General features: G+C 63.0%; 48 protein-coding genes (2 of these 48 cut by a window edge). 29 read left to right on the top strand and 19 right to left on the bottom strand.

The window, feature by feature from the left end; translation table 11 throughout:
• Positions 1–137: the end of an MgtC/SapB family protein gene (locus AC1IN8_RS09770; protein ID WP_139436338.1), read on the top strand. 592 nt of this gene lie to the left of the window's left edge; 137 of the gene's 729 nt are visible here — the last part of the coding sequence; the start codon falls outside the window, past its left edge; it ends in the stop codon at positions 135–137.
• A gap of 69 nt (positions 138–206) precedes the next feature.
• Here the strand turns inward: AC1IN8_RS09770 and AC1IN8_RS09765 are convergent, their stop codons facing one another.
• The 8 genes from AC1IN8_RS09765 to grpE all read right to left on the bottom strand — a co-directional run bounded on the left by AC1IN8_RS09765 (position 207) and on the right by grpE (position 11022).
• The gene (locus AC1IN8_RS09765; protein WP_479758743.1) at positions 207–1217 is read right to left on the bottom strand and encodes a substrate-binding domain-containing protein; all 1011 of its coding nucleotides are present in this window, start codon (positions 1215–1217) and stop codon (positions 207–209) included.
• A 27-nt stretch (positions 1218–1244) separates the two neighbouring features.
• Positions 1245–2660, bottom strand: a complete 1416-nt coding sequence (locus AC1IN8_RS09760) for a glycoside hydrolase family 32 protein (protein ID WP_479758742.1) — start codon at positions 2658–2660, stop codon at positions 1245–1247.
• Positions 2660–4024: a sucrose-specific PTS transporter subunit IIBC gene (locus AC1IN8_RS09755; protein WP_479758741.1), complete on the bottom strand. Its 1365-nt coding sequence runs from the start codon at positions 4022–4024 to the stop codon at positions 2660–2662. Before AC1IN8_RS09755 ends, AC1IN8_RS09760 begins: the two co-directional genes overlap by 1 nt.
• Before the next feature lie 82 nt (positions 4025–4106).
• A complete protein-coding gene (locus tag AC1IN8_RS09750) occupies positions 4107–5021 on the bottom strand; it encodes an aminoimidazole riboside kinase (RefSeq protein ID WP_479758764.1) in 915 nt (304 codons plus the stop codon).
• Between the two features lie 157 nt (positions 5022–5178).
• Positions 5179–6675 (bottom strand): carbohydrate porin, encoded by a 1497-nt coding sequence (locus tag AC1IN8_RS09745; RefSeq protein ID WP_479758740.1) that lies wholly within the window; start codon positions 6673–6675, stop codon positions 5179–5181.
• 262 nt (positions 6676–6937) lie between these two features.
• A complete protein-coding gene (gene dnaJ / locus AC1IN8_RS09740) occupies positions 6938–8074 on the bottom strand; it encodes a molecular chaperone DnaJ (protein ID WP_139436326.1) in 1137 nt (378 codons plus the stop codon).
• Between the two features lie 112 nt (positions 8075–8186).
• On the bottom strand, positions 8187–10112 hold the full coding sequence (dnaK, locus tag AC1IN8_RS09735; RefSeq protein ID WP_139436324.1) for a molecular chaperone DnaK: 1926 nt from the start codon (positions 10110–10112) through the stop codon (positions 8187–8189).
• Positions 10113–10446: 334 nt separating this feature from the next.
• A complete protein-coding gene (gene grpE / locus AC1IN8_RS09730) occupies positions 10447–11022 on the bottom strand; it encodes a nucleotide exchange factor GrpE (protein ID WP_025327678.1) in 576 nt (191 codons plus the stop codon).
• Between the two features lie 263 nt (positions 11023–11285).
• On the opposite strand from grpE, the gene nadK reads away from it, so the two are divergent.
• Positions 11286–12170: an NAD(+) kinase gene (gene nadK, locus AC1IN8_RS09725; protein ID WP_005332581.1), complete on the top strand. Its 885-nt coding sequence runs from the start codon at positions 11286–11288 to the stop codon at positions 12168–12170.
• A gap of 39 nt (positions 12171–12209) precedes the next feature.
• Here the strand turns inward: nadK and AC1IN8_RS09720 are convergent, their stop codons facing one another.
• Positions 12210–13370, bottom strand: coding sequence for a GGDEF domain-containing protein (locus tag AC1IN8_RS09720; protein ID WP_479758739.1), 1161 nt, complete (start codon positions 13368–13370; stop codon positions 12210–12212).
• A 334-nt stretch (positions 13371–13704) separates the two neighbouring features.
• Here AC1IN8_RS09720 and recN point away from each other — a divergent pair, with 334 nt between their 5' ends.
• The 8 genes from recN to AC1IN8_RS09680 all read left to right on the top strand — a co-directional run bounded on the left by recN (position 13705) and on the right by AC1IN8_RS09680 (position 24789).
• The gene (recN, locus tag AC1IN8_RS09715; protein WP_139436320.1) at positions 13705–15369 is read left to right on the top strand and encodes a DNA repair protein RecN; all 1665 of its coding nucleotides are present in this window, start codon (positions 13705–13707) and stop codon (positions 15367–15369) included.
• Positions 15370–15901: 532 nt separating this feature from the next.
• Positions 15902–16783: a DHH family phosphoesterase gene (locus AC1IN8_RS09710; RefSeq protein WP_479758738.1), complete on the top strand. Its 882-nt coding sequence runs from the start codon at positions 15902–15904 to the stop codon at positions 16781–16783.
• 396 nt (positions 16784–17179) lie between these two features.
• Entirely contained in the window at positions 17180–17620 is a 441-nt protein-coding gene (locus AC1IN8_RS09705; RefSeq protein ID WP_139436315.1) for a universal stress protein, read from the top strand.
• Positions 17621–17865: 245 nt separating this feature from the next.
• Entirely contained in the window at positions 17866–19029 is a 1164-nt protein-coding gene (locus tag AC1IN8_RS09700) for an efflux RND transporter periplasmic adaptor subunit (protein WP_319913302.1), read from the top strand.
• Positions 19026–21089: a MacB family efflux pump subunit gene (locus tag AC1IN8_RS09695; RefSeq protein WP_479758737.1), complete on the top strand. Its 2064-nt coding sequence runs from the start codon at positions 19026–19028 to the stop codon at positions 21087–21089. The genes AC1IN8_RS09700 and AC1IN8_RS09695 overlap by 4 nt, the downstream gene beginning before the upstream one ends.
• On the top strand, positions 21086–22483 hold the full coding sequence (locus AC1IN8_RS09690; RefSeq protein ID WP_479758736.1) for an efflux transporter outer membrane subunit: 1398 nt from the start codon (positions 21086–21088) through the stop codon (positions 22481–22483). Before AC1IN8_RS09695 ends, AC1IN8_RS09690 begins: the two co-directional genes overlap by 4 nt.
• Before the next feature lie 133 nt (positions 22484–22616).
• The gene (locus AC1IN8_RS09685) at positions 22617–23423 is read left to right on the top strand and encodes a siderophore-interacting protein (protein ID WP_479758735.1); all 807 of its coding nucleotides are present in this window, start codon (positions 22617–22619) and stop codon (positions 23421–23423) included.
• Positions 23424–23682: 259 nt separating this feature from the next.
• The gene (locus AC1IN8_RS09680) at positions 23683–24789 is read left to right on the top strand and encodes a 3-deoxy-7-phosphoheptulonate synthase (RefSeq protein WP_479758734.1); all 1107 of its coding nucleotides are present in this window, start codon (positions 23683–23685) and stop codon (positions 24787–24789) included.
• A gap of 489 nt (positions 24790–25278) precedes the next feature.
• Here the strand turns inward: AC1IN8_RS09680 and AC1IN8_RS09675 are convergent, their stop codons facing one another.
• Positions 25279–25686: an H-NS family histone-like protein gene (locus AC1IN8_RS09675; RefSeq protein ID WP_005332615.1), complete on the bottom strand. Its 408-nt coding sequence runs from the start codon at positions 25684–25686 to the stop codon at positions 25279–25281.
• A gap of 392 nt (positions 25687–26078) precedes the next feature.
• Complete coding sequence (dsdC, locus tag AC1IN8_RS09670; RefSeq protein WP_139436306.1) at positions 26079–27023, bottom strand: DNA-binding transcriptional regulator DsdC; 945 nt, start codon at positions 27021–27023, stop codon at positions 26079–26081.
• A gap of 230 nt (positions 27024–27253) precedes the next feature.
• Between dsdC and dsdX the strand changes: the two genes are divergently transcribed.
• From dsdX to AC1IN8_RS09655, 3 genes are all read left to right on the top strand, one after another.
• On the top strand, positions 27254–28591 hold the full coding sequence (dsdX, locus tag AC1IN8_RS09665; protein ID WP_479758733.1) for a D-serine transporter DsdX: 1338 nt from the start codon (positions 27254–27256) through the stop codon (positions 28589–28591).
• A gap of 17 nt (positions 28592–28608) precedes the next feature.
• A complete protein-coding gene (locus AC1IN8_RS09660) occupies positions 28609–29940 on the top strand; it encodes a D-serine ammonia-lyase (protein WP_319916524.1) in 1332 nt (443 codons plus the stop codon).
• Positions 29941–30263: 323 nt separating this feature from the next.
• Positions 30264–30440 carry a hypothetical protein gene (locus AC1IN8_RS09655; protein ID WP_080675191.1) on the top strand — a complete coding sequence of 59 codons (177 nt, stop codon included), beginning with the start codon at positions 30264–30266 and terminating at the stop codon, positions 30438–30440.
• Positions 30441–30532: 92 nt separating this feature from the next.
• Here AC1IN8_RS09655 and icd read toward each other — a convergent pair whose 3' ends face one another.
• Both icd and AC1IN8_RS09645 read right to left on the bottom strand, forming a co-directional pair.
• Positions 30533–31786 (bottom strand): NADP-dependent isocitrate dehydrogenase, encoded by a 1254-nt coding sequence (gene icd / locus AC1IN8_RS09650; protein ID WP_171273480.1) that lies wholly within the window; start codon positions 31784–31786, stop codon positions 30533–30535.
• A 197-nt stretch (positions 31787–31983) separates the two neighbouring features.
• On the bottom strand, positions 31984–32859 hold the full coding sequence (locus AC1IN8_RS09645) for a helix-turn-helix transcriptional regulator (protein WP_205642144.1): 876 nt from the start codon (positions 32857–32859) through the stop codon (positions 31984–31986).
• Between the two features lie 129 nt (positions 32860–32988).
• Here AC1IN8_RS09645 and manA point away from each other — a divergent pair, with 129 nt between their 5' ends.
• Positions 32989–34188 carry a mannose-6-phosphate isomerase, class I gene (manA, locus tag AC1IN8_RS09640; RefSeq protein ID WP_479758732.1) on the top strand — a complete coding sequence of 400 codons (1200 nt, stop codon included), beginning with the start codon at positions 32989–32991 and terminating at the stop codon, positions 34186–34188.
• A 161-nt stretch (positions 34189–34349) separates the two neighbouring features.
• The gene (locus tag AC1IN8_RS09635) at positions 34350–35438 is read left to right on the top strand and encodes an alpha/beta hydrolase (protein ID WP_139436294.1); all 1089 of its coding nucleotides are present in this window, start codon (positions 34350–34352) and stop codon (positions 35436–35438) included.
• 99 nt (positions 35439–35537) lie between these two features.
• Here the strand turns inward: AC1IN8_RS09635 and AC1IN8_RS09630 are convergent, their stop codons facing one another.
• Positions 35538–35687 (bottom strand): hypothetical protein, encoded by a 150-nt coding sequence (locus AC1IN8_RS09630; protein ID WP_005328920.1) that lies wholly within the window; start codon positions 35685–35687, stop codon positions 35538–35540.
• A gap of 671 nt (positions 35688–36358) precedes the next feature.
• On the opposite strand from AC1IN8_RS09630, the gene AC1IN8_RS09625 reads away from it, so the two are divergent.
• The 3 genes from AC1IN8_RS09625 to AC1IN8_RS09615 all read left to right on the top strand — a co-directional run bounded on the left by AC1IN8_RS09625 (position 36359) and on the right by AC1IN8_RS09615 (position 39602).
• Positions 36359–38260, top strand: coding sequence for a PTS fructose transporter subunit EIIC (locus AC1IN8_RS09625; protein WP_479758731.1), 1902 nt, complete (start codon positions 36359–36361; stop codon positions 38258–38260).
• A 260-nt stretch (positions 38261–38520) separates the two neighbouring features.
• Complete coding sequence (locus AC1IN8_RS09620) at positions 38521–38793, top strand: hypothetical protein (protein WP_454008890.1); 273 nt, start codon at positions 38521–38523, stop codon at positions 38791–38793.
• Complete coding sequence (locus AC1IN8_RS09615) at positions 38790–39602, top strand: hypothetical protein (protein WP_479758730.1); 813 nt, start codon at positions 38790–38792, stop codon at positions 39600–39602. Before AC1IN8_RS09620 ends, AC1IN8_RS09615 begins: the two co-directional genes overlap by 4 nt.
• A 92-nt stretch (positions 39603–39694) precedes the next feature.
• Here AC1IN8_RS09615 and AC1IN8_RS09610 read toward each other — a convergent pair whose 3' ends face one another.
• From AC1IN8_RS09610 to malX, 4 genes are all read right to left on the bottom strand, one after another.
• Positions 39695–42040, bottom strand: a complete 2346-nt coding sequence (locus AC1IN8_RS09610) for an Ig-like domain-containing protein (protein ID WP_479758729.1) — start codon at positions 42038–42040, stop codon at positions 39695–39697.
• 277 nt (positions 42041–42317) lie between these two features.
• Positions 42318–42506 carry a hypothetical protein gene (locus AC1IN8_RS09605; protein WP_479758728.1) on the bottom strand — a complete coding sequence of 63 codons (189 nt, stop codon included), beginning with the start codon at positions 42504–42506 and terminating at the stop codon, positions 42318–42320.
• Between the two features lie 324 nt (positions 42507–42830).
• A complete protein-coding gene (locus AC1IN8_RS09600; protein WP_479758727.1) occupies positions 42831–44027 on the bottom strand; it encodes a MalY/PatB family protein in 1197 nt (398 codons plus the stop codon).
• Positions 44028–44113: 86 nt separating this feature from the next.
• Positions 44114–45685, bottom strand: a complete 1572-nt coding sequence (malX, locus tag AC1IN8_RS09595; RefSeq protein WP_479758726.1) for a maltose/glucose-specific PTS transporter subunit IIBC — start codon at positions 45683–45685, stop codon at positions 44114–44116.
• Between the two features lie 281 nt (positions 45686–45966).
• Here malX and AC1IN8_RS09590 point away from each other — a divergent pair, with 281 nt between their 5' ends.
• Positions 45967–47004, top strand: a complete 1038-nt coding sequence (locus AC1IN8_RS09590; protein WP_479758725.1) for a Mal regulon transcriptional regulator MalI — start codon at positions 45967–45969, stop codon at positions 47002–47004.
• A 233-nt stretch (positions 47005–47237) separates the two neighbouring features.
• Here AC1IN8_RS09590 and AC1IN8_RS09585 read toward each other — a convergent pair whose 3' ends face one another.
• The gene (locus AC1IN8_RS09585) at positions 47238–48488 is read right to left on the bottom strand and encodes an NADH:flavin oxidoreductase/NADH oxidase family protein (protein ID WP_479758724.1); all 1251 of its coding nucleotides are present in this window, start codon (positions 48486–48488) and stop codon (positions 47238–47240) included.
• Between the two features lie 216 nt (positions 48489–48704).
• On the opposite strand from AC1IN8_RS09585, the gene AC1IN8_RS09580 reads away from it, so the two are divergent.
• From AC1IN8_RS09580 to AC1IN8_RS09535, 10 genes are all read left to right on the top strand, one after another.
• Positions 48705–49124 carry a MerR family transcriptional regulator gene (locus tag AC1IN8_RS09580; RefSeq protein WP_247625873.1) on the top strand — a complete coding sequence of 140 codons (420 nt, stop codon included), beginning with the start codon at positions 48705–48707 and terminating at the stop codon, positions 49122–49124.
• A gap of 133 nt (positions 49125–49257) precedes the next feature.
• The gene (locus tag AC1IN8_RS09575) at positions 49258–49539 is read left to right on the top strand and encodes a hypothetical protein (protein WP_479758723.1); all 282 of its coding nucleotides are present in this window, start codon (positions 49258–49260) and stop codon (positions 49537–49539) included.
• 55 nt (positions 49540–49594) lie between these two features.
• On the top strand, positions 49595–50044 hold the full coding sequence (locus AC1IN8_RS09570) for a GNAT family N-acetyltransferase (RefSeq protein WP_479758722.1): 450 nt from the start codon (positions 49595–49597) through the stop codon (positions 50042–50044).
• Between the two features lie 135 nt (positions 50045–50179).
• Entirely contained in the window at positions 50180–50638 is a 459-nt protein-coding gene (locus AC1IN8_RS09565; protein ID WP_479758721.1) for a GNAT family N-acetyltransferase, read from the top strand.
• A gap of 443 nt (positions 50639–51081) precedes the next feature.
• Positions 51082–52989, top strand: coding sequence for a PTS fructose transporter subunit IIABC (locus tag AC1IN8_RS09560; RefSeq protein ID WP_479758720.1), 1908 nt, complete (start codon positions 51082–51084; stop codon positions 52987–52989).
• Between the two features lie 461 nt (positions 52990–53450).
• A complete protein-coding gene (gene uhpT, locus AC1IN8_RS09555; RefSeq protein WP_429038709.1) occupies positions 53451–54857 on the top strand; it encodes a hexose-6-phosphate:phosphate antiporter in 1407 nt (468 codons plus the stop codon).
• A gap of 211 nt (positions 54858–55068) precedes the next feature.
• Positions 55069–55374, top strand: coding sequence for a PTS fructose transporter subunit IIB (locus AC1IN8_RS09550; protein WP_139439363.1), 306 nt, complete (start codon positions 55069–55071; stop codon positions 55372–55374).
• Positions 55375–56142 (top strand): PTS sugar transporter subunit IIA, encoded by a 768-nt coding sequence (locus AC1IN8_RS09545; RefSeq protein ID WP_479758719.1) that lies wholly within the window; start codon positions 55375–55377, stop codon positions 56140–56142.
• A 96-nt stretch (positions 56143–56238) separates the two neighbouring features.
• Positions 56239–57177: a 23S rRNA pseudouridine(2457) synthase RluE gene (rluE, locus tag AC1IN8_RS09540; protein WP_479758718.1), complete on the top strand. Its 939-nt coding sequence runs from the start codon at positions 56239–56241 to the stop codon at positions 57175–57177.
• Between the two features lie 64 nt (positions 57178–57241).
• Positions 57242–57671, top strand: the 5' portion of a protein-coding gene (locus AC1IN8_RS09535; RefSeq protein ID WP_265435422.1) for an NUDIX hydrolase. The gene runs 38 nt beyond the window's last position; the window shows 430 of its 468 coding nt (coding positions 1–430); it begins with the start codon at positions 57242–57244; its stop codon lies off the right edge, out of view.

Genomic DNA, 57671 nt, shown 5'->3' with positions numbered 1-57671 from the left:
GGGAGCAGGACATCGAGATCTCGGCTGTGCTGCTCGCCACCTCCATCGACGGCGACGAGCTGGATGCCCTGATGAAGACGCTCGGGGAGCATCCCCGCATCAAGCAGATCTTCTGGCGCGCCAGCACCACGGACTGAGCCCGCAGCCCACAGCAAAAAGCCCCGCCAGCAATGGCGGGGCTTTTTCATATGAGACCTGATGGATGACTAGCGGCGACTGCGCCAGCGCACCCTGGGGGGGATCACCTGGGCGGTCTGCTCAGGAGGGTTACCCGCAATCAGTTGCTGCATCAGTTCGAAGGCGGCCCGGGCCAGGGCCGGACAATCCTGGGCCACGGAGTCGATGCGCATGGGAATGCAGTCGAGCAGATCGTGATCGTCGAAGGTGCACAGGCGCATGCCCGTCTCCATCAGCCCCGCCTCGTTGAGGTAGCGCAGCACCCCTTCCAGCAGGGTGAAGGAGGCGGTGAAGAGCCCCCGGGGCGGCGCCCCGAGCTCGGCCACCAGCTCAGCCATCAGCTGATAACCCGAGCTCGGCTGATAGTCGCGATGGCGCACCCGGGCGGGATCCGCCTCCAGCCCGGCCCGGTGCAGACCCAGCTCATAGCCCGCCAGCCGGTGGCGGCTGGGGGAGAGATCCAGCAGGCCGCCGAAGTAGTAGATCTCGGCGTCGCAATCGATCGCCATGTCCCGCACCAGCTCGGCGGTGGCCTTGCAGGCGTCCGAGATCACCATGGGCAGGCGCGACTCGCCGATGTGGCGGTCGAGCTGCACCACCGGCAGGCGGTCGTGAATGCGGGCATAGATGTCGTCGCTGTGGCCGCTGGAGGCGACGATGAGGCCGTCCACCTGGCGGCTGATGAGGTTGTCCACCACCCGCTGCTCCAGGGTGGGATCATCCTCTGAGCAGGCGATCAGCAGCTGGATCCCCGCCTCCCGACAATGGGCCTCCAGGGCGCGCGCTATGCTGGCAAACCCGAAGTTGGTGAGATCGGGGATCACCAGCCCCCAGGTGTAGCTGCGGCTCTCGCGCAGGGAGCGGGCATGAAAGCTCGGCTGATAGTGGCACTCGTCCGCCACCGCCTGGATCCGCTTACGGGTATCGTCGGCAATCCTGTACTCCGCACTCTTGCCGTTGAGCACCAGGCTGGCGGTGGCCTTGGAGACCCCCGCGAGCTCGGCTATCTGGGCAATCGTGATCCGTTTCTTCTTCTCCACCTGACCTCCCGGCACACTGAGACCGGGCTATTGTACTAGGCAGGCCGCCAGCGGCCAGTGATCGAGGCAAATTTTGCTGCCATCACCACCGCAACGTGCGGAAAGTACTGGGTTTTCACCGGGGAAGTAGCGGGTAGACAGGGTCTGGCGGCCGCCGTCCACGAAACACTCCAGGCTGGAGCGATCGCACAGGACGGTGATCTTGCCTCCAAGCCAGGGGCAGCATCGATCCTCCCAGGCCCCGCTTTGCCAGTTCTGGCGACGCAAGGTGAGGCGCCCCGGCTGCCAGTGCAGCTCGACCAGGGTGCCGAACCAGAGGCTCCCCTCCCGGCCGAGGTGCAGATCGAGCCAGGCCGAGTCGATGGCCAACCCCGGAAACTCCCCAAGCGGCCCCTCGAAGCGGGTCTGCTCCCCCTTCAATGCCGCCAGCTCCGCCACCGGCCGCTGGCAGAGCCACTCATCCTGCCAGAACAGCTCCCGCGGGCAGCTCATCTGGTGCAGCCAGCCATAGGGGATGGTGGGCTGGCTCATCTCGTTCTCCTCCGGCAACCCCAGCCAGCCGAACAAGAGCCGCCGCCCCTGGCGGTCCTGGGTGGTTTGCGGTGCATAGAATTCGAAGCCCCGGTCCAGCTCGTGGAAAGCGCCGTGCTCGAAGCGCTCGCCGTCGAAGTTGCCCGCCAGCCAGCCGCACTGATAGAGATTGCGATAATCCTCCCCCACCGGGGCAATCCCCTGGGGGCAGCTGATCAGCACATGGCGATCCCCTAACGGGAAGAGATCCGGGCACTCCCACATATAGCCAAACTCGCCAAGACCACCGCGCCCGCTACCGGCGATAGGGCCCACCAGCGTCCAGGCATCCAGCGCGTCACCGCGATAGAGCAGCACCTCGCCCTTGTCATCCAGGGTGCGCGCTCCCAGCACCATCAGCCACTGCTGGCCTTCGTGCCACACCTTGGGGTCTCGCACATGGCCGCTGTAGCCTTGGGGCAGATCCAGCACGGGGCCCAACTTCTCGAAACCGCCCTCACCATCGGCGCGGGCCAGACACTGATAGGCGGTGCGGCTGCCATCCGGGTATTTGACGTTGCCGGTGTAGACAAGGGTCAGGCGCCCCTGCTCGTCGCTCACCGCCGAGCCCGAATAGCAGCCGTGGCTCTCATAGTCCTCGGTGGGCAGGAGTGCCACCGGCTCGTGCTGCCAGTGCAGCAGATCGGTGGAGGTGACGTGGCCCCAGCCCTTGTTGCGATGCTCGCAGCCGAGCGGATTCCACTGGTAGAAGAGGTGGTAGCGCCCGTCGTGCTCGATAAAGCCGTTCGGGTCGTTGAGCAGCCCCACCGGGGCTGCCAGGTGCCAGCGGGGCCGATGGGGATCGGCCGCCGCCTTGAGCTGTCCGGCCAGCAGCGACCGGACAACCTGGTTGAGGAGATAGGCGTCCTTCATCACTCCACCTTGTACTTGAGCAGGTAGGAGGCGGCGAAGGCGGCACCGAAGGCGATCACCAGCCCGATGACATAGTGGATGAGGCTCATGGGCTGGACGATTGCCATGCCGGGGATCCCGGTCAGCCCCACCGCCGTCATCCCCACCTTGGCCGCCACCACGTAGGCGCCGCCGCAGGCCCCGCCAAACAGACCGGCTAGGAAGGGTTTGATGTAGCGCAGGTTGACGCCAAAGATCGCCGCTTCCGTGATGCCGAGCAGGCAGGACATGGCAGCCGGCACGGTAATCGCCTTGATCTTCACGTCGCGGGTCTTGAAATAGACAGCCAGGCAGGCACCGCCCTGGGCCACGTTGGCCATGGCCCAGATGGGCAGCAGGAAGTTGACGCCAATCTGCGGGTTGGCCAGCAGACCCGCCTCGATGGCGTGGAAGCTGTGGTGGATGCCGGTGATGACGATAAGCGAGTAAGTGCCGCCAAATACCAGCCCCGCCAGCCAGCCCGCCTGCTCATAGAGAGCACTCAGGCCGAACGAGATGCCATCCCCCAGCACCCGACCCGCCGGGCCGATAAAGAGCAGCGCCACGAAGCCGGTGATGATGACAGTCAGGAAGGGGGTGAGGATGAGATCCAGTGCATCCGGGATGCGCCTTCTCAGCTGTTTCTCCAGGTGGGACATGAACCAGACCGCCAGCAGCACCGGGAAGACGGTGCCCTGATAGCCGATCATGGCCACGTCCAGCCCGAAGAAGTCCATGGTCTTGAAGCCACCGGCCACGCCCCAGGCGTTGGTCAGGGCCGGGTGGGTGAGAATGCCACCGAGGGTCGCCCCGAGGTAGGGGTTGCCGCCAAACTCCCGCGCCGCTGTGAAACCGATCAGGATCGGCAGTATGATGAAGGCCGCCGAGCTGAACATGTCGAGCATCACGAACAGCGCGCTGTCGGCATTGACCCAGCCGTAGGTGCGCACCATGCCGAGCAGCCCCATCAGCAGGCCGGACGCGACTATGGCCGGAATGATGGGGACGAAGATGTTGGAGAGAGTCCGCGCCAGGCGCTGGGCCACATTGAGCTTGGCCGTCGCCATGTCGGTCAGCTCCGCCTTGCTGGCGGTGCCGGTCCCGGTCAGGGTGACGAACTCGGCATAGACCTTGTTGACCAGGCCGGTGCCGAAGATCACCTGAATTTGGCCGGCGTTGCTGAAGCACCCCTTGACCCCGTCCAGCTTGTCGATGGCGGCCTTGTTCACCTTGCTGTCGTCCGCCAGCACCAGCCGCAGCCGGGTGGCGCAGTGGGCGGCGCTGACGATGTTCTCCCTGCCCCCGAGCAGGGGCACCAGATCCTTGGCTATCGCACTGATATTCATAATCTTCCTCTTATGACCCGCCAGCTGGCGGGCCCTTGTCACATGAGAGTAGGGGCTGTCGACCCGGGCTTCTAGCCGCAGATCAACGGCCGCTTGCGCCCGATCGCAAAAATTCATCCAGCCGGGTGCGGGTGGGCAGCGCCGTCATGGCCCCCTTGGCGGTAGTGGCGAGCGCCCCGCAGCCGTGGGCCTGGGCCAGGATGGCGGGCAGCTCGGCCAGCATCGGCAGCGAGGAACGCCCGGCCAGGGCCGCCAGGAGACCGGCGACGAAGGCATCCCCCGCCCCCGTGGTGTCGATGGGCGTCACTTTGGGCCCCACCCACTCCAGCCACTCGCCATCCAAACGGGCCACCACACCGGCCGCCCCCCGGGTCACCAGCACCAGGGCCGGGCCTGAAATGGTGGCGAGCCCTGTGGCCAGATCGTCCAGGCCGCTCAGCAGTTGCAGCTCCTCCACCGAGAGCTTGACCACGTCCGCCAGGGCCATGGCCTGACGTACCAGCGGCAGCATCTCGGCCGGGTTGCCCCACACCTCGGGCCTCAGGTTCGGGTCAAAGCAGACCCGCCCCCCGGCCGCCTTGATGGCCGCCATGGCCTGCAGGCAACTGCTGCGCACCGGCTCGTTGGCGAGCGCGATGGAGCAGGTGAGCAGCCACTGACCGGCCTCGAAGCGGGGCAAGTCAGCCGGCTCGAGGAACTGGTCGGCACTGGGGCGCACCATAAAGGTGAAGCTGCGCTCCCCCTCTTCATCCAGTTCCACCAGCACGGTCGAGGTGTTATGGGCCGGATCCTGGTTCAGGTGGCGAATGTCGACGCCCTCCCTTGTCAGGGTCTCGGCCATAAAGCGGCCAAAGGGATCGGCGCCGACCCGGCCGATAAAGGCCGATTCCCCGCCGAGCCGGGCAACGCCCACCGCCACGTTGGCGGGCGCACCGCCCGGACACTTGAGGTAGTGCTCCTTCCCTTCCGGGATAAGATCCACCACCGCATCCCCCATTACCCACACACGATTCGTCACCTTGTTGCTACTCCACTGCTGCACAGGATTTGCCAGAGCCGGGCCCTGATTTCTTGGTCCGCATTATCAGCTAAACCGTTTTAGCCAACCAACAGATCCCGGCGCCTGCTGCCATTTTTGTGATCGGGATAACGAACTAGAACCAGGTTTCCATCTGCACGCCAAAGTTCCACTCGCCACCGGCGGCGAAATCGCTCTGGCCCATGGCATCTGTGCTGGCGTAGTTGTCGAGCTCGGAGGACCAGTCCATCCAAGTGGCGAATACCCGCAACTCGGGTCGCTCGAAGAAGCCGGCGGTCTGCGCCTTGAAGGTGGGGGCGAAGGTGAGCTTGGTGAAGTTGCCGCTCACCGCCTGACGCCCCTTGTAGCCCTGGGGATCCAAGTCCATGTACTGCCAGGCGGCCTCGTAGACCAGCTCCACGTTCTGGCTCAGCACCTGGGCCACCCGGGTGTTGAGGGTCAGCCACTGATACTCGTCCCCCTTCACGTAGCGATCCTGGCTCTGCTCCGCCAGCAGGGCCGGAGCGACACGCCAGCGCGGGTTGAGGTCGGTGGCGCCAAACACGGCGACCCGCACCGCGTCGGCATCCGGCAGCAGCTCGCTGTCGGAGCCCAGTCCCTTGAGCTCGGCCCCCAGGCCATGGCCATAGAGCACGGCGGCCTTGGAGAAGCCGGGGCTGATGCCAAAGAAGCTGTCCGCGTGGTAGGCCACCAGGGTGTGCGCCCCCTTGTCCGCCGCCTCGCTGCCAACGCCGCCGTCGTTGATGCGCGCCTCGTTGTCCTTGGCCGAGAGGCCGTTCAGCATCCACTGCCAGTTGCCGAAGCGGTTGTTCATGGTGAGGATGTAGCTCTCTATGTCCGACAGGCCGCTGGCGCTGATGTCGCCGTAGTCGCGCCCGTAGAGGGAGAAGTTCGCCTTCCAGCTGTCGGCCAGCTGCACGTCGTAGACGCCGCCGCCGGTCCCGGCCAGGAAGACCACGTCGGAGTCGAGCCAGTGGATGTCGAAGTTGTCCCGATCGAAGCGCTTGCCCGCCCACAGCACCGAGTGCTGGAAGGGGCCGTCGAAGCTCGCCAGGTCGCCGATCTCGGCAAACACCTGGCGGGTGTTGAGGCTGGAATCGCTGGCGGTCCAGTCGTTGCTGGTCTCCACCCCGTCCGCCAGCATCAGCTTGTAGCGGGCCCAGCTGCCATCGTCGAAGGTCTGGGTCTTCAGCAGGTTGGCCTCCATGTAGGTGTCATCCTCGTTGCCAAGACGACCCACGGCCCCGCCCACAGAGCCGGCCGGGGTGATGTAGGGGCCGCCGCGCCCGCCGCTGCCGTTGCCGTTGACCAGAAGGCCCGAGCGGGCGTAGCCGTGGAACTCGAAGCCCTGGGCCCCGGCGGTCTGCTTGTCCACCTTCTCGCTCTGGGCCTTGGCCACCACGGCGGCCTCCCTGGCCTCGCTCGCCTTGCTCTGGGCCTCATCTGCCCTCGCTTCGGCGGCGGCGGCGCGGGACTCTGCCGCCTGCACCCGTGCCTCCAGCGCCGCCAGTCGGGCTTCGATACCGCCATCCGCCGCCCACAGCGGGCTGCTCATCCCCAATCCCAGCGCCACCGCCACCGCCAGCGCCAACTTGCTCTTGAACATCGTCATCTTCCTCACCTGTCATCTGCCGCCCGTCCGGGCGCTGTTGTTATGGACGAGTAGAGGATAGCTAAACCGCTTTAGCTGATTCAATATGCCAGCTAAACCGTTTCAGCCACTTGTGATCAGAGTAACGTTTGCACAGGGAAAAGCGCCGGGAGTTGTGAGGAGGATCCCTCATCGGGATCCACTCAATAGAGGGGATCCGGGGCAAATGGCAGGCAAAAAGAAAGCCGGCACTGAAGGCCGGCTTGGGTCACGCGGGTCGCGGTTACTTGGTCAGGTCGTCGAAGAAGCGTTTCACCCCTTCGAAGAAGCCTTCGGATTTCGGCTTGTGAGTCTTGGCGGCGGCACCGCTGAAGGACTCGTCCAGCTGGCGCAGCAGATCTTTCTGGGTCTCGGTCAGCTTGACCGGGGTCTCGATCACCACCTTGCACATCAGATCCCCGACCTGGCCGGAGCGCACGGACTTGACGCCCTTGCCCCGCAGGCGGAACAGCTTGCCGGTCTGGGTTTCCGCCGTGACCTTGAGCTTGACCCGGCCATCCAGGGTCGGTACTTCGATCTCGCCACCCAGGGCCGCTGCGGTGAAGCTGATGGGCACCTCGCAGTAGAGATCGTTGCCGTCACGGACGAAGATCTCGTGCTCCTTGACGTGCACCTGTACGTAGAGATCCCCGGCCGGCGCGCCGGCCTCTCCCGCTTCCCCTTCGCCGGAGAGGCGGATGCGATCCCCGGTGTCGACGCCCGCCGGGATCTTCACCGACAGTGTCTTGGTCTTCTGGTAGCGACCCTCGCCATGGCACTTGCGGCAGGGATCCTTGATGATCTTGCCGCGACCGTGACAGTGGGGGCAGGCCTGCTGCACCGCGAAGAAGCCCTGGCGCATCTGCACCTGACCGGAGCCGTGACAGGTCGGGCAGGTATGGGCCTGGCTGCCGGTGTGGGCACCGGACCCGTTGCAGACCTCGCAATGGACCTGGGTCGGGATCTTGATCTCCTTGGAGACCCCGCGCACCGCCTCTTCCAGGGTCAGCTCCATGTTGTAGCGCAGGTCGGAGCCACGGGCCGGGCCGCGACGACCACCCCCACGACCACCGAAGATGTCACCAAACACATCGCCGAAGATGTCACCGAAATCGGCACCACCGCCGAAGCCGCCATGGCCGCCGCCCTGGCTCTGATCCACGCCGGCATGACCGTACTGGTCATAGCGGGCACGCAGGTTCTCGTCGGTCAGGACCTCGTAGGCTTCCTTGACCTCTTTGAACTTCTCTTCCGATGCGGCATCACCCTGATTGCGATCCGGGTGATACTTCATCGCCAGACGCTTGTACGCCTTCTTGATCTCGCGCTCGTCGGCACCTTTCGATACCCCGAGCACTTCGTAGAAATCGCGCTTCGACATACTCATCCTGTTCTACTTGAGCCGTTATGCAGACGGGCGTTGGTTACCCAACGCCCGTGAAATCATTGACTGAGCCGATGGGCAGAGTCTGCTCTGCCCATCTGGGTTGGGCTTATTTCTTGTCGTCTTTCACTTCTTCGAACTCGGCGTCGACCACGTCGTCGTCAGCCTTGGCGGAAGAAGAGGAGTGACCGGCCTCGGCACCGGCGCCTTGCGCCTGAGCCTGCTGCTGGGCAATCTCCATCAGCTTCTGGGACGCTTCCATCAGGGCCTGTTGCTTGGCTTCGATGGCAGCCTTGTCGTCACCCTTGATGACGGCTTCCAGCTCGGACAGTGCAGTCTCGATCTTGGCCTTGTCATCGCTTGGCAGGGCTTCACCGGCTTCGGTCACCTGCTTGCGGACCGAGTGGACCAGACCGTCAGCCTGGTTGCGGGTCTGCACCAGCTCTTCGAACTTCTTGTCTTCCGCCGCGTTGGCTTCCGCCTCGCGTACCATGCGTTCGATCTCTTCATCAGACAGACCGGAGGAGGCCTGGATGGTGATCTTCTGCTCCTTGTTGGTCTCCTTGTCTTTCGCAGAGACGTGCAGGATGCCGTTGGCGTCGATGTCGAAGGTCACTTCGATCTGCGGCAGACCACGCGGTGCCGGACGGATGCCTTCCAGGTTGAACTGGCCCAGGGACTTGTTGTCGCTGGCGCGCTTGCGCTCACCCTGCAGCACGTGAATGGTCACGGCAGACTGATTGTCTTCGGCAGTGGAGAACACCTGGGACTTCTTGGTCGGAATGGTGGTGTTCTTCTCGATCAGCGCAGTCATCACGCTGCCCATGGTCTCGATACCGAGCGACAGCGGGGTCACGTCCAGCAGCAGTACGTCGGTCTTGTCACCGGACAGTACGGCACCCTGGATGGCGGCACCCATGGCCACGGCTTCGTCCGGGTTGACGTCTTTACGCGGCTCTTTGCCAAAGAAGTCGGCAACGGTCTTCTGAACCAGCGGCATACGGGTCTGACCGCCCACCAGGATGACGTCGTCGATTTCGCCGACCGCCAGACCGGAGTCTTTCAGGGCGACACGGACCGGCTCCAGGGAGTCTTTCACCATGTCTTCCACCAGGGATTCCAGCTTGGCGCGGGTCACCTTGATGTTCATGTGCTTCGGACCTGTGGCATCTGCAGTGATGTACGGCAGGTTCACGTCGGTCTGCTGGGCGGAAGAGAGCTCGATCTTGGCCTTCTCGGCGGCATCTTTCAGACGCTGCAGAGCCAGCTGGTCGTTGCGCAGGTCGATGCCCTGCTCGCGCTTGAACTCTTCAACCAGGTAGTTGATGACACGGTTGTCGAAGTCTTCACCACCCAGGTGGGTGTTACCGTTGGTCGCCAGCACTTCGAAGGTGGTCTCGCCTTCCACTTCGTCGATCTCGATGATGGAGATGTCGAAGGTACCGCCCCCTAAGTCATACACGGCAACCTTGCGTTCGCCCTTGACCTTGTTCACGCCATAGGCGAAGGCCGCGGCAGTCGGTTCGTTGATGATGCGTTTTACATCCAGACCGGCGATGCGACCGGCATCCTTGGTGGCCTGACGCTGGGCGTCGTTGAAGTAGGCCGGTACTGTGATGACGGCTTCGGTCACCGGCTCGCCCAGGTAATCCTCGGCGGTCTTCTTCATCTTCTTCAGCACTTCGGCAGAGATCTGCGGCGGTGCCATCTTCTTGCCTTTGACTTCTACCCAGGCGTCACCGTTATCAGCCTTGGCGATGGCGTACGGCATGATCTTCAGATCGCGCTGTACTTCTTCATCTTCGAAACGACGGCCAATCAGACGCTTGATGGCGAACAGCGTGTTCTTCGGGTTGGTGATGGCTTGGCGCTTGGCCGGCTGACCAACCAGGATTTCGCCGTCATCGGCATAGGCAATGATGGACGGAGTAGTACGGTCGCCTTCCGCGTTCTCGATCACGCGAGCATGGTCGCCATCCAGAATAGCAACGCAGGAGTTGGTAGTACCCAGGTCAATACCGATGATTTTACCCATTTGACGAATCTCCAAATACTTTGAATAAACTGGCGAGGGGCTCGCCTTAAATACGTTAACGGCTAGGTGGGGCCTGACACTGTGGCTTTCAAGCACCCGACATCAAATTCTTTCCGTGTCACTCAAGTTTCCATGCCACTGAAATCAGATGCCGCCGTGGCCTTGCCACCTATATGGGGTCTCAAGCCGACGCTTCAAGCCCTGACCTTAAAAAACCGCGCATTCTTGCCACTTGGGCGCAAGAGTGCTTGCCAAATGGCGCCATTGCATATTCTGATGGCGCCGCTACCAATAAAAAGCCCGCCGAGCGGCGGGCTCAGCACAGGGACGGGACTCAGGCCGGGGCCTTGGAGACCATCACCATGGCCGGACGGATCACCCGACCGTTGAGTTCATAGCCCTTCTGCATCACGGCGATGACGGTGTTGGGCGCCAGTTCGGCGTTCTCTATCATGCTCATGGCCTGATGGGCGTTGGGGTCGAACGGCTGGTTCTGCGGATCCAGGGCGACCAGGCCAAACTTGGCCACCGAGCTCTGCATGGATTTGAGGGTCAGCTCGACCCCTTCGATCATCGGCTTGAGCGCCTCGCTCTCCTTGTCGGCCAGCTCGATGGCGCGCTCCAGGTTGTCCAGCACCGGCAAGAGCTCTGCGGCGAACTTCTCCAGCGCGAACTTGTGGGCCTTCTCCACGTCCTGGGCGGCACGACGACGCAGGTTTTCCATCTCGGCAACGGCACGCACGGCGCGCTCGCGCTCTTCCAGGGAGGCCTGCTGGGCCGCTTCCAGTTGGGCCTCCAGCTCGGCAATGCGGGCCTGCTCGGCTGTCACTTCACTGTCTACATCGGTCGGCTCGACTGGCTGGACTTCCACTTGCTCCATCGCTTCAACCTTTTGTTCTTCGTGGCTCATGACATCTCCAATATTCAGGGTTGCTTATGAGGGGCTGCTGACGTTCAGACAAGCGACACGCGTCAGCGGACCCTGTGTTGGCGCTATTATGGGGACGCAGCCCCGGCTTTCAAGGGGAAAAGGGCATATCGGGCACAATGCCTGCCGCCAGCCGGCCAGCTTGCCACTTTTCGGGGCCGATTGCGCCAAGGGGCATGGAGACAGACAAATCCCCGGCAAAGCGCGGTATACTCCCCGCAAGACTTCCCCAGACCCGATAACCTATGGATTCTCCGTTCAAAACCGTTGCCCTCATCGGCAAGCCCCATCATGAAGGGGCCAACCAGACCCTCAGCGGCCTGTATCAATACCTGAGTACCCGCGGTTTTCGGGTGCTGCTGGAGAGCCGGGTCGCCCAGACCTTGGGGATCCTGGGTGACAACGTGATGGATCTGGTGCAGCTCGGCGAGCAGGCGGATCTCGCCATCGTCGTCGGCGGTGACGGCAACATGCTGGGAGCCGCCCGGGTGCTGTCCCGGTTCGATGTGGCGGTGATAGGGGTGAACCGGGGCAACCTCGGCTTTCTAACCGATCTCTCGCCCCAGGACTATCTGCTGCCCCTGGAGCAGGTGCTCTCCGGCCACTTCAAGAGCGAGCACCGCTTCCTGCTGGAGGCCGCCGTCTATCGCCACGGCGAGCGCAAGTCGAGCAACCTGGCGGTCAACGAGGCGGTGCTGCACCCGGGCAAGATAGCCCACATGATAGAGTTCGAGGTCTATATCGATGGCAGCTTCATGTACAGCCAGCGCTCGGACGGCATCATAGTGGCCACCCCCACCGGCTCCACCGCCTACTCGCTATCGGCGGGGGGCGCCATCCTCACCCCCAAGCTCAACGCCATCACGCTGGTGCCCATGTTCCCGCACACCCTGAGCAGCCGTCCCATAGTGCTGGACGCGGACAGCGAGGTGCGGCTGCTGGTCTCCCCCGACAATCAGGATGACGCCATGCAGGTGAGCTGCGACGGTCAGGTGACCCTGGCGGTCCACCCGGGGGACGAGATCCTCATCAAGAAGAGCCAGCACAAGCTGCACCTGGTGCATCCGCTGGATTACAGCTACTTCCACGTGCTGCGCAACAAGCTCGGCTGGGGCAGCAAGCTGTTCTAGCAAGCGGGCCCGGGCCGACGCGAGCCTGAAGGCGAGGGCCTAGCCCTCGCCCCCCTCGACCAGCCGAAGCGGTCCGGGTTCGAGCTGCAGATGCACGCCATTTCTCCCCGCTGCCTTGACCCTGTACATGGCCTCGTCGGCCTTCGTCAGCAAGTGCGCCAACCCTGTCTCTGCACAGGCGCAGACGCCCCCCACACTGACCGTCACCCCCTCGCACGGCGGGCAGGCCCCCTGACGGGAGCCCGTCTCTATCTGGCGGCGGATCCGGTCGCAGATGTCATGGGCCATCTGGCCGTTCACCCCTCCCATGATGAGGGCGAACTCCTCGCCACCTATGCGCCCCACCAGATCATCCTTGCGCGCCTCGGCCACCAGCACCCGGGCCACGTAGCGGATCACCTCGTCACCGCAGCCGTGGCCAAATCGGTCATTGACGCGCTTGAAGTGGTCTATGTCGAGCACCACCACGCAGCGCATCTGCCCCGGCAACGCCCGCTCCCCCAGCCTGAACAGGCCGCGCCGGTTGAGCACCCCGGTGAGGGGATCCCGCTCCGAGAGGGCCAGCAGCGCCTGCTCCGCCTCCACATAGGCCACCAGGGGCAGCAGCAGTACCGAGCCTATGGTCAGCACCATGTGCATGAAGAAGATGCCATCCAGCAGCCCGTCTCCGTTGCCCATGCGACTATCAGGCCCCAGCAAGAGCAGCAGCCCCTGGCTCAGCAGTATGGTGAAATGGAGCAGATAAATGGCAGCGACGGCATGGAGCACCCGCTTCTGGTGCCGGCTGAGGGAGACGATGAGACAAGCACACCAGAGGTAGACCACCGACTCCATCAGGGCCAGCACAATGCGCACCTCGAAGCGGCTCGACAGCCCCAGATAGGCAAGCAGCAACAGGGCAACCCCTCCCCACAGGGGACGGGGGCGCCAGGACCGGCCATAGAGGGCATAAAAGCCGGCCAGCAACAGCAATATGCTCATGAGGGAGACCAGGCCACCGACCCTGATCCCCAGGGCCGGATGACCACTCCCTATTCCCAGACTGAGCAGCAGGATGGAGAGTGAGAAGAGGAAGGCCGACAGGGACCAGAACAGGAAGTTGCGCCGACCCGGCTTCAAGAAGTGGATGAACAACATGAGCAGTGCCGACATCAGATTGATTGCCAGGGAGATCAACAGCAGGGTCGGGGTGTGGATCATCTGGACGCATCCTTGGTGTGAGGCACGGTGGCCTGCCCTTGAACCTGAGCCATGCCTGTCTCGAGTGTGTCTCAGCTACCCCGACTCCACAAGTTCACCGCCGCGACAAGACCCCATAAAGGTGAACGAATACAGGCTCATCGCGCGACTGCTCCCAGTCTCACATCCCCCATGGGATGCCATGGCGGCTCAGCGCCTCTCCCAGTGCAACCTCCTCGCACAGCCCCTCATCCCCTTGCCCGGCAAAAAATCCCGCCCCGTACACTTTACTGTATATAAGACCAGTATATACTGGATGCATACACAGTAATGTTGACCCATACAGGATGAGACCATGCTGACCCAGCTGACCGTCAACAACTTTGCCATCGTCAAGTTTCTCGAACTCGATCTGCAATCCGGCATGACCTGCATCACAGGGGAGACGGGGGCAGGCAAATCCATTGCCATCGACGCCCTCGGCCTCTGCCTCGGCGAGCGGGCCGAAGCCAGCATGGTGCGGCCGGGCAGCGACAAGACGGAAGTCAGTGCCCGTTTCCTGCTGGACGGCAACCCCGCCGCCCGCGCCTGGCTTGCCACCAACGAGCTGGAGAACGACGGTGAGTGCATCGTTCGGCGGGTGCTCTCCGCCGAGGGGCGCTCGCGCAGCTACATCAACGGCGTCCCCGTCCCCCTGGTGCAGCTCAAGAGCCTGGGTCAGTTGCTGGTCAACGTTCACGGCCAGCACGCGCATCAGCTACTGCTCAAACCCGACTATCAGCTTGCCCTGCTGGACGGCTATGCCGGTCACCACCTGCTGCTCGATGAGGTGCGCCAGCACTATCAGCAGTGGCGTCAGCTGCAGAACGAGCTCAACCGTCTCAAGGCCGAACAGCAGCAGCGGGAGGCCCGCCGCCAGCTCATCGAGTATCAGGTGCAGGAGCTGGACGAGTTCGCCCTGCAACCCGGGGAGTTTGAGGCCATCGAAGAGGAGCACCAGCGTCTCGCCAACGGCACCGAGCTGATGCAGGAGTGCGGCTATTGCCTCGACCTGCTCTATGACAACGAGGAGACCACCATAGCCGGCCTGCTGCAGGTGGCGGTGGACAGAGCCGAGACCCTGGTCGGCATGGACAGCCGCCTTGGCAACGTGCTCGGCATGCTGAATGAAGCCCTGATCGGTGTGCAGGAGAGCCACAGCGAGCTGCGCAGCTATCTGGATCTGCTGGAGCTGGATCCCGAGCGTTTTAACGAGCTGGAGGCCCGCCTCTCCAAGGCGATCAACCTGGCCCGCAAGCACCACGTCAAACCCGCCGAGCTGGCCCAGTTCCACCAGGATCTGGCCAGCGATCTCGCCCGCCTCCACTCCGATGAGGAGCGGTTGGAGGGGATGGAGGATGAACTGGCCGAGGCCCGTCAGGCCTTTGTCCAGGCGGCAGAGGTGCTCAGCCAGAGCCGTCAGCGCTATGCCCAGGAGCTGGCCACCCAAGTGACCGCCAGCATGCACGAGCTGGCGATGCCCGATGGCCGCTTCGCCATCGAGGTGCGCCCCGACGCCCAGAGCAGCCTCTCTCCCCTTGGTATCGATCGGGTGGAGTTCATGGTCACCACCAACCCCGGGCAACCCATACAGCCGCTGGGCAAGGTGGCCTCCGGCGGCGAGCTGTCGCGCATCAGCCTCGCCCTGGTGGTGATCAGTGCCCGCAAGATCTCCACCCCCACCCTGATTTTCGACGAGGTGGACGTGGGGATCAGCGGCCCGACGGCAGCCGTGGTGGGCCGCCTGCTGCGTCAGCTCGGCGAATCCACCCAGGTGATGGTGGTCACTCACCTGCCCCAGGTGGCCGGCAAGGGTCACCAGCACATGGTGGTCAGCAAGCACACGGACGGCAAGACCACGGAGACCCAGATGCAGGCGCTCAACCAGGGTGCCCGCCTCAACGAGCTGGCCCGTCTGCTGGGGGGAGATCAGATCACCGACAACACCCTGGCCAATGCCCGCGAGCTGCTTGCCTCCTGAGGGTGGTGCGACAAGCCATCGACGCCGCTCGCCGCCTCTGGGGCGGCGAGCCATCCAGCCTTCGTCGACATGAGCGGGAGTGAGTCATCAACCTTCCGACGCCAGCCCTAAGCGCCATGTCATCCACCTTCATGGTGACCTGACCGGAAGGAGAGCCACCAAGCCACCGGTACGGGGGTCAGTGATCAACCTCCCCGGTTGTCCGCCCAACGCGGCGGATCCCAGCCCCTTGTACGACCTGCCCGAGGCGCCGAGTCATCACCCCCGGCAATCTGCCAGGGGGGCGGGCACCGGCACTAGCACAGGGCCACCCTATGCCTCTGCTGCCAGGCGCCAAGTGTCACCAAGGGCTTGGGTCGATGGCGTGCTCCCGGCACCTCCCCCAGCCCTCGGCGCCCCAAGCGAAGATCGGCCGAATTTGCCCCCCTGGCCGCCAGACAGTAGAGTGGAACCGACTCGGGCCCCATGGCCCCCTCTGGCCCGGCGCCGCGACATGCGGCCGAGACCATCACCCGACATCAGGAACAACCTCATGCTTCATGTCTTTGGCCACAAGAATCCCGACAGCGACAGCATCTGCACCGCGCTGGTCACCGCCGACTGGCTCAACCGTCAGGGTCGACCCGCCCAGGCCTATGCGTTGGGTGAACCCATTGCCGAGACCCGCTTCATCCTGGAGACGGCGGGCGTGGCTGCCCCCCCGGTTCTGACGGGCAGCGTAGCCAACAAGCCGGTCTTTCTGGTGGATTTCAGCGAACTGGAGCAGGGGCCGGAGGGGCTGGCCGAGGCCGATGTGCAGGGCCTCATCGATCACCACCGCATCGGCACCCTCATCACCCGTGGCCCCCTCGACGCCTGGGTGAGGGCGGTCGGGTGCAGTGCCACTGTGCTGCTGGAGCTGATGGGCCATGACAATCTGTCCCGCGCCCAGGCCAGGTTGTTGCTGGGGGCCATCATCAGCGACACCTTCAACTTCACCTCCCCCACCACCACGGCAGAGGACAGGCTCGCGGTCGACCGGCTGCTGCCCATCGCCGATCTGGCCCTGGCCCCCTTTGCCCAGACCCTGCTGGAGCGGCGCACCCAGTTGGGCGATACCCCCCTGTGCGAGCTGCTCGTTGCCGACGAGAAGGCCTATCAGATAGCGGGCCATTCCCTCATGGTCAGCCAGATCTGCGTGATGGACCCGAGCCAGATCCACAGCCGGATGGAGGAGCTGCATCACGCCATGGCGCAGAGGCTGACCCTGGACTCGCTGGATGGCTATGTCTTGATGCTGACCGATCTGGCCAAGGGGAGCAGTGAGCTCCATTTTGCCAGCAGGGGCATACTGCCAGCCAAGCCGGTTCACCTGGCAGGGGCCCTCAGCCGCAAGAAAGAGGGGCTTCCCTGGTTGACCCGACAGCTGTCATAAGCCCCAGCCAGCCCCTGTCCCAGTGGCGGCCCGCCGATCGCCACTGGGATTCCCCCCTTCGACATAGGCTCCCTGCACCTTGGCTCGAAGCCGGGAGAGCAGCATGATCACCAGGCACAGCCAAGACAAACCCCACGGCTGTGCTACCCACGGACCTTTTACCCATCTCATTCCTCCATCAAGGGGGCCATGGACGGCATGTCTTCATTCTCCGTTCAACTGCGTCTGTTATGCTGATGTAAACAAAGGTGATCTTGCGCGCCATCACCGACAAAGGATGACGTCTGGCGCCCACAGACAGACAAGTGAGAACCATGCAATACAGGGCGGGATCACTGTGGTAGGGGACAGCTCCTTTGTCCCCGGTGACCCGCGCCATGCCAAGGAGAACTGCTGATGACCCACACCAACATAGTGCTGTTGCTGGAAGGCAAGGATTACGAGCAGGAGACGCTGGCCAAGGCGAGCCGCCTGGCGCAGGGGCTGGGGTGCGATCTGACCCTGCTGCACCTGACGCACAGCAGCAAGGTGCGTCGCAATAGCCTATCGCTGTCCGAGGAAGAACGCAGTGCCCAGGGCACATTGGATGCCAAGGCCATCATCAGCGAACTCATCACCCTGCTGCCTCATCCGGTGGATTACCACTGCCTGGTGGTCGATGATGTGGTCAGGGATCTGGGCCAGTGGCTGAGCACCCACCCGGCCTCGCTCCTGCTGGTCGGCAGCCGCCACCACTGGATGGAGGGATCCTTGGCCCGCCTGCTCATCTACAAGCTGCCCGTCGATATCCAGATCTGCCACGAGCCCTATGCCGAGCAGCTCAAGGCGGTCGGCTGAGTACCCGGGAGCCCGCTCAACGAGCGGGCTCCCTGCATTTATCCCCTAGGTAGACCTCCCGGACCCTTGCACTACCCCCAGCGGGTATCATGCAGGTCTCGCCTCCCCTTCTCCGGCGGTCACCCTGCCCCTTAATTGACAACTTCATCTACATGATTTCTTACACATTGCTCGCTTCTTTTTAAGTGCCATTTGCTGCAGGATATCGCTCTTGCACGCCTTCGCTCGTTTCGTTCAGGTGATAAATGAAGACTCTTCCAAAACCGGGCAAATATGCCCTGCTTGCCCTGGCACTGCTGGCCCTCGTGGTCTGGCTGGCCTGGCCCGGCAAGACCCCGGACCCCGTGCTGACCGCCACAGTGACCCGTCAGGATGTGGAGCAGACGGTGCTGGCCAGCGGCGTACTGCAGGCCATAGAGCAGGTGGATGTGGGGGCCCAGGTCTCGGGTCAGGTCACCTATCTGGCGGTGGAAGCCGGGCAACAGGTCAAGCAGGGGGACCTGCTGGCAGAGATAGATCCCCTGATAGCCCAGAACAACCTCAAGACCGCCGAGGCCGAGCTGGCCAGCCGCCGTGCCCAGCTCAAGATCAAGCAGGCGCAGCTCAAGCAGAACGAGCTGGCCTGGCGCCGCCAGCAGCAGATGTTCAAGCAGGAGGCGAGCTCCCGGGCCGATCTGGAGAGTGCAGAGGCGCAGTTGGCCGTCACCCGGGCCGAGCTGCAGAGCGCCCAGGCGGATATCGACAACGCCCTGATCAAGGTGGAGCGTACCAAGACGGAGCTCGGCTATAACCGCATTCAGGCCCCCATGGATGGCACAGTGGTCAGCATAGTGACCCGTCAGGGGCAGACCCTGGCCGCCAGCCAGACGGTCCCGACCCTGCTCAAGCTCGCCAACCTGGACACCATGACGGTCAAGGCGCAGATCTCGGAGGCGGATGTCACCAAGGTCAGGGCCGGCATGCCGGTCTACTTCACCCTGATCGGAGACCCGGATCGCCGCTATCACGGCACCCTGCGCACTGTCGAGCTGGCCCCCACCAACATCAACGAGCAGAGCGCCAACACCACGACCACCAGCAATGCCGCCATCTACTATTACGCCCTGTTCGATGTGCCCAACCCCGACCATCAGCTGAGGGTCGCCATGACCACCCAGGTCACCATAGTGCTGGGTGAACGCAAACAGGTATTGGCCATCCCCCAGACCGCCCTCGGCAAGAAGCTGGGAGAGAATGAATATGAGGTCACCCTGCTCAAGGAGGACGGGCAGAAAGAGACCCGCCGCATCAAGACCGGCATGAAGGATGACATCAAGATAGAGGTGGTGAGCGGTCTTGACGAACAGGACAAGGTGACCCTGGAGCAGGGCAAGCCTGTCCAGAACGATGAGATGGAGATGGTCCCGTGAGCGAGCCCCTGATCCAGCTCAAGGGCATAGAGCGCCGCTACCAGAGCGGGGAGCACGAGGTGACGGTGCTGCACCCGCTGGATCTGACCATAGCGGCGGGGGAGATGGTGGCCATCGTCGGTGCCTCCGGCTCCGGCAAGTCCACCCTGATGAACCTGCTGGGCTGCCTCGATCGTCCGAGCGGCGGCCAATACCTGTTTCGTGGTCAGGACACCGCCGGCCTGGATGCCCTGGCCCTGGCACGGCTGCGCTGCCACCACTTCGGCTTCATCTTCCAGCGCTACCACCTGCTGCCCCATCTGGATGCGGCCGCCAACGTGGAGATCCCCGCCATCTATGCCGGCACCTCCCGCCCCGAGCGCCAGATACGTGCCCGCACCCTGCTGACCCGCCTGGGCTTGAGCGATCGCAGCCACCACAGGCCAGGCCAGCTCTCCGGCGGCCAGCAGCAGCGGGTCAGCATAGCCCGGGCGCTGGCCAATGGCGGCGAGGTGATCCTGGCCGACGAGCCTACTGGCGCCCTCGACAGCCACAGCGGCAAGGAGGTGATGGCCATCCTGAAGGAGCTGCACGCCCAGGGTCACACCATCATTCTGGTGACCCACGACATGGCGGTGGCCAACCACGCCAATCGCATCATCACCCTGCGGGACGGGCGCGTGGTGGAGGACAGCGGCCAGCCGGCTGCCAACCCCCCCATCTCCCCGGATAAGACCCACGGGGTGGAAGAGCGTCAGCAGATCCCCCAGGCCACTGTCGAACAGCTATCTTGCGCCCTCCCCCGGCCAGCTACCGGGCAGAAAGCCCGCGAGCCGGCGCCGGAGCGGCTCCCCACCGCCTCCGTCGCCAAACGCGGCAGCCAGGGCTGGGATCGCTACCGGGAGGCGGGTCGCATGGCCCTGCACGCCATGCTGGCCCACCGCATGCGCACCTTCCTCACCATGCTCGGCATCATCATCGGCATCGCCGCCGTGGTCAGCGTGGTGGCACTGGGCCAGGGGGCCCGCGCCAAGGTGATCGACGACATCAACGCCATGGGCACCAATACCATCGACATCTTCCCCGGCAAGGACTGGGGCGACGAGAAGGCCGCCAGCATCCAGACCCTGAACGAGCGGGATCTCGACGCCCTGCTCGGCCAGCCCTATCTGGAGGGGGCCAGCCCCCAGATCGCCACCTCGGGCCAGTTGCGCTATCGCAACAAGACCAGCAGCGGCAGCGTGGTGGGGGTCGGCAGCGACTTTTTCCGGGTCAAGGGGATGACCCTCACCCAGGGCCGACTGCTCGATGAGCGGGATATCCGCAGCCGGACGGCGGTGGCCGTGGTAGATGGCAAGACCATCACCAGCCTGCTCGGCAAGACGGATCCCGTCGGCCAGGTGGTGCTGGTCGGCACCCTGCCGGTGCGCATCGTCGGCGTGGTGGCCCAGGAGACCGGCTTTGGTCCTAGCAGCCAGTCGGTCAATGTCTGGCTGCCTTACAGCGCCGTGATGAGCCGTCTCATCTCCCAGAACCACTTCAGCCAGATCACCATAAGGGTCAAGGACGGGGTCCAGCCGGCGCTGGCCGAGCAGGCCGCCGTGGCGCTCTTGACCCAGCGCCACGGGGTGAAGGATTTCTTCACCTTCAGCAGCGACAGTATCGTCAAGTCGGTGGAGAAGACCACGGCCACCCTGACGCTGCTGGTCTCCGCCATCGCGGTGATCTCCCTCATCGTCGGCGGGGTCGGGGTGATGAACATCATGCTGGTGTCTGTGGTGGAGCGCACCCGGGAGATAGGGATCCGCATCGCAGTCGGCGCCCGTCAGTCCGACATCCTGCAGCAATTTCTGATCGAAGCTGTGATGGTCAGCCTGCTGGGGGGCCTGCTCGGCATCGGCCTGGCCATCTTCATCGGTTTTATCTTCTCCCTGCTCGTGGAGAGCTTCCAGATGCGCTTCTCGCTCTTCTCCATCCTGATGGCCTTCGGTTGCTCCTCGCTCATCGGGATCCTGTTTGGTTACCTGCCCGCCCGCAATGCGGCCCGGCTCGATCCGGTCGAGGCACTGGCGAGGGAATGATGATGCACAACTTATCCGGCCGGGGGCTGCGCCTCTCGTCAAAGACTGCGCTCAGCCTGGTGCTCGCCGCCAGCCTCGGTGCCTGCAGCCAGCAGAGCACCTACCACAGGCCCGAACTGGATGTGGCGCCAGCGTGGCAGCAGGACGCCCGGGATCTTGGCGGCCAGCAGGCCGGGCTCTGGTGGCAGGGGTTCCGGGATCCCGCCCTCGACCAGCTGGTCGATGAGGTGCTAGCGGCCAACCCGGACATGCAGGTCGCGGGGCTCAGGCTCAAGAGCGCCCTGCTCGGCGCCGATCTCGCCAACACCAACCTCACCCCTTCGGTCAACGCCAGCCTGGGGGCGAGCGGCAACAAGAACATGAAGGATGGCAGCGCCAGCAGCAACCTGGGCCCCTCCTTCAACCTGAGCTATGAGGTGGATCTCTGGGGCCGGCTCGCCTCGGTGCGGGATCAGGCGCAGTGGGAGGCAGAGGCCAGCGAGCAGGATCGCGCCGCCACCCGCCTGATGCTGGTAGGCAAGACCCTGGAGCAATACTGGCAGCTGGCGTATCTTGGCTCGGCCATCTCCCTGGGCGAGCGCCAGCTGGCCAACTACGAGCGGATAGAGCGGCTGACCCGGGCAAAATATGACGCCGGGGCCGTCACCCGCCTCGATCTGGTGCAGGCCAGCCAGCAGAAAGCCGGCAAGCAGGCGGAGCTCGCCTCTCTCACCCTGCAACGGGAGCAGGCCGGCAACGCCCTGCGCCTGCTGCTCGGCCGCAGCAGCGGCCCGTTGGAATTTGCCCCGACCTCCCTCGCCATGGGTCCCATTCCGACGCTGGCGGTCGGCATCCCCGCCGATGTGCTGGCCAGGCGCCCCGACGTGCGGGCAGCCGAGCTGCGCCTTCGCAAGACGCTGGCCAGAGGGGACGAGATCCGCACCGGTTTCTACCCCACCCTCAGCCTCACCGGCGGCGCCAGCACCACCTCGGACACCCTGACCCAGGTGCTGCAGAACCCGGTGGGAACCCTGGGTGCGACCCTGGCGCTCCCCTTCCTCGAGTACAACAAGACCCGGCTCTCCATCGCGAGCTCCGAGATTGACTATCAGATAGCCGAGACCGAGTTTCGCAAGCAGCTCTATACGGCCCTGCTGGAGGTGGAAGATGGCCTGGCTGCTCGCCAGCAGGGGGAGCAGCGGCTGCGTTATCTCGAGCAGCAGCTGGCCTATGCCAAAGAGGCCGAGCGGCTGGCGGGGGCCCGCTTCCTGGCGGGCGCCACCGGGGTTCAGCCCTGGCTGGACGAGCAGAATCGACTGTGGGATGCCGAGCTCGGCGTGCTGGCCCAGCAACAGAGCCAGCTCAAGACCATGGCCGGGATCTACCGGGCGCTGGGAGGGAGCGATCGGAGCTAGAGCCCGGTCAGCCCCCAGGGCGGCCGGCCTGACCTCCCTGCTAGCCGCCCTTGTATCCTCTTCATAACAAAGCAATTGATAATAGTTTTCATTTAATGAAAAATGAGCGCTCTCGTCTGTCAGGAGTACTCAAATGTCACAGCCCGCCCCGGTCAATCGCCCTCGCCTGCTCACCGTCAAGCATGTCCACGATGTGAGCCCTCATCTGCGCCGAGTCTGCCTGACCAGCCCTGAACTGGCGGATTACCCCTTCAGCTGTGGCGGTGCCCATATCAAGATCATGCTGCCCCGGCCGGGCCAGAGCGAGATAGTGCTGCCAACCCCGACCCCCAAGGGTCCCCGCTGGGAGGACCCGAGCCAGAAGCCCATACTGCGCACCTTCACCATCCGTGCCTTCCGCCGCGAGGCCCTGGAGATCGACATCGACTTCGCCCTGCACGGCGACATCGGCCCCGCCAGCCGCTTCGCCCTCCACGCCAAGCCGGGGGACAGGCTCGCCATCTCGGGCCCGGGCGGCCCGGATCCCATGTTGCAGCTGGCCGCTCACTACTACATGGCCGGCGATCTCACCTCCCTGCCCGCCATCAGCGCCATGGCCGAGGTGATGCCGGCAGAGGCCAGGGGCCATATGGCCCTGCTGGTGCCCCATCAGGAAGATGTGCAGGATCTGTCGCTGCCCGAAGGGGTCAGCCTGCGCTGGTTTGTCGGCACGCCGGACCAGACCGGCCCCCTGGTGGAGTACTTCACCTCCCTGCCCATGGCCACCGAAGAGAGCTATTTCTGGTTCGGGGGGGAAGAGGGTCTGGTGGTGCCCCTGCGTCGTCATGTCAGGCGGACCCTGGACACCGATCGCCAGCGGGTCTATGCAGTGCCTTACTGGCGCAGCGGCAAGGATGAAGACGCCTACCATCAGGATCGCCATGTCGTGATGGATAGCTGATAACACCCTGTATTCCTTGCTCTTATCAGGCCTTCTCCCGCTCGGGAGCGGGCCTGGTTGCCATGCTTCCCTCCCTTTTTTACGGCCCGCCCCCCATCTTTGGTGATCCTCTCGGTAGTGCTTGCATTTGAGACGAACAGCAAGATAATGATAATCACTCTCAACAAAGATGCTGTGTGCCGGGCGCAGATCCCAGATCCAGACACCCGAACGCTCCGGACACATCGTCGACCCCATTTGCACTGCAAGGTAACCCCAGATGGCTGTTTTGAATTCGGTAATGCGCGCCTTCGCGGTGGAGGCGCTCCCCACCCCTGCCGACCTGTTGGCACAGCATCCCTGCCCGGCCGATATGGCGCAGCACATTGACCACCACCGCCACCAGGTGCGCCAGATCCTGAGCGGGGCAGACGATCGTCTGCTGGTGGTGATAGGCCCCTGCTCCATCCATGATCCCGTCGCCGCCCTCGACTATGCCAAGAGGCTGGCACGGCTCGCCACCGAGTATCAGGAGAGCCTGCAGATAGTGATGCGCACCTATTTCGAGAAACCGCGCACCACAGTCGGCTGGAAGGGGCTGGTCTTCGACCCTCATCTCGATGGCAGCAACGACATCGTTCACGGGCTCCACCTGGCCCGCCAGCTGCTGCTCGACATCAACCGGCTGGGGCTGGCCACCGCCACCGAGTTTCTCGATACCACCAGCTTCCTCTATCTGGCGGATCTCATCAGCTGGGGGGCCATCGGTGCCCGCACCACCGAATCCCAGGTACACAGGCAACTGGCCTCGGCCCTGCCCTGCCCGGTCGGCTTCAAGAACGGCACGGACGGCAACATCCGGGTGGCCATCGATGCCATCCTGGCCAGCGAGGCCTCCCATCTGTTCACCGCCCCTGGCAGCCAGGGGGGCATGGTGGTGATCAGGAGCGAAGGCAATCCGGGCGGCCACATCATACTGCGCGGCGGCACCCTGCCGAACTACCACCAGAGCGACGTTATGGACGCGGCCGAACGCCTGGCGCGCCAGGGGCTCAACCCTCGGCTGATGGTGGATTGCAGCCACGGCAACAGCCAGAAGCTGCACCAGAACCAGCTCCTGGTCGCCGGGGAGCTCTGCCGCCAGTTGCGGGGCGGGAGCACGGCCGTTGCCGCCGTCATGGTCGAGAGCTTCCTGCAAGGGGGCAGCCAGAAACCGGCGCCACTGAGTGAGCTGCAATATGGCTTGTCGGTCACCGATGCCTGCCTTTGCTGGGAAGAGAGTGAGAGCCTGCTGGCCATGCTGGCCGATGGGGTCATGGCGCGCCGTCAATTTGCAAACGGTCGCGCCATTCCCCTTCACAGCGATCTCGGCCAACCGGTCAGCTGACCTATTTCCTATTTAATCGCAGCGGGGTCGCCAGACCCCTATTCAATCCCTATACCGATAAATGACTTTCACATATTGTCTGGACAGGGGTGTCAAATAGGGCAGTGATGGCGAAAGAGAAATAGTGCGCGAGGGACAAAAACTTCCCATTGATAGGAGAATGGGTAGCCAGGCAAAGCGGGAGGCATGCCCGCAAATCCACCTATTTCATCCCACTGCTTTCATCCCACTGCGACGGACCATTATTTGTCATCTTGTGTCATCAGAGATAACAAACGGGCTGTATGAGTCCTCATTGTGTCGCAGGCGAGACGCGACAGCGATTGCCTTACCGCCAATGGATACTTTTTATTGGCCCATGATGGTCATGGCTATTGTGGACGGGTGACCCTATTTAGGTGGCTTCTTCGATGGGCAATTGATAGACAGGATCCTGAAAATAATAATGCCGCCTCTTGGGCGGCATTATTGACGACGCTATCCTGGCAATCAGATCAGGAAGTCGTTCAGATCCTTGCCCAGCGCAACTTGCTCGGCAATGGCTTTGGGCATGCGGCCCTGGCCGGTCCAGGTCTTCTCCTGGCCATCTTCCTGATACTTGTATTTGGCAGGGCGCGGAGCACGCTTGCTCTTGGTCGCACCAGCAGCGGCCGGAGCGGCCACGCTGCCGATCAGCTCGCGCGGATCGATGCCAGCCTGTTGCAGCATCTCGGTAAACTCGCTCAGCTTGCGCTGACGCTCTTCCTGCTCGGCCCGCTCTTGCTCTACGGACTCGGCACGCTCGTTATATACCAGATCAAACTTTTCTTTCGCTTCTTGCAGTTGCTCAAACGGCAGTTCACGAATGGCAGCGCGCAAGCTGCGAATGTTCAGCAGAACCTTCAGAAACTCGTTCATTACTTCCTCACAGAATTATTTTTGTATGTCACAGGGATAACTCATTTTGAGAATAGCATGTCCACTCGATAACAACATAATGATTTTATAGCGCCAGCGCTATTCCTGACAATCTCATGGTCATTATTCACAGTGGTTAATTCACCTCAGGGATCTTATCGGATCACCGCTCAACAGACATTATTTCTTCAACATGGGTTAATCGGTCCTACTTACCAGGTATTTGCCACAGAGATAAAAGGGGTGTCATCCAAGCACCTGCATTCATATATAACAAACCATACCGCTGCCCACAGCCGCCAGCACGGAATGTACAAATATCGTCCGCTTCATGCCAGGGTCGAATGAAATGAGATCGAGACCGGGCAGCACTCTGTATCCCTGTCCCTGGTTCAATCAATTTCCTTTGCCTGGGCGCTTATCCATTCGATGAATGCCTGGATCTTGGGGCACTGGCGATGGGGGAGCGTCGCCATGTAGTAGCGTTGATTGCAGCGAACCGCCTTGCCCGGGAAGGGCTCCACCAGTTCGTTGCGCTCCAGCCGCTGGCGCACCAGGTTCTTGCGGCCCATGGCCACGCCGGCGTGATTCATTGCGGCGATGATGGCGAGATCGGAGCGATCGAAGCCCATGCTCGACTGGCAGCCATCGAGGGAGATCCCGGCCTGACGAGCCCAGCTGCACCACTCGTCGGTGTCGGAGTCATATCCCCAGGCCTGCCGGTCGTGCAGCAGGCGGCAGTGGTTCAAGTTGTCCGGGTTGTTGAGCAGCTGGTGCCGCTCGGCATATTCGGGGCTGCACACCGGCACCATGTATTCATCCATCAGCGGGTGGATGGCGAGCCGCTCCGGCACCTTGTCGTCGAAATAGATCGTCAGATCGATGCCATAGCCGTGCAGATTGACGTTCTCGTTGCCGGTCATGATGTTGAGATCGATCTGGGGATGCAGGCGGGAAAAATCCGCGAGCCGCGGCACCAGCCAGCACTGGGCGATGGAGGGGCGGGAGTAGACGGTCAGGGAACCGGACAGCTCCTGGTTCTTGATCTCCAGGATCTCCTGATTGATGAACTCCAGCGACGACTTGAGTGCCCAGAAGACCCGTTGCCCCTCCGTCGTCAATACCACCTTGCGGTGAAAGCGCTGGAACAGCTTGAAGCCGAGCTCCTCTTCCAGCGCACCTATCCGGTGGCTCACCGCACTCGGGCTGAGCGCCAGCTCATCCGCCGCCAGGGCGAAGGAGCTGTGGCGGGCCGCCGCCTCGAAGGTGTGCAGCTTGGAGAGCTGATAGCCGCTTAGCAGCTTGTTTCTCGATACGTAGTTGTCTTCGGTATACATCCGCCTTCCCCGTCACAGGCTCAACATCGCCGTCATGATATCCCGGATGACCCGATTCAGGATGACGTAACCGAACCCAAGTCACATAAATACCGCTAAATGTGATGAATGTGGCACCTTTGCATCAACCCAGCTCATCCAAGAGGCCATTTTCATCATTTGTCAGCCCGACCCCCTTGCCGTTCAATAGGCCCATCATTCATCTCTTATCATCCCTGTCGAGGCGCAGTATGAATTCTGAAATGTGGGTCGTCGGTACCTTGCTGACAAGCATCATCCTGATCGTCTTCACCATAGTGAAGGGCAAGGTGCATCCCTTCCTCGCCCTGCTGCTGGCCAGCTTCTATGTCGGCACCATGATGGGGATGAACCCGGTCAAGATGGTCAACGCCATGGAAGAGGGCATAGGCGGCACCCTGGGCTTTCTCGCCGCCGTCATCGGCCTTGGCACCATACTCGGCAAGATGATGGAGGTGTCGGGGGCGGCAGAGCGCATCGGCCTCGCCCTGCAAAAGTGCCGCTGGCTCTCGCCCCAGGTCATCATGGTGCTGGTGGGTCTGGTGTGCGGCATCACCCTCTTTGTCGAAGTGGGGGTGGTGCTGCTCATTCCGCTCGCCTTCTCCATCGCCCGCAAGACCAACACCTCGCTGCTGACCCTGGCCATTCCGCTTTGCACCGCCCTGATGGCCGTGCACTGCATAGTGCCACCCCACCCGGCCGCGCTCTATGTCACCAATCAGCTGGGTGCCGACATCGGCTCCGTCATCGTCTATGGTCTCGCGGTCGGGCTCTTCGCCTCCCTGGTGGGTGGCCCGCTGTTCCTGAAACTGCTGGGCAAGCGGGTGCCGTTCAAGGAGGTGCCCGCCGCCTTTGCCGACATCCAGGCCCGCGATGAGGCAACTCTCCCTACCTTAAGTGCCTCCCTCTTCACCGTGCTGCTGCCCATAGTGCTGATGCTGGTCAAGACGGTGGCCGAGCTCAACATGGATCACGCAAGCCACCTCTATACCCTGCTGGAGTTTATTGGCAACCCCATCACCGCCATGTTCATCGCCGCCTTTACCGCCTACTACGTGCTGGGGATCCGTCAGCGCATGAAGATGGAGGGGCTGCTGGACAAGACGGAAGAGTGCTTCTCCTCCATCGCCAACATCTTGCTCATCATAGGGGCAGGCGGCGCCTTCAACGGCGTACTCAAGGCAAGCGGGCTGGGGGACAGCCTGGCCACCATACTCTCCCAGCTGGACATGCACCCCATACTGCTCGCCTGGCTGGTGGCCATAGTGCTGCACGCCGCCGTGGGTTCGGCCACCGTCGCCATGATGGGGGCCACCGCCATCGTCTCCCCCATGATGGTGCACTACCCGAACATCAGCCCGGAGATCATGACGCTCGCCATCGGCTCAGGCGCCATCGGCTGCACCATGGTGACCGACTCCCTGTTCTGGCTGGTCAAGCAGTATTGCGGTGCCACCCTGAATGAAACGCTCAAGTACTACACCAGTGCCACCTTTGTCGCCTCCCTGATGGCGCTGGCCGGTACCTTCCTGCTCTCCTGTATCCTGTAACAAGACCGAGACATCCCATGAAACACATCGACGTCCAACAGCTCACTACCCAATATCCGCTGCTGCAATCCCTGATCGCGCTCGAGCCCGTCACCTGGTTCAACCCCAAGGCCACCACCCTGGCGGTCGGTCTGCCCCATGTGGGCCTGGATGGCAGCGATGTGGCGGATGCCTCCGCCCGGCTCGCCCGCTTCGCCCCCTACATGTGCGACGCCTTCCCGGAGACCCGCGCCAGCAAGGGCATTCTGGAGTCCGAGATAGCGGCCATCCCGGCGATGCAGGCCACCCTCAACCAGCGTTACGGCGTTGAGGTCACCGGTCGACTGCTGCTGAAAAAAGACAGCCACCTGCCCATCTCCGGCTCCATCAAGGCTCGTGGCGGCATCTACGAGGTGCTGACCCACGCCGAACGGCTGGCCATCAAAGCCGGTCTGCTCTGCGAAGAGGACGACTATCGCAAGCTGTTCACGGACGAGTTCCGCCAGTTCTTCGGCCAGTACAGCATTGCGGTGGGCTCGACCGGCAACCTCGGCATGTCCATCGGCATCATGAGCGCCAAGCTGGGCTTCACCGTCACCGTCCACATGTCTGCCGATGCGCGGGAGTGGAAGAAGCGCAAGTTGCGCGAACACGGGGTGATCGTGGTGGAATATGCCGAGGATTACGGGGTGGCGGTGGAGCAGGGGCGCAAGGAGGCCGAGCGCGACCCCAACTGCTTCTTCATCGACGACGAGAACTCCCGCACCCTCTTCCTCGGCTATTCGGTCGCGGGCGAGCGGGTGAAAAAGCAGTTCGACGAGATGGGCATAGTGGTGGATGCCGAACATCCGCTGTTCGTCTATCTGCCTTGCGGCGTCGGCGGCGGCCCCGGGGGCGTGGCCTTTGGCCTCAAGCTCGCGTTCGGGGACAACGTCCACTGCCTGTTTGCCGAACCCACCCACTCCCCCTGCATGCTGCTGGGGGTCCACACCGGATTGCACGATGCCATTGCGGTGCAGGATCTGGGGATAGACAACCTCACCGCCGCTGACGGTCTGGCGGTGGGGCGCGCCTCCGGCTTCGTCGGCCGCGCCATGGAGAGGTTGCTCGATGGCTTCTACACCCTGAGCGATCAGGAGATGTATGACCTGCTGGGACTGCTGGCGCGGGACGAGCAGATCAAACTCGAACCGTCCGCCCTGGCCGGCATGGCAGGGCCTTGGCGCGTGGCGGCCAACCTCGAGTGGCAAATCGGGCGCGGTTTCGATGCCGCGACCATGGCAGGCGCCACCCACCTGGTGTGGGCCACCGGCGGCGGCATGGTGCCCGCCGAGGAGATGGCAAAATACCTCGCCGCCGCCCACCTCTGATCTTTTTTTCAACCGAAAGACCCGCCACCCTGGCGGGTTTTTCTCTTCTGGGATCAGCAAGATGGCATGCTCTTTGCCAAAGCGTGGCAACCCTTCATGCCCCTCCCCTGCCGTCAATCCCCCCAAGTTGGTTATTTTGTGATACGATAGAGGCCGTTTTTTGACATCTGCGCCCCGTTGTCGCCTTGATCCTGCAAGATCACCACCCAGTCCGGTGGGCACAACCGCGGCGGCGCAGCACCACAAGTGACCCGGTTGAGTCAATGCTGGCGGCCTGTGCCAGCGAGCGACACCAGGGGCACCTTAGATAAGGAGATCGGGCTATGAAACAGTATCAAAGCTGGCTTGGACAATATCTGATGAGCCGTCGCGATGGCGATCACGCCATGGCTTCCGAACTCGCCAACTCCATCTGCGAGTTCTGGCAGGCGCAGGGGGATGAGGCCGAAACCAGCAAATGGCAACAGCTCTACCAGCAGCACGTGGAAAAGACCACCTGACGGCGGCACCTTCAGGCTTTCTGGCCTGTCACCCATAAAAAAACCGGCGCTCATGGCGCCGGTTTTGCATCTTTTGCATTAAGAGAACCGAATTACATCTGGTCGACCATGTCCTGGGCGAACTGGGAGCAGGAGCGCAGGGTGGCGCCTTCCATCAGTCGCTCGAAGTCATAGGTGACTGTCTTGTTGGCGATGGCCGCTTCCATCCCCTTGACGATGAGATCCGCCGCCTCGGTCCAGCCCAGGTGGCGCAGCATCATCTCGGCGGAGAGGATGAGGGAACCCGGGTTCACCTTGTCCTGACCTGCGTACTTGGGTGCAGTGCCGTGGGTTGCCTCGAACAGGGCCACGCCGTCGCCGATGTTGGCGCCCGGGGCGATGCCGATACCACCGACCTGAGCGGCCAGGGCGTCGGAGATGTAGTCACCGTTCAAGTTCATGCAGGCGATGACGTCATACTCGGCCGGACGCAGCAGGATCTGTTGCAGGAAGGCATCGGCGATGACGTCCTTGACGATGATGGTCTTGCCGGTCTTCGGGTTCTTGAAGGAGCACCAGGGGCCGCCGTCGATGAGCTGGGCATCGTACTCTTTCTGGGCCAGGGCATAGCCCCAATCCTTGAAGGCACCTTCGGTGAACTTCATGATGTTGCCCTTGTGCACCAGGGTCACGGAGTCGCGATCGTTGTCGATGGCGTACTCGATGGCGGCACGGACCAGACGCTCGGTACCGGCCTTGGACATGGGCTTGATGCCGATACCGCAGGACTCGGGGAAGCGGATCTTCTTCACGCCCATCTCGTTTTGCAGGAAGGCGATCACCTTCTTGGCTTCGTCGCTGTCCGCCTTCCACTCGATTCCGGCGTAGATGTCTTCGGCGTTCTCGCGGAAGATCACCATGTCGGTCAGCTCGGGGTGCTTGACCGGGCTCGGGGTCCCTTCGTAGTAACGGACCGGGCGCAGACAGACGTAGAGATCCAGCTCCTGACGCAGGGCCACGTTGAGGGAGCGAATACCGCCACCGACCGGGGTGGTCAGCGGGCCCTTGATGGCCACGCAGTATTCACGAATGAAATCCAAGGTTTCGGCCGGCAGCCAGGCACCTTCGCCATAGATGTGAGTCGATTTCTCGCCGGTATAAATCTCCATCCAGGCGATCTTGCGCTCGCCCTTGTAGGCTTTCTCGACCGCAGCGTTCACCACGTTCAGCATGGCCGGGGTCACGTCCACACCTATACCATCCCCTTCGATAAACGGAATGATGGGGTTGTGGGGAACCTGCAGCTTGCCGCTGGCATCGACTGTGATTTTCTGACCCTGGGTCGGGATAACTACTTTGCTTTCCATCGGCATCTCCTAACTTCCGTTTGTTATCAATCTGATCGTTGATCGTTGCGCGCGGCCATCTTAGCCCATCCATTTGCATAATCAAATGGCGGGCGTGCATGTCCGACCATAGTCGGGGACTGGATCACAATGCGCCACTTCTCTTTGCGCCCCATGAGGCGCAAGCCAGTGCAACCCCGCCATGGCGAGCGCCGCCGTCATGGCGCCAGACTCTCGCTCTGCCCCTGGGGCTGGCTCAGGGCGCGGTACTGGGAGGGGGTCAGCCCCGTCTTTTGCTTGAACACCCGGCAGAAATAGTTCACATCCATGTAACCGCAGCGGCTGGCCACCTCTTCGAGGCGGAAGCGGTATTTTTTCAGCATGAACTTGGCCCGATCGATGCGTACCCAGCTGATGTAGTCCGCCAGGCGCATGTGGCCCTGCTCGCGAAACAGGTGGGAGAGGTGGCTCGCCGAGACGTTGAAGCGGTGGGCGATGGAGTCGCGGCTGATGGGGCGGTGAAAGTTCTCCTGGATATAGATGCAGATGCCGTGAAACAGCTCAGCCCCTCGCGGCCGCTCGAAGGTGGACTCCGCCAGCAATTGACGGGCGCTGGTGAGCAACGCCTGCAACAGGTGGTTGTCGGTGGGGGAGCGGCCCGGGTCTTCCACCAGCACGTTGAGGGCCGCCAGTATGTGTTCGTTCACATGGCCGGCCCGGGCCATGATGCTGTGCTTTTGCACATCGAAGAAATCCGGGTCTTCCCGGCGCTTGCTCACCAGGCTGAAACCGAGCTGGCGCTTGCCAAACAGCAGGCTCAGCACAGAGCAGTCCGTGGTCCAGAGCGGCTTGTTCCAGCCGTTGGGGGGGATGTAGAGCGCCTGCCCCGGCAGCACGCTTATCTCCTGGCAACCCGACTCCCTGTCCCAGATCTGGTTGAGGTATTCGCCGCTGAACACCAGCTCGAGACGGGGGAAGTTGACCTGGTAGCTGAAGCCAGGCGGCACTCCCTGATCCTGGGCAAACCAGATCTGCTCGAAGGGAACCTGGTCGTGGAGAGCGCCGTCGAGCAGCTGGCTGAAGATGAGTGACATGATGATCCCGATCAAGAGAGAGGCAAGCGATTGCGGCGGCAAAGGCCGCCCATGTTATAGTCCGGGCCGGACCGTCAATTCCACCCTTTTCTTCAAACCACTTTGTTCACACCAAATGAGGCGTCCCTTATGAGCAGTCGAGATCTGCCCTCTTTTTTGTTAATGCAAAATCCGATTCAAGGTTACGACTGGGGCAGCCATGACGCCCTCACCACCCTGTTTGGCATCCCCAATCCGGCTGGCAAACCCCAGGCAGAACTCTGGATGGGAGCCCACCCCAACGGCTGCTCCGAGGTGACGCTGGCGGGGAATGTGCAGAGGCTCTCGACCCTGATAGAGCGCGCCCCCGCCGCCGTGCTGGGGGATGCCACCGTCGCCCGCTTCGGCAGCCTGCCCTTCCTGTTCAAGGTGTTGTGCGCCGAGAAGGCTCTCTCCATCCAGGTGCACCCGAGCAAGGCCCAGGCCGAAGCCGGCTTTGCCAAAGAAGAGGCCGCCGGCATCGACCCCAAGGCAGCCAATCGCAACTACAAGGACCCGAACCACAAGCCGGAGCTGGTGTTTGCCCTCACCCCCTATCAGGCGATGAACGGCTTTCGCGCCATCCCGGCCATACTGGCGCTGTTCGACCGCATGGGGCTGCCGGCGCTGGCCGAGCTGACCGAAGCGCTGCGCCAGTCACAGGATGAGGCGGGCTTGCAGCACTTCTTCCACCAGTTGCTGGTGCTGGAAGGGACTCGCAAGGAGGAGGCCCTGGTTGGCCTGCTGGCCTATGCCGCCGCCCATCAGGATGAAGAGACCTTTGCGCTCATCACCTCACTCGCCGCCCAGTACCCGGGGGATGTGGGGCTCTTCTCGCCGCTCTTGCTGAACGTGGTGACCCTGCAGCCGGGTCAGGCCATGTATCTGGACGCCTGCACCCCCCACGCCTATGTGCGCGGCACCGGGCTTGAGATCATGGCGAACTCCGACAACGTGCTGCGCGCCGGGCTCACCCCCAAATACATAGACGTGGCCGAGCTGCTGGATTGCACCCGCTGCCTGCCCAAGCCGGACGACCAGATCCTGCTGGCCCCTCACCTTGACGGGGCGGTGCAGCACTTCGAGGTGCCGGTACCTGACTTCACCTTCAGCGTCTACCCGGCCGGTGAGCATGTGCTCACCACCGCCAGCGCCGAGATACTGTTTGCCATCGATGGCACAGTGACCCTCCAGCAGGGTGAGCAGTCACTGCGCCTCGAGAAGGGGCAGTCCGCCTTCGTCCCTGCCGCCACCGGTCACTACCGGCTGCTGGCCGAGGGGCGGGTCGCCCGCGCCGGCAACCGCTGCTAAGGGGCGCCACGCCCCCCTAATGCACAAGGGCCATCTTCGGATGGCCCTTGTCGTTTCTGTCCCAAGGAAGAACCGATGGATCCCGGCTAGGCTCTTCTCCATCGGTCAGGGCTTCGAACAAGTCACTGACCATGGAGAGAGCACGAGAAAAGGAGAACATCATGTTTATCGTCACCAACCGAGTGGTGAACGCGGGGAGCAAGACCCCCCTTGGCGTCTTTGGCGACAGGCCGGAGGCAGGCCCGAATGAGTTGCGACTGGCCGAGGCCAGCCGCCAGGGAGACAAATGGCAGCTGGACTTGCTGCCGGACCAGATCACCCCCGAGATGGCCGAGAGCGTGGGGCTGGACCCTGCCGCCAGCTACCCGGCCAGCGCCTATGTGGCGCGCAAGCTGCTGGAGCGCTGCGCCGGCACGGGGACGGGCAAACAGAAGCTCAAGACCGGCAAGCACCTGTTGCTGTTCGTTCATGGCTTCAACAACGATCTGAAGGATGTGCTGGAGCGGGCGGCCCGTCTCGAGGCCCAGTATGGGGTCGAGGTGCTCTGCTTCAGCTGGCCCGCCAATGGCGGGGGTGCCCAGGGAGTATTGAGCTACAAGAGCGACAAGCGCGATGCCCTGGCCTCTGCCGGCGCCCTGGATCGGGTGCTGGAGAAGATGAGGTTGCTGCTCGAGGAGTTCAATGCCCAGTATGTGACCGAGCTGGAGGGCAAGGCCCAGAAGAAGTTTGCCGGCAACGGCGAGGCCTGGGATCGCTACTTCTCGAAGGAGGTGAACAAGCGCTGCCCCTTCACCATCAACCTGATGCTGCACAGCATGGGCAACTACCTGTTCAAGCACCTGCTCGGCAGCACCACCTACAACGCCAACCACCTGCTGTTCGACAACGTCGTCATGGTGGCCGCGGACACCAACAACGAGGACCACGCCCAGTGGGTAGACCGGATCCAGTGTCGCAACCGCCTCTACATCACCATCAATGAGCGGGACAGCGCCCTCATGGCGTCGCGGATGAAGATGGGGGAGCAGCAGAAGGCGCGCCTCGGCCACTACACCAGGAAGCTGGACTCCAAGGCGGCCATCTACGTCGACTTCACCGACCAGCCCCAGGTGGGGGACTCCCACGCCTACTTCGAGGGGGATGCCATCGCCAACAAGAAGGTGGCGGCCTTCTTCCACACTGTGCTCAACGGCGGCACGGGGGAGAGCGCGGCACACTTCGACGCCGCCCTGAATCTCTATCGCCTGTAAATCAGGGGCGCCCTGCCCCGTGAAAAAAACCACCGCCCTGGGTCAGGGCGGTGGTTTTTCATTATCTGCTCAACCGATGGCCAGCATGGCCGTCGGGGGCTAGTGTTCTGCCGCTTCCGGCTGGGGAGCTTCCGAGCGTTCCCGCTGCAGTTCATCAACCCTGGCTTGCCATTTGTCATGGGCCTGTTTTTGCCCCTGTGACTCGAATTCCTGGCGCATGGTGTCGATTTCTTGGTCAAGTTTTTCCATCAGGATGTCTCCTTACATCTCGGGTTACACACTGGCTGACGGCACTGTTGGCCAACCTGCTCTACCCGATTGGACACCAAGTCTTCCCCGATTGTCCAACTAAATAAACGATTTATTATGCAAAAACCAATCTAAAAAATAGTAAAAGGCTTCTTATGAAGCCACATAAAACGCTCCTGTCCAGGTGCGGTAAAAACCTGTTTTCCTTTTATTATCAGCGCATTGAAAACATTCATTCCAGCCTTGTCGCCGCCCTTGTCCGGGGATGCTGGTTATGCACATTTTTTTCACGCCCCCGCCTGGGCCCGCCTCACCCATGCGAAGCCGCCTGCGGGCCGCACTTTTGCCGGGCGGCTCACATTTCAGGGCGCGGCCACAGCACACAAATCTCCAACTCCCGCTCCTGACTCGGGCGCGACATATGGCCACCCGTTTCTGATAACCGCATCAAAAATAAACTCAAAATATTGTTTTAAAAGAAAATAAAAAATAGGCAAGCGAGCCTGCAAGCCGGCATCAAAATGCGAGCGGGGTCACAGGACGGGGTCACTGACACAAAAATCCAGTAAAGGGCACATATATCCGATTTCTACCCGGGGGCAGGGGCGAAACAATAGACGGGTCAATTGTTACCCATCGCAACGGCTCCAAGAAGGAGCCAGGAGACACCTATGCTCACCTCCTTGATAGACGAAGGATTGATCTGCCTCGACATAGCGGCCAACGACAAACAGGGGCTCTTTGTGGAGCTGGCCGCCCGGCTCAAGGCCTGCGGCAAGATAGCCAGTCAGGATCAGTTCGTGCGCGACCTCTGGGCGCGGGAAAACCTCGACAACACAGGGTTTGAACAGGGGGTCGCCCTGCCCCACGCCAAGAGCGAGGCGGTGCTGCAGCCCGCCATCGTCATCGGCATCAGCCGCCAGGGGATAGACTACGGCGCCGAAGATGGACAGCCCTCCAGACTCTTCTTCATGATTGCCTCCCCGGCGGGGGGCGCCAACCACCATATCGAGGTACTGGCCGAGCTCTCCACCAAGCTGCTGGAGCCGGGCTTCATTCCGCAGGTGCAAGCGGCCACCAGCAAGGCCGAGGTGCTCAAGCTGCTGGCAGCCCGGGCTCCCGCCAGTGCGGCCGGCAACCAGCCAGCCCAGACCAGGGCGCCGCAACCCAGCGCCCCCGAGCCCCGGGATCGCAGCCTCAAGGGCCAGCTCAACACCCTCAAGCAGCACCTGCTGTTCGGTACCTCCCACATGATCCCCTTCATCGTCGCGGGGGGCGTCTTGCTGTCGCTCTCGGTGATGATGAGCGGCAAGGGCGCCGTGCCCGAGGCGGGCGCGCTAAAGGACATGGCCGACATGGGCATCGCCGGGCTCACCCTGTTTACCGCCGTGCTTGGCGGCTACATCGCCTACTCCATGGCGGACAAGCCAGGCCTGGCCCCCGGCATGATCGGCTCCTGGATTGCGGTGCAGCAGTTCCACACCGGCTTTCTCGGCGCCATCCTGGTGGGCTTTATCGCCGGCCTCATCGTCAATCAGCTCAAGCGCATCAAGCTACCGGACTCCATGAGTTCGCTCGGCTCCATCTTCATCTATCCGCTGATCGGCACCTTCCTGGTGTGCGGCATCGTCATGTGGGTGATAGGGGCGCCCATCGCCGCCATGATGGAGGGGATGAACCACTGGCTCTCCAGCATGGCGGGCTCCGGCAAGGTGATGCTGGGGGCCATCCTCGGCGGCATGACCGCCTTCGACATGGGCGGCCCGGTCAACAAGGTAGCGACCCTGTTCGCCCAGACCCAGGTCAACACCCAGCCCTGGCTGATGGGCGGCGTCGGCATCGCCATCTGCGTGCCGCCCCTCGGCATGGCGCTGGCGACCCTGCTCTCCCCCAAGCGTTACAAGAAGGAGGAGCGCGAAGCGGGCAAGGCGGCCGCCATCATGGGCATGATCGGCATCAGCGAGGGGGCCATTCCCTTTGCCGCCGCCGACCCGGTGCGCGTCATCCCGGCCATAGTCGCGGGCGGCATCGTCGGCAACATCACCGGCTTCATGATGCACAGCATCAACCACGCCCCCTGGGGTGGCTGGATAGTGCTGCCTGTGGTGGAGGGCAAGATGGGCTATATCATCGGCACAGTGCTCGGCGCCCTGACCACGGCCCTTGTCGTCAACCTGCTGAAAAAACCGGTGACCGACGAGGAAGAGGTCACCACCCCGGATGGCGGCTATGAGGTCATCGAAGCGGAAGGTGAGGCAGAGGTGCTCGCCATCACCGCCTGCCCCTCCGGCGTGGCCCACACCTTCCTGGCCGCCAAGAGCCTGCAGAAGGCGGCCGCCAAGGCGGGCATCAAGCTCAAGGTAGAGACACAAGGCGCCAACGGCATCATCAACCGCATCACCCCCAAGGACGTGGCCAACGCCCGCTGCGTCATCCTGGCCCATGACGTGGCCATCAAGCACCGGGAGCGCTTCAATAGTATCGAAATAATCGATGTCAAAACGAAGGATGCTATCCACAATCCAGATGGATTGCTGGCCCGCACCCTGGCCGGCAGCAGCAAGGTCGCCTGACGAGGCCGGGTTTGCGTGCTGAACATAAGGGGCCCCGAGGCCCCTTTTTGCATGTCAGCATCCCCCCTCTAGCGAAGCGGGTTCCCTTCAAGTACCGCCGATATGGCCGGACAGCCGCAGAGCCTAACCTGAAGCGGTCATATCGGCACCAGGTCGGCAGCCTGCCTGGCTGCCTGATACCGACCCAAGTGGGGATGGCAGCCCCCCTTGCCGGGCCGCTAACATACTGACGCCATCCTTCCCCCATCCGGAGCCCTTGCATGGACCTGTTCTTACTGTTTGGCCTGCTCGCCATGGGGGTGACGCTTTATGCCGTGCGTTTCTGGGACAGGCGGTATGCCCATCCCGACTGGCAACGGCTGCCTACCCGCGCCGAGTACCTGAGTACCCACCCCGAGCGCACCACAGACGGTGAACTGGAAGCTCGCTGCTGCGGCAAGATTTTGTTTCGCACCGAGGAGCCCCGCTGCATCCCCTACATGGCCTACAGCTTGCCGATATGCACAACTGCAGGATGTAAAAGACTCCCATGAATGAGCAAATATTTACGACCCGCTGGCGTTGGCTTCGCCAACATGTAAAAGCGTTGCGATCCTGCGAACCGGAAAGCGAAGAGAAAGGAACAACTTGGCGCTTTGTAGGCTTGGTCATGACTGCCATTCCAGCCCTTACAGCCGCAACTTATCTATTGGGAATGGCTTATCACTATGGCTATACCATGGCGTTTGATCTCGACTATGCCGAATTTTCTCCACCAGCGGACTACATTCTGGCCTTTGGATTAATCAGCACCCTCCAGACACTCAGACCATGGATGTGGCCGGTGTTAGGTAGCATGTTTACGATCTTTTTAGTAACTATCACACTGTTAGCCTGCCCGCGCTGGAGAATCCGCCTAACGTGGCTATGGCAAAAATCATGGCTAAATCGCTGGCTTATTAAACGAGCAAACAAGATCAGACGTTACCCAGCGCCTCTCCTTTTCCGGGCATTTATCTGGTTCGGGAACAATTACTACAAGTTCGCCTTTTTGCTTCTAGCAGTACTGCTGCCTGTCATGGGCGCGATTGCGTTCTTTATACAGGGAATAGACAAGGCACAGTCTCAAATCACCCGCCTCGAACAGGGCAGTTGGCCGATAACCGAAGCCCATAGCCAGTCACCCCTGCTGGGGAATAAACCCCATATCCGCATCGCCTGCAACGGCACCTACTGCGCCTATCGCCTCATGGAGGGGGATACCCTGCTGCTGCGGCACGATCAGATTGAGCAGACCCGCTACCGGCCTGAACCTCCTCCTCAGAACGAAACCAAGCCACCCGAGACGCCCGCTCACCCTTGACCCACCCCCATAAAAAATCCGGCGCCAGGGGGCGCCGGATAACATCGTGATGGGCGGCCGCTATCGGCCGGCTCGCCGGTCGGGATGGGGCACTATCGCCTGTCACGCAGCCGGATCAAGGGGGTCGGCTTGACCAGGGTATCCAGAGCGTTCACCGTCAGGGTGCCTCTACCTCGGGTCATCTTGTGGAAGTTGGTGCCTTGCTGGGACGGGTTGTCTGTCCGGGTCAGCAGGGTAGCCCCGTTGTTGTAGTTCTGGATCTCGGTGGCATTGAGCGGCCGATCCGACAGGATCAGCAGCAGGGTACGAAACGCCTTCTGCGAGGTGGCCGCACTCGGCACCCTGGGCTTCTGGTCGACCGGGATCAGGGCATAGGCATCGAGACTGGCGGGATCCGTCATCTCGGAGGCGTCCATCAACCCCATCAGGTAGAGTTCGATGTCGGCGTAGTTGGCACTCACGTTGTTCAACTGGCCGACGATGCCGAGCCAGGGAGCCCAGTGTCCGGTAGCCGGTGGCACCACCCAGTTCGCCCAGCGATGGGCCATCTCATGCAGGATGGGGCCATAGGTCGAGGTCGACAGGTACTTCTTCTTGTAGAGGAAGAAGACCCCCTGCAGCTTGCCGTCCGAGTGAAACGCCGCCGTTTCATCAAACATGCCAAGGCCTATGCCCGCCACATCGTTTCTGACGTGGGCATATTCGCCGGTGGGCATGCCCGCTGGGACATCGTCGTTGTTCATCACCACTGTGATGAAGTCGAAGGCATCGCTGAACTGGTTGTAGACCTGTCCGGTCAGATCTTTCAGCGCCGCCTGCCCCTCGGGGGAGTTGATGGAGGTCGCATTCCAGAATGCAAAGGCCTCCGGGCTCAGTTGCAGCGAGGCCAGCTGGTTTTGCCGCGGCTCGATGAGGATGGGAGCCTCGGGGGCCGTTGGCATCACGGTCAGCCGGGCAGACGTGCTGGTGACGCCCCCCAGGCTGGCGGTGATGAGTGCCACCCCCTCGCTCAGGCCGCTCGCCTCCCCCCGGCTGCCAGAGGCATTGCTGATGAGCGCGACGGCGGGCGCATCGGAAGACCAGAGGATGCTGTCGTCGTCCGTCACCTCCTGGTTGCTGCCATCGGAGAGGGTCGCCATGGCCTGAAATTGCACCCTGCCCCCCACAGTGACAGAGGCATCCGCCGGCGTCAGCTCCAGATTGGTCACCACGGCGGATGAGACGGCCACCGGGGCCGAGGCGGTAAAGGTGGTGCCGTCCAGGGTGCCGCTCGCCATGATGGCGGCAGTCCCCGCCGTCTGGCCCGTCACCAGCCCCTTGCTCCCCGCCTGGTTGCTGACGCTCGCTATCCCGGGTTGATTGCTTTGCCACTGGATGAGGTCGTTGTCGGTGACATCGAACGAGGTGCCATCGGTGAGATTGGCCGCAGCGACAAACTGTGTTTGCAGGCCAGCCGCAATGGCGCCCCCCATGGACTGCACCTCGAGTCCGATGATGGCGGCCGAGCTCACCCTGAGCGGCTCGGTCGCCTCGAGGGAGACCCCGTTGATCATGCCGCTCACCCCTATGGTGGCACTCCCCGGCGTCAGCCCGGTGACCAGCCCGGTCTCGCTGATGCTCGCCACCGCCGGATCGCTGCTGTGCCAGGTCAAGGCGTCATGCTCGGTCACCTCTATGGGATCGCTGTCATCGGACAGGGTGGCGAAGGCGTGCAGCTGCGCACTCAATCCCATGGGCAGCGGATCCTGGGGAGCATGGATATCCAGCCCGGTGATCACGGCATCCGTCACCGCCAGCGGGGCCGATGCCTGGAAGGACGCGCCGTTGAGGGTGCCGCTGGCCTCGATGTTCGGCTCCCCGACCGCCACCCCGGTGGCAAGGCCCTTGCTGCCGGCGTCGTTGCTGACCAGGGCGCTGCCCTCGTCACTGCTGCGCCACTGCAGGGCCGAGGCATTGGTCACGTCTCGCGACTGGCCGTCGGAGAAGGTGGCGATGGCCACGAAGGGCTGGTTCAATCCCACCGGCACCCTGGCCGTGACCGGGGTCAGTTGCAACTCTGTCACATAGGCATCGATCACCTCCACCCTGGCGGTGGCGCTATGAGACTCCCCGTTGACTGTGCCCGCGCTGGTCAGGGTGGCCGTGCCCGGGCCGATCCCCATGGCGAGGCCCTGCTCATCCACCCTGACCACGGCGGTGTCGCTGCTGCTCCAGACAAGGTCGGGATGCCCGGTCACGTCCTGCACGGCGCCATCATCCCAGGTCGCCTGCACCTGGAACTGCTGCTCGACGCCGACGGGGACCCTGATCTCTTCCGGACTCATCCGCAACGAAGCGAGGGAGGGGCCCTCCCCCGTTGAGCCCTCCTCGTCATCACTGCCACACCCCAGCAGCGCCAGCGCTGCCAATCCTGCTACCAACCACTTGCCCACTGCCATTACCCACTCCTCCCCAAATCACTCCCTTGCCGGCGCACTCGGCGTGCGCCGGGGCCGCCTGTCGCTGCGGCTGTTTGAACCAGACGGGGAGTAGAGCAACGGGGCATTTTGCCGTCCACCGAAAGCCACGGCGCAGACAGCCTGGGTTAAGAAAACCGCGATGAAACCTGGCAACCCGCCCCCAAGTCCCTGACAAACCGCCCTTTATCCGCCGCCGAACCCCGCTAGGTGCCAATGAGTGAGGCCCTTTCGGGCCCCTGTCATTGCCAACCCTGAGTCATGACGCCGGGCGCAGGCTGAGGGTCATACCAAGGCTCATGCGATCCCCTCGGCTGAGCAGGCGCAAGCCGGGATGACCGGCCATCTGGTGGGCATTAGCGGCGTGACTCTGGGGCTCCAGGCAGACGAAGCCGCTCCCCTCATCGGGCAGCTCGGGCTGGTTGAGCATCAGCAGGAGAGGGCTCATGGTGACAGTCCGACAGGAGCCGCAGCCACAGAGGGAACAGCGGGCGCAGGGCGAAATCCATCCCTGCGATATCTGCAAGCGGCGGCGAGACGTTTTTCGAATATTGAGCCCTGCCGAGCCGCTGGCTCACTACCGAGGCCCATAGCCTGTCTCCAGGCTGCTGGGAGATGAACCCATATCCAGATCGGCTGCAACGCATCCCACGGCGCCTGTCACCTCAAGGGGCGGCACTCAGATCCTGCGCATCGTTCAGATAGCAGAGACCCGCTACCGGCCTGAAATGGCCGCCTGGAAATAACAACGCCGCCCAAGGGCGGCGATTCTCTATCCGGCAAGCAGCTCCTGCAGCGCCCTTATCAGGGCGTCCAGGCCCTGATCGACCTTGGATCGCGGGCAGCCAACGTTGAGGCGAAGATAACTTCTGCCTTCAGGCCCATAGGTGTCGCCGCGCATGATGGCGACCCGGTATTTCTCCACCAGCAAGGCTTGCAGCGCATCCATCCGTTCGGTGGTGTCGATGCCAAGGCCGCTCAAGTCAATCCAGGCGAGATAGGTTCCCTCGGGCACCCGATAGTCGATGGCGGGGAAGGCGCCGTTGAGCCGCGCCGCCACCTGGGCGAGGTTGCCGTGCAGATAGCTTTTCAGGACATCGAGCCAGGCGCCGCCGTCCCGATAGGCGCTGATATGGGCCAGCACACCGAGAATGGGCGGCGATGAGAGACCATGGGCCGCCTTGAGCCGCTGCAGATAGGCGGCTCTCGCCTCGCCGTTGGCAATAAAGGCGTAGGCGCCGCCTAGGGCCGGAATATTGAAGGATTTAGAGCCCGAGCTCACCAGCGCCCAACTATCGTCCGGCGCTACCTCGCTCCAGGGCAGGTAGCGGGTAAAGCTTATATCCATATGGATGTCGTCCGAGATGACCTTGACCCCGTGGCGCTGGCAGATGGCGGCCATCCGGCCCAGTTCATCCCGCGTCCAGACCCGGCCGGTAGGGTTGTGGGGGCTGCAGAGCAGCAAAATACGGCAATCGGGGCGGGCCGCTTGCTGCTCGAAACACTGCCAGTCGATCTGGTAGCTCCCCTGCGCCTTTATTAGCGGGCAGGGCAGCAGCACCCTGTCGTTGGCGGCCAGCATATTGCCGAAGGCATCGTAGGCGGGGGTATGCACCAGCACCCCTTCCCCCGGCGCCGACCAGAGGCTCACCATCTGGGCAATCACATAGATGACCGAGGGGCCATAGACCAGGGTCTCGGGGTCGAGGCTCGCCCCGTAGCGGCAGGCAAACCAGTCGCTCACCGCCCCCTTGAAGTCGCCGTGATTCCAGCGGCTGTAGCCAAATACCCCGTGTTCTAGCCGGGTTGCCAGGGTCTGGCGTATGCAGGGGGCTGTCTCGAAATCCATGTCGGAGATGGTAAAGGGGAGCAGGTCGGCATGGCCGAAGCGGTCGGCCACATAGTCCCACTGGGTGCAGTAGGTGCCGTGGCGGTCGACCACGCGGTCGAAGTCATAAATATCGTGCATGAAGTTTCTCCCTCCATAAACAGGAGACATATTGGGAGAGGCAAATAAGGGGGCTTGCGCCCCCCGTTCGGATCTTATTGGCCGGTTCAGGCCCCCATCAGGCTCTGCAGCTGGTTTTTCACCAGATGGACCTGGGGCCCAATCACCACCTGCAGGTTGTGCTCGTCGAGCTTGATCACCCCGATGGCGCCGTTCGCCTTCAAGACCTTGTCATCGACCCGGCTCATGTCCTGCACCGACATCCGCAGGCGGGTGATGCAATTATCGAGCACCAGGATATTGTCGGCCCCACCCAGGGCATTGAGGATCACCTCGCCGTTGTAGCCGCTGTTGCCTGCCTTCTTGCCCGCGGGCTGGGCTGCCTCGCTGGTTTCGATCTCACGGCCGGGTGTTTTCAGGTTGAAGCGCACGATGGCGAAGCGGAACACCCCGTAGTAGATGGCAAACCAGATGGCGGCAGCCACCGGCACCAGATACCACTTGGTGGCGGTGCCCTGCAGCACGCCGAACACCAGGAAATCGATGAGGTTGCCGTCGGTGTTGCCTATGGTGACGCCGAGCAGCCCCATGGTCATAAAGCCCAGCCCGGTCAGGATGGCGTGAATGACGTAGAGCACGGGCGCAACGAACAGGAACAGGAACTCCAGCGGCTCGGTGATGCCACCGATGACGCAGGCCACCACGCCGGAGACCAGCAGCGCCTTGATTTTGCCGCGATTCTCCGGACGGGCACAGTGATACATGGCGAGCGCCGCCCCCGGCAGGCCGCCGAGGAAGGCCGGCATCTTGCCCTGAGAGAGGAAGGAGGTGGCCGACACCGAGAACTGGGTGGTATCGGCGCAGGAGAGCTCGGCGTAGAAGATATTGAGCGCCCCGCTCACCTCGTTGCCACAGACCAGCTGGGTGCCGCCCGCTTCGGTGAAGCGAATGAGCGCCACCAGGATATGGTGCAGGCCAAGGGGCAATAGCAGCCGTTCACCGGTACCGAACAGGAAGGGGCCGAAGGGACCGGCGTGGGAGATGACGGCGCCAATGCCGTTGATGCCGGCGGCAAACCAGGGCCAGACCAGGGGCACCACCAGGCCGACCACCCCCAGCACGATGGCGGTGATGATGGGCACGAAGCGAGCGCCGCCGAAGAAGGCCAGGGCATCGGGCATCTTGTAGGTGTAGAAGCGGGCGTGGAGCCTCGCGACGATGACCCCGACTATGATGGCCCCCAGGATCCCTGTGTCGATGGAGCTGATGCCGAGGATGGATTTCACCCCGTAGGCCTTCTCCGCCGCCGCGTCGCCGATGACGTTCACCACGGTGAGGTAGAAGTTGATGGAGAGGTTAAGCGCCGCATAGCCGACGAAACCGGCAAAGGCCGCCACCCCCTTCTCTTCACGGGCGAGGCCGAGCGGGATCGCCACCGCAAACATCACCGGCAGGTAGATAAAGGCCACCAGCCCCACCTTGGTCATCCAGAGGAACAGCAGTTGCAGCACTGTGTTGTCGAGGAAGGGCATGCTCTGCTTGACCGCATCGCTGGTGAGGGAGCTGCCGACACCGAGCAGAATGCCCGAGAAGGCCAGCAGGGCGACCGGCAGCATAAAGGTCTTGCCGAGGCTCTGCAGGAACTCCCAGATCGTGGATTTGGCGGGGGACTTGGCCATCTGTCTAATCCTTGTGAAGTGAAGGTCAGATCCTGTGCCTCCCCTTCTCCTGTCCGCCAGAGGTGCTGGATGGAGGAAGAGGGATCGCATCAGGTTTTGTGAATGATAAAACGATTTACCAACTCGAAATCCGCGACAAGATCACAATTTCACCGCCATAAATACCGCTATCGCCAGATCTGTGAGGCAGATCCCTCCCTGCGTGCTGTAACGTTTTACTCCCCTCCTGGTGCGGGTATGCTGTGCCTCTCGACTCTCCTTATCGTCCCATGCCCTCGCCTATGTCGCTCAAACCGCTGCCATCCAAGAATGCCAAGATCACCGATGTGGCCCAGCTGGCGGGGGTCTCGGTCACTACCGTATCCATGGTGCTGAGGGGCAAGGGGCGCATCTCGCCGGCCACCGCCGAGCGGGTGCAGCAGGCGATCAGGGAGCTCGACTACGTGCCCAACAGCGCCGCCGCCAACCTGCGCAGCCAGCACTCCAACCTGGTGGGGCTGATCCTGCGAGACATCACGGATCCCTTCTATACCGAGGTGACCGCCGGGGTGAGCGAAGTGCTGGAGCAGCAGGGTTATCTGCTGTTTCTGACCCAGTGCGGCCATAGCCCTGAGCGGCTGCAGCAGAGCATCCAGTCCCTGTCGCGCCAGGGGGTGGCGGGCATCATCTTCAATCCGGTGCGCGGCGCGGCGGCCAAGACGCTGGAAACCCTGCTCGACTCGGCGCTGCCCGTGGTATGTGCCGCCCGCTCCTACTATCGCGACGACGTGGACTTTATCGGCCCCGACAACACCCACGCCGCCCAGCAGGCCGCTACCTACCTTATCGAGCAAGGCCATCGCCATATCGCCTATGTCGGTGGGCGGGCCGACTCCCTCACCCGCGCCGAGCGCATCGGCGGTTACTGCGCCAGCCTGCTGCAATACGGGTTGCCGTTCAAACCCGAGTGGGTACTGGAGTGCGAGCGCACCCAGCGCAGCGCGGCGGATACCATAGCCCAGCTGCTGCACCAGCACCCCAAGGTGACCGCCATCCTCTGCCACTACCCCGAAGTCGCCCTCGGCGGCATCTACGGGGTGGAGGCAAGCGGGCGCAGCGTGGGCAAGGACAACTACATCGGCCAGCAGGTGGCCCTGCTCGGCTTTGACGACGTGGCGGAGGCCGAACTCACCACCCCCGCCCTCACCTTCGTCAGCTCACCGGCGCGCGAAATCGGCCGTCAGGCGGCAAGACGACTGCTGACCCGGATGCAGCAACCCGAGCTCGCCCCCAACCGTCATATCATCACCCCCACTCTGCAGAAGCGGGAGTCGGCCTGAGCTGGCATGGCTGGCCCGCCTGGCACGGCTGGCCCGCCTGCAGCAGCCCGAACTTGCCCCCAACCGCCATATCATCACCGCTCACCAGCAAACTGCAGAAGCGGGAGTCGGCCTGAGTTGGCAAGGCTGGCCCGTCTGCAACAGCCCGAACTTGCCCCCAACCGCCATATCATCACCGCTCACCAGCAAACCGCAGAAGCGGGAGTCGGCCTGAGTTGACCTGGCTGGCAGGCTCAGTAGCCGCCATCCTGCCCCTTGATCCAGCGCCGATAGCGGGCGTTGCCACGCAGGGTCTGCCACTGCTGGCAGGCCAGCGCCAGGGCGGGTGCGACCTTGGGGCGGCTCGGCTGGCCGCGGCCCAGCCGCCGCAGCTGGTATTTCACCATCGCCATGTAGCCCACCGAGGCCAGCACCTTGTTGCGCCAGGGGATGGGGCTCAGCTCGGCGCTTGCCGCCTGCTCCCGGCGCCATCTGGCGGGCAGATCCGGTGCTACGGCAAGCGCGGTGGCCATGCCGACGACCGCCACTCCGCTGCAGAGCACCTGCTCCACCACCGGATAACGGCGGATCCCCCCGGTCACCATCACGGGCATGCGGGCGGCGCTCACTATCTCTTCGGCGAATGTCAGAAAATAGGCTTCCCGCGCCAGGGTGCGGCCATCCCGGGCCTGGCCGTGCATGGCGGGCGCCTCGTAACTGCCGCCGGAGAGCTCCACCAGATCCACCCCGAGGAGGTTGAGCATCTCGACCACAGCCCTGGCATCCTCGGTGCTGAATCCGCCACGCTGAAAGTCGGCGGAGTTGAGCTTGACCGACAGTGAGAAGCGCTCCCCCACCTGCTCACGTATCCCCTGCACTATCTCCAGCAGCAGGCGGGCACGATTCTCAAGGCTGCCGCCCCAACGATCGCGGCGCAGGTTGGTGAGCGGCGAGAGGAACTGGCTCAACAGATAACCGTGGGCGGCGTGGATCTGCACCCCGTCAAAACCGACACGCTGTGCCAGCCGCGCCGTGTTGATGAAGCGCGCCTTCACCTCGGCAATGTCGGCCTCGCTCATGGCCCTGGGCGGGGCGAACTGCCTGGAGAAACTGCCGAGCGCCATGGGCACGGCGGAAGGTGCCAGGGTGGGTTGCCCCAGCGCCGCCGGCATCTGGCGGCCGGGGTGGTTGATCTGCATCCAGATCTGGGCGCCCCCGCTCTTGGCCGCCTCGGCCCAGGCACTGAAACGCTCTGCCAGCTGTGGGGATAGCTCAGTTGAATCGAGCACCACGCCCCCTGCTCCCGTCATGGCGTGGCCGTCCACCATCACATTGCCGGTGATGATGAGGCCGGTGCCGCCCTCTGCCCAGGTGCGATAGAGGCGGATCAGTGCCTCTGAGGGGGCATGGTCACGGTCGGCCATGTTCTCTTCCATGGCCGCCTTGGCGAGGCGGTTGATAAGCTGGCTGCCATTGGGCAGGGTCAGGGGAGTAAAGGGGTTCATGGCGATCTCCTCGGTAGTGAGGGCTCCACCATAAGTTTGAAGCTGACTTGAAGGTCAAGCCCCTTTGTCGGGATGCCGTTGCGATGGGGGAAACGCTGTCCACTCTCCCCTTCCTTGCTCGGGGCCGTTGACATTCAAGCGGGCTTTAACCCTAGAATCCTCCCTGATCCCGCCCTTCGGCGGGCGGATCCGCCAACCCGCAGCCCAGGAGGCAAGATGAAGATAGGTGAACTGGCCAGACAGACCGGCATGGCGGCCTCGGCCATCCGCTTCTATGAAGCCAGGGGCCTGCTCAGCAAGGTGCGGCGGGGTGCCAACGGCTATCGCGACTACCCGCCCGAAACGGTGCAGCTGCTGACCATCATCGGCCAGGCCCAGCAGGCGGGCTTCTCCCTCGACGAGATCAAGCAGCTGGTACCGGCGGATATCGGCACCTGGCAACAGGCCCCGCTGCTGGCGGCACTCAAGGCCAAGGTGAGCGATATCGAAGCGCTGGAGGCAAGGCTTGCCCACAGCAAGCAGCAGTTGCAGACCCTGATCCGGCTGGTGGAGTCCAAACCCGACGAGATGCCGTGCGAGGAGAACGCCGCCCGGGTACTGGCCAGCATGGGCATCACATCCCCCAAACAGCCCTGATCGACATCGCCATGCCCTCATGCCACCACACAGAAAAGGGGCTCCTCCCTCAATGGAGCCACACCATATGGGGGGATGAGAGCCAAGTGGAGAAGATTATGATGGGCGCGCCATCAGCAGGAGAGTGCTCATCATGACAGCCCAGCGTGAACAGCAAAAACAGTGTGAACAGCAGACGCAGAGCGAAATCCATCGCTGCGACAAATGCGCTGAGCACACCCGCCATATAGTGGTGCTGGTCCCTCGCGATCACACTCAGGACATCGTGCCCAAGGATCCGCGCAAGGCCTTCTGGCAAGCCTTTACTTCCAGCAGCATCACCAACTGGGCATTCGGCTCGACCCTGGCCTATCAGGCCACCCATGTAAAGCACCTGATCTGCGAGCGCTGCGGGGAGAAATTTCTGGAGTATTGAGGCCCAGAGGGCGGCGCGCCCCGGACAGTCAGATCGAGATAAAAGAGAAATAAAGATGAAGTTTGTCGAGATAGACCCCGACCAACTGCCGCTGGCACTGCTGCTGGAGGCCGATCCCGCAGAGCAGCGCATCGCCACCTATCTGCCCGGCGCCTGGGGCCTTGCCGCCCTGGCGGGCAACGAGGTGGTGGGCGCCTGTGTGGCCGGTCTAGTGGGGGAGCAAACGGCCGAGATCTTCAATATCGCCGTTGCCCCCAATCGCCAGCAGCAAGGCATCGGCTCCGGCCTGCTGCACTTCGTACTGACCAACCTGGCCGGGAAAGGAGTAAGCCGCGTCGAGCTCGGTACCGGCAGCTTCGGCCACCAGCTCACCTACTACCAGCGCCACGGCTTTCGTGTCGATGCCGTCGTAAAGGATCACTTCCTTATCCACTACCCGGAGCCCCTGATGGAGCACGGCATCCAGCACAAGGATATGCTGCGACTCTACCTTGAACTGGGCTAGGCTATCCCTACCCTCAGCAGCCTGTAGCGCCCTGGGGATAAATGGTGGGGGGATCAATTCAGCGTCGCCACATCTCATCGAAAACAACGAGAGCCATATCGATCGCCATGACACAGGTAAAGGGATGAATGCAGGATGCAGACAAGAAAAGCCAGCCCAGATGAACTGAATGCCATCTTCTGGATGGGCTTTGATGCTTGGGGCGAAGGACTGTCACCGACTGAATATCTGGCGAGCTGCCACGCCAGTCAAAAATACCGCTCCGGTGTGTGGTATGTCCTGATTGTGGACAATCAGCCTGTCTCTTCCCTTATCGTCTATCGGGACCGGTTTGGCCTTGGCCAGGGCTGTTTTGGCATAGGTTCACTGGTAACGACACCTGCGATGAGGGGGCAAGGATTTGGCGCCCATCTGCTGCGTGGGGTGACAGGCATGCTGCTGGATAATCCCGATGTCGTCGCCACCTTCCTCCATGCAGATATCGACCATCACTTCTACGAGAGGCTGGGGTATAGGTGCATTCCGGGGGGTGATTGCATGTATTTCTCCCATAGGCGGCCACGCTATGTCGGCGAACCGCCTACCTACTTTTAATCCACTCTCAGCCACCATCCACATGGCAGCCACCCGATGGCTCACGACTTTTCTCCAGCTTGATCTCCCCTATCCTCCCCTGATGGCCGTCATTTATGTGCGCTGGCTCACAGCCTGCAGACTCCTTTCATCTCACAAATTTACAGATAATGCTTCTCTCTCCCGTCCAGACTGGTAGGGCCACAGCGATGTAGCTGCAACAAACAATTAAATAACTGCATGATTTTATTTATTAAAAAATGCAAGCTTGATGTTCTCTATTCAACGCCTCGCTTTGGGATCCGGCTCACACTCGGGATCTTTCCGCACAAAAATCCAGTCATTCGCACATTTGTCCGATAGGGTGGCGTGCGACCCGGCGCGATAATAGTCGTGTCAATTTTGTCTGCATGCCGTGTGCACGGCATGCCAACAGGCTCCATCAAGGGAGCGGGGAGAACGCCATGATCACCACCCTTATCAACGAGCAGCTGATCGCGCTCGATTTAAAGGCCACGGGCAAGGAGGAGGTCTTCGCCGAGATGACCCGATTGCTGGTCGCCCAAGGCAAGGTCAGCGACGAGCAGCAGTTCATCAAGGACTTGTGGGCCCGGGAAGAGCTGGACAATACCGGCTTCGAGGAGGGCGTCGCCCTGCCCCACGCCAAGAGTGCGGCGGTGAGCACCCCGGCGGTGGCCATCGGCATCAGCCGCGCCGGCATCGATTACGGCGCCGAGGATGGCAAGCCCTCCCGGCTGTTCTTCATGATTGCCTCCCCGGCCGGTGGCGCCAACCACCATATCGAGGTGCTGGCCGAGCTCTCCGCCAAGCTGATTGAAGAGGGCTTTATCGACGCCCTGCTGGCCGCCAAGACGCCTACCGAGGCGCTGGCGCTCTTGCTCGAGAAGAAAGAAGAGACGGTAGCCGCACCGGCCGCCGACAAGGGCTTCATCATAGGCGTCACCGGCTGCCCGGCCGGCATAGCCCACACCTATCTGGCGGCGGAATCCCTGGAGCGCGCCGCCAAGGAGTTGGGCTTTGAGGTGAAGGTCGAGACCAACGGCTCCATCGGCGTCAAGAACAGCCCTACGGCAGCCGAGATAGCCCGCGCCAGCGCCATCGTGGTGGCCTGCGACAAGCAGGTGGACATGACCCGCTTCAACGGCAAGCCGCTCATCAAGACCGGCGTGAAGGCGCCCATCAAGGATGGCAAGGGCCTCATCGAGCAGGCGCTCAAGGCCCCCGCCTATGTGGCGGACAAGGATGAGCGCAAGAGCGAGGAGAAGAGCGCGGGCGGCAGTTCCGATCTCTACCGCTATCTGATGAACGGCGTCTCCCACATGATCCCCTTCGTGGTGACCGGGGGCCTCTTGATCGCCCTGGCGCTCGCCATCGGCGGTGACCCGACCCCGAGCGGCATGCAGATCCCGGCAGGGAGCATGTGGAACCAGATCCTCAACGTGGGCGTCGCAGCCTTCACCCTGATGATCCCCATACTGGCGGGCTATATCGCCTACGCCATCGGTGATCGCCCCGCCCTGGCGCCGGGCTTTATTGGCGGCTGGATCGCCAACAACGGCAGCTTCTACGGCGCCGACGCCGGGACCGGCTTCATCGGTGCCATCATAGCGGGCCTCTTGGTCGGCTATCTGGTGCGCTGGATTGCGACCCGCCACTACCACAAGATGGTGCAGCCGCTGGTGCCTATCCTGATCGCCCCCATCGTCGGGTCGCTCTTTATCGCCGCCGTCTTCATCTTCATCATCGGCGCCCCCATCGCCGACATGATGACGGGCCTCAACGCCATGCTGCTCTCCATGAGCGGCGGCAGCCTGGTGCTGCTGGGCATAGTGCTGGGCGGCATGGCCGGCTTTGACATGGGCGGCCCGGTCAACAAGGTGGCCTTCCTGTTCTCCGTGGGCATGATTGCCTCCGGCCAGACCCAGTTCATGGGGGCCATGGCCTGCGCCATCCCGGCGGCGCCCCTTGGCATGTCGCTGGCCACCGTGCTCGGTCGCAAGCTCGGCATCTTCGATGCCTCCGAAATCGAGGCGGGCAAGGCTGCCGGTGCCATGGGCCTGGTGGGGATCTCCGAGGGGGCGATTCCGTTCGCCGCCCGGGACCCGCTCGCCGTCATCCCCGCCAACGTGCTGGGCAGCATGACAGCCGCCGTGATGGCCTTCCTGTTTGGCATCACCAACAGCGTGGCCCACGGTGGCCCCATCGTGGCCCTGCTCGGCGCCGTCAACAAGCCGCTGCTGGCCCTGCTCTGCATGATCTGCGGCGCCATCGTCACCGGCGTGGTGGCAGTTGCCCTGAAAAAGCTGCGGGTGAAGAAAACCGACCAGGTGGCGCTGGCCAAGGCCGCCTGACCCTTGTTGACCCCACGCACTTGAGATGACAGCAGGCCACCCCCGGGTGGCCTGCTTGTTTTTGCGCCCCCCCTTGCCGCCGGTTTGCGAGCCTGATGGCTCCCCCCCCTGCGGCGTCGCGCCACCCGGGGTGTGCAGGCCAGTGAGCCGACTCTGTGATCCCCTTCACGCTTCACGACCACAAGCCGCCAAACTAGGAAATTTTCTTAAGTCCCCTAGGGATGGCTCTCACGCCATCCCCATCCCGCCTCTTTACAGTCGACCTACCTGATGTAGTTACCCGACCCCAGCGCAGGCGCCAGGGCCGGGCATGGGTTCAATCGACAGGGGAGCGCTCTGCAGTTCGCCCTCTTCCTGTCGCCCTTCCCGTGGCGTGACCTCCCATAACAGATTGAACGAGTTCAATACACAAATGAGGAACGCGGCGGGAATAGCGTCTATCTCGCAGAGGATGAACGAAGATGTTTAAACTGCTCGAACAGGTCCGGATCCCCACCCTGGACCTGCCGGTCGAAGCCCGGCGCAAGCTCTGGTTCAAGCCATTCATGCAATCTTATCTGGTTGTATTCATTGGCTATCTGACCATGTATCTGATCCGCAAGAACTTCAACATCGCCCAGAACGACATGATCCAGGAGTACGGTCTCTCCATGACCGAGCTCGGCATGATAGGCCTTGGCTTCTCCATCACCTATGGGGTGGGCAAGACGGTCGTCTCCTACTATGCCGACGGCAAGAACACCAAGCAGTTCCTGCCGCTGATGCTGATCCTCTCCGCCCTCTGCATGCTGGGCTTCAGTGCCAGCATGGGGGGCACGGGCTTTAGCCTCTACTTCATGATCTTCTTCTATGCCCTGAGCGGCTTCTTCCAGAGCTGTGGTGGCTCCTGCAGCTACTCCACCATCACCAAGTGGACCCCCCGCAACAAGCGCGGCACCTACCTCGGCATGTGGAACCTCTCCCACAACGTGGGCGGCGCCGGTGCGGCCGGTGTGGCGCTGTTCGGTGCCAACTACCTGTTCGATGGCAACGTGCTCGGCATGTTCATCTTCCCCTCCATGATTGCGCTGATGGTCGGCTTTATCGGCCTGCGTTTTGGCAGCGACTCGCCGGAGGCCTATGGTCTGGGCAAGGTGGAGGAGCTGTTTGACGAAGTGGCCAGCGAAGAGGACATCGCCACCGAGGAGCAAAAGCTGACCAAGTGGCAGATCTTCGTGAAGTACGTGCTGATGAACAAGGTGATCTGGCTGCTCTGCTTTGCCAACATCTTCCTCTACGTGGTGCGAATCGGCATCGACCAGTGGTCCACCGTCTACGCCCACCAGGAGCTCGGCTTCTCCAAGGAAGTCGCCATCCAGGGCTTTACCTTCTTCGAAGTGGGCGCCCTGGTCGGCACCCTGATGTGGGGCTACCTCTCGGATCTGGCGAACGGCCGTCGTGGTCTGGTGGCCTGCGTGGCACTGGCACTCATCATCGCCACCCTGGGGCTCTACCAGCATGCCACCACCCAGTTCATGTTCCTGGGCTCCCTGTTCCTGCTGGGCTTCCTGGTGTTTGGTCCGCAGCTGCTGATCGGCGTGGCCGCCGTGGGCTTCGTCCCCAAGCAGGGGATCAGCGTGGCCGATGGCGTCAAGGGCACCTTCGCCTACCTCATCGGTGACAGCTTCGCCAAGCTGGGTCTGGGCATGATAGCCGACGGCACCCCCATCTTCGGCCTGACCGGCTGGACCGGCACCTTCGCGGCGCTGGACATGGCCGCCGCCGCCTGTCTGGTGCTGATGGCCTGCGTCGCCGTGGCAGAGGAGCGCAAGATCCGCCGCATCAAACGGGAACTGCGCGCCGCCGAGCTGGCTACCCAGTCCGCCTGATAGCCGCCATCCGCTTTATCTCCTGATATGCATTCGGCTCGCCCTCTGGCGGGCCGTTTTTTATCCGCACAGCCCCACACTCAAACGGGGCCACACCTTGCGCAAAGCGGCACCAGAGCGCCGCCAAGATCCCACTTTCACCCCGCACCTTTGGCAAAAGCCGCCCCTTGGCGCTATCTTGTTGCCCCACCTCAATTTGCTTCGAGAGCCCATGAAGATCCTCGCCGTCACCGCCTGCCCCACCGGCATAGCCCACACCTACATGGCCGCCGAGGCGCTGCAAAAAGCCGCCGACAAGCTGGGACTCAAGATCAAGGTGGAGACCCAGGGCGCCATGGGGCTGGAGAACGTGCTGACAGCCCGGGAGATCGCCTGCGCGGATCTGGTGCTGATCGCCTCCGACATCGAGATCGAGCAGAAGGAGCGCTTCCTCGGCTGCAATGTGCGCCAGGTATCCCTGGAGTCCGTGCTGCTGGACGCCGCCGCCGTGCTCAAAGCCGCCACCCCAGGCGCCTGAATGCTCCGCCGCGAGCTCACCTTCTGCTGCCACCAGGGCTTGACCATCACCCAGGCCAAGCAGCTCTGTCGACTGGCCGGACTGTTCAAGTCCCAGATCCTCTTCATCAACATCAGCCGTCGCCAGCGGGCAGAGGCGACCAGCCAGCTCGCCCTGCTCACCCTGGCCACCCAGCCCGGGGATCTCTGTCAGTTGCTGATCGAAGGGCTGGATGCCGAGCTCGCCCACATGGCCTTCACCTGCTGGTGCGTGGAGCTGGGCCAGCCGCTGGGGCGCCCCGCCACCTCGGCCCGGGCCGAGCAGCGGCTGGCCGCCGCCCTGCCCGACTACGGTTTTTCCCTCGCCCAGCTCGGCCACAGCTCGGCGCCCCTCGACAAGGCGCTGGCGTTGCAGATCCTGGTGGATCTGCTGCCGGGGGAGCGGGTGCGCGACAGAGCCGCGCTGGAGCAGGCCATCGCGGATCGGGAGCGACTCGCCGCCACCATCATCAGGCCGGGCCTCGCCATGCCCCATGTGATCTGCCCCGCCATCGCCAGGCCAAGCCTCTCGCTGCTTAGCTGCGATGACCCCCTCCCCTGGGGATCGGCGCTCGGGCCTGTGCAGACCATCATATTGCTGGCCATTCCGGCCGCTCTGGCCCCCGAGCAGCTGCGGCCCCTCACCCGGCTGGCTCGCGCCCTGATGGACGAGGTGGTCAGCACGGCGCTCTTGCACGCAAGCTCGGCCCCCGCCCGCCAGGCCATCGTCATCGACAGCCTGCTCGGCTGAGAGGCACCGGGCTGCCCGGGTGCGCGCATCCCCGATGCCCCATGGCGAGCGCCGCCGTGATACACTCCGGCATCCCCTGTTTTTGGTATGCACGCGATGAAACCTGCCCGTCCCCGCCTCTCCCTTTCCGGCCGCCCCAGCGCCGCTGGCCGTCCCGCACAGGATGAAGCCCACAAGCCCGGCCTTGCACGCTCGCGGGCCGGTACTAGGCAGGCGGGCGACGCCAGAGTGGCGGGGCAAAAACCAGAGGTGGCACCGGCAGATCGCCGGCTCTTGCTGCTGAACAAGCCCTACATGGTGCTCTGCCAGTTCACCGACGAGGCGGGGCGCGAGACCCTCAAGGATTACATCAGGGAGCCCGGCATCTATGCCGCGGGCCGGCTGGACAGAGACAGCGAGGGGCTCTTGCTGCTCACCAACGACGGCAAGCTGCAGGCGCGCCTCACCCAGCCGGGGGAGAAGACCCCCAAGACCTACTGGGTGCAGGTGGAAGGCGTGCCGAGCGAGGCGGCACTGGCCGCCCTGCGCGCCGGGGTTGAGCTCAACGACGGCATGACCCTGCCCGCCGGCGCGCGCATCATGGCCGAGCCCGATCTGTGGCCACGCAACCCGCCCATTCGCGAGCGTAAAGAGATCCCCACCAGCTGGCTGGAGATCAAGATTGTGGAGGGTCGCAACCGCCAGGTGCGGCGCATGACGGCCCATATCGGCCACCCCACATTGCGCCTCATCCGCTACGCCATCGGTGACTGGACCCTCGATGGTCTGGCGCCGGGGGAGAGCCGCGCCCTGCCCGCCCCCGAGCTCGCGCAGGCACCGCGATCAGCGCCAGCGCACGGCAAGCCGCGGGCGTCAACCAAACCCGAGGGCACTGGCAGCAACGAGCCCCGAGCGGCCCGCAGCCCCCAGCCCCGGCGACAACACCAGGAACCACGCCAGGAGCGAGGCAACCGCGAGGCAGACCCGCGCCAGGGCAATCGCAACAGCGGGCGCGGCACCGCCCGCCGCCCGGCCCGCACCAAGCCGTCAGCATGATGGCGACAGCGGATCTGCATCGAACGCCCCCGCCGGGGCACAGCCAACGAGACAAGGAGTCCTTATGAGCGATCACCCACCGCTGCCCACCCGCCTCACCGTGGCCGCCCTGGTGCACTGGCAGGGTCGCTTCCTGCTGGTGGAGGAGGAGATCAGGGGCCAGCGCCGCTTCAACCAGCCCGCCGGCCACGTGGAGCCGGGGGAAAACCTGATTGAGGCGGCCTGCCGCGAGCTCAAGGAGGAGACGGGGCTGACCGCAGCCCCCGGCGCCTGGCTCGGGGTCTATCTGTTCAAACCGGCGGACAGCGAGGCCACCTTCGTGCGCACCGCCGTCATCTTCGACCTTGAAAAGGCGCCGGGTCAGCACCATCCAGAGGATCCCGACGGCGATGTGCTGGCCTGCCACTGGCTCACCCTGGCGGAGATAGCCGAGTGCAAGCCCGCCCTGCGAAGCCCGCTGGTGTGGCAGTGCATCCAGGACTACCTGGCCGGCA

The sequence above is a fragment of the Aeromonas sp. 130281 genome (genome assembly GCF_056642115.1).
The sequence above is the reverse complement of the archived record's forward strand: the minus strand, read 5'-3'. Positions and strand labels throughout refer to the sequence as shown.

Coding starts and splice junctions, on each gene's coding strand:
- AC1IN8_RS09545 (WP_479758719.1), top strand. CDS start 55,375: ATGCTCCGCCGCGAGCTCACCTTCTGCTGCCACCAGGGCTTGACCATC.
- AC1IN8_RS09625 (WP_479758731.1), top strand. CDS start 36,359: ATGCTCACCTCCTTGATAGACGAAGGATTGATCTGCCTCGACATAGCG.
- AC1IN8_RS09550 (WP_139439363.1), top strand. CDS start 55,069: ATGAAGATCCTCGCCGTCACCGCCTGCCCCACCGGCATAGCCCACACC.
- dsdX (WP_479758733.1), top strand. CDS start 27,254: ATGAATTCTGAAATGTGGGTCGTCGGTACCTTGCTGACAAGCATCATC.
- AC1IN8_RS09710 (WP_479758738.1), top strand. CDS start 15,902: ATGCTTCATGTCTTTGGCCACAAGAATCCCGACAGCGACAGCATCTGC.
- AC1IN8_RS09630 (WP_005328920.1), bottom strand. CDS start 35,687: ATGGAAAAACTTGACCAAGAAATCGACACCATGCGCCAGGAATTCGAG.
- AC1IN8_RS09585 (WP_479758724.1), bottom strand. CDS start 48,488: ATGAACCCCTTTACTCCCCTGACCCTGCCCAATGGCAGCCAGCTTATC.
- AC1IN8_RS09745 (WP_479758740.1), bottom strand. CDS start 6,675: ATGACGATGTTCAAGAGCAAGTTGGCGCTGGCGGTGGCGGTGGCGCTG.
- AC1IN8_RS09755 (WP_479758741.1), bottom strand. CDS start 4,024: ATGAATATCAGTGCGATAGCCAAGGATCTGGTGCCCCTGCTCGGGGGC.
- AC1IN8_RS09760 (WP_479758742.1), bottom strand. CDS start 2,660: ATGAAGGACGCCTATCTCCTCAACCAGGTTGTCCGGTCGCTGCTGGCC.
- manA (WP_479758732.1), top strand. CDS start 32,989: ATGAGCAGTCGAGATCTGCCCTCTTTTTTGTTAATGCAAAATCCGATT.
- dnaK (WP_139436324.1), bottom strand. CDS start 10,112: ATGGGTAAAATCATCGGTATTGACCTGGGTACTACCAACTCCTGCGTT.
- AC1IN8_RS09560 (WP_479758720.1), top strand. CDS start 51,082: ATGATCACCACCCTTATCAACGAGCAGCTGATCGCGCTCGATTTAAAG.
- AC1IN8_RS09680 (WP_479758734.1), top strand. CDS start 23,683: ATGGCTGTTTTGAATTCGGTAATGCGCGCCTTCGCGGTGGAGGCGCTC.
- AC1IN8_RS09590 (WP_479758725.1), top strand. CDS start 45,967: ATGTCGCTCAAACCGCTGCCATCCAAGAATGCCAAGATCACCGATGTG.
- AC1IN8_RS09575 (WP_479758723.1), top strand. CDS start 49,258: ATGACAGCCCAGCGTGAACAGCAAAAACAGTGTGAACAGCAGACGCAG.
- AC1IN8_RS09675 (WP_005332615.1), bottom strand. CDS start 25,686: ATGAACGAGTTTCTGAAGGTTCTGCTGAACATTCGCAGCTTGCGCGCT.
- dsdC (WP_139436306.1), bottom strand. CDS start 27,023: ATGTATACCGAAGACAACTACGTATCGAGAAACAAGCTGCTAAGCGGC.
- nadK (WP_005332581.1), top strand. CDS start 11,286: ATGGATTCTCCGTTCAAAACCGTTGCCCTCATCGGCAAGCCCCATCAT.
- rluE (WP_479758718.1), top strand. CDS start 56,239: ATGAAACCTGCCCGTCCCCGCCTCTCCCTTTCCGGCCGCCCCAGCGCC.
- AC1IN8_RS09700 (WP_319913302.1), top strand. CDS start 17,866: ATGAAGACTCTTCCAAAACCGGGCAAATATGCCCTGCTTGCCCTGGCA.
- AC1IN8_RS09600 (WP_479758727.1), bottom strand. CDS start 44,027: ATGCACGATATTTATGACTTCGACCGCGTGGTCGACCGCCACGGCACC.
- uhpT (WP_429038709.1), top strand. CDS start 53,451: ATGTTTAAACTGCTCGAACAGGTCCGGATCCCCACCCTGGACCTGCCG.
- AC1IN8_RS09645 (WP_205642144.1), bottom strand. CDS start 32,859: ATGTCACTCATCTTCAGCCAGCTGCTCGACGGCGCTCTCCACGACCAG.
- AC1IN8_RS09720 (WP_479758739.1), bottom strand. CDS start 13,370: ATGATCCACACCCCGACCCTGCTGTTGATCTCCCTGGCAATCAATCTG.
- AC1IN8_RS09655 (WP_080675191.1), top strand. CDS start 30,264: ATGAAACAGTATCAAAGCTGGCTTGGACAATATCTGATGAGCCGTCGC.
- AC1IN8_RS09635 (WP_139436294.1), top strand. CDS start 34,350: ATGTTTATCGTCACCAACCGAGTGGTGAACGCGGGGAGCAAGACCCCC.
- AC1IN8_RS09565 (WP_479758721.1), top strand. CDS start 50,180: ATGCAGACAAGAAAAGCCAGCCCAGATGAACTGAATGCCATCTTCTGG.
- AC1IN8_RS09605 (WP_479758728.1), bottom strand. CDS start 42,506: ATGAGCCCTCTCCTGCTGATGCTCAACCAGCCCGAGCTGCCCGATGAG.
- recN (WP_139436320.1), top strand. CDS start 13,705: ATGCTGACCCAGCTGACCGTCAACAACTTTGCCATCGTCAAGTTTCTC.
- icd (WP_171273480.1), bottom strand. CDS start 31,786: ATGGAAAGCAAAGTAGTTATCCCGACCCAGGGTCAGAAAATCACAGTC.
- AC1IN8_RS09690 (WP_479758736.1), top strand. CDS start 21,086: ATGATGATGCACAACTTATCCGGCCGGGGGCTGCGCCTCTCGTCAAAG.
- grpE (WP_025327678.1), bottom strand. CDS start 11,022: ATGAGCCACGAAGAACAAAAGGTTGAAGCGATGGAGCAAGTGGAAGTC.
- malX (WP_479758726.1), bottom strand. CDS start 45,685: ATGGCCAAGTCCCCCGCCAAATCCACGATCTGGGAGTTCCTGCAGAGC.
- AC1IN8_RS09610 (WP_479758729.1), bottom strand. CDS start 42,040: ATGGCAGTGGGCAAGTGGTTGGTAGCAGGATTGGCAGCGCTGGCGCTG.
- AC1IN8_RS09580 (WP_247625873.1), top strand. CDS start 48,705: ATGAAGATAGGTGAACTGGCCAGACAGACCGGCATGGCGGCCTCGGCC.
- AC1IN8_RS09620 (WP_454008890.1), top strand. CDS start 38,521: ATGGACCTGTTCTTACTGTTTGGCCTGCTCGCCATGGGGGTGACGCTT.
- AC1IN8_RS09685 (WP_479758735.1), top strand. CDS start 22,617: ATGTCACAGCCCGCCCCGGTCAATCGCCCTCGCCTGCTCACCGTCAAG.
- AC1IN8_RS09570 (WP_479758722.1), top strand. CDS start 49,595: ATGAAGTTTGTCGAGATAGACCCCGACCAACTGCCGCTGGCACTGCTG.
- AC1IN8_RS09750 (WP_479758764.1), bottom strand. CDS start 5,021: ATGGGGGATGCGGTGGTGGATCTTATCCCGGAAGGGAAGGAGCACTAC.
- dnaJ (WP_139436326.1), bottom strand. CDS start 8,074: ATGTCGAAGCGCGATTTCTACGAAGTGCTCGGGGTATCGAAAGGTGCC.
- AC1IN8_RS09705 (WP_139436315.1), top strand. CDS start 17,180: ATGACCCACACCAACATAGTGCTGTTGCTGGAAGGCAAGGATTACGAG.
- AC1IN8_RS09615 (WP_479758730.1), top strand. CDS start 38,790: ATGAATGAGCAAATATTTACGACCCGCTGGCGTTGGCTTCGCCAACAT.
- AC1IN8_RS09660 (WP_319916524.1), top strand. CDS start 28,609: ATGAAACACATCGACGTCCAACAGCTCACTACCCAATATCCGCTGCTG.